The following is a 57,671-nucleotide window of genomic DNA, read 5'->3' on the forward strand; positions in this document are numbered from 1 at the left end:
CCACCAGCGGGTTGACCGGCACCCAGGCTGTGTCCACATGACAGGCCTCGCAGATGTCGGTGCTGGTGATATGCGTCGCGGACTTACCGGTGGCGATCACGCCATCGTGACAGGAGTCACAGCTGCCAATGACCTGGCTATGATCCACCAGCGGGTTGACCGGCACCCAGGCTGTGTCCACATGACAGGCCTCGCAGATACCGGTGCTGTTGATATGCGTGGCGGACTTACCGGTGGCGATCACGCCATCGTGACATGAGTCACAGCTGCCGATGACCTGGCTGTGATCCACTAGTGGGTTGACCGGCACCCAGGCGGTGCTCACGTGGCAGGCCTCGCAAATATCAGTGCTGTTGATGTGCGTGGCCGTCTTGCCGGTGGCAGTGGTGCCGTTGTGACAGGTGATGCAGGTCTCACTGGTATTGGAGTGATCAAACGAGGCCACCTGCCAGTCGACCGTGCTGTGGCAGGTATTACACGTCTCCGTGGTGGGAATATGGGTGGCGGACTTACCGATGGCGATCACGCCGTCGTGGCAAGACTCACAGCTACCGATGACCTGGCTGTGATCCACCAACGGATTGACCGGCACCCAGCCCGTATCCACATGGCAGGCCTCGCAGACATCCGTGCTATTAATGTGCGTCGCCGTCTTACCGGTGGCAAAAGTGCCAGTGTGACAAGTGATGCAGGTCTCGGCGGTCGTCGTGTGATCAAACACCGGCACCAGCCAGTCCGTGGTGCTGTGGCAGGTATCACACGCGGCCGTGGTAGGGATGTGATTGACGCCCTTAGCGGTAGAAATCACCCCGTCGTGGCAGGACTCACAGGCCCCCAGCACCTGGGCGTGATCCACGCTGGTCGCAGGCACCCAGGCCGTGTCCACATGACAGGCCTCGCAGATATCGGTGGTAGTGATGTGCGTGGCGGTCTTGCCGGTGGCAGAAGCGCCGTTGTGACAACTGATACAGGTCTCGGCGGTCGTCGCGTGATCAAACACCGGCACCAGCCAGTCCGTGGTGCTGTGGCAGGTATCACACGCGGCCGCGGTGGGAATGTGATTGACGCCCTTGCCGGTGGAGATCACCCCATCGTGGCAGGACGCGCAGGCCCCCAGCACCTGGGCATGATCCACCAGCGGATTGACCGGCACCCAGCCCGTGTTCACATGACAGGCCTCGCACAGATCAGTGGTATCGATATGGCTGGCCGATTTACCAGAGGCACGAACGGCATCGTGACAGGTCACACAGGTCTCGGTAACGCCGGTGTGATCAAAGGCGCTCACCTGCCAGTCGGTGGTGGTATGGCAAATGTCACAGGCTTCCGTCGTGGGGATGTGATTGACGCCTTTGCCCGTTGAGACCGCACCGTTATGGCAGGACTCGCAGGTGCCCACCACGATGCTGTGATCCACCGTATCGACCTGCGTCCACGCCGTTGTATTGTGGCAAGCCTCACAGGCGTTGGTGGCAATGGAGATGTGTTCGGCACTGATGCCCGAGGCCAGGCTACCGTCATGACAGGTGACACAGACATCGATGCTCGTGGTCGAATGATCAAACGGTGAAACGACCCAGTCTGTCGTGCTGTGGCAGGTATTACAGATCGCCGTGGTGGGAATATGGTTGCCGCCCTTACCGGTGGCAATCACCCCGTCATGACAGGAATCACAGCTACCGATGACCTGACTGTGATCCACCGTGGTGACGGGCACCCAGGCGCTATTCACATGGCAGGCATCACACTGATTGCTGGCGGCAATGTGGGTCGCGCCCACGCCGCTGGCGATCACGCCATCGTGACAGACGGCGCAGGCCTCCGCAGTGGTACTGTGATCAAAGCTGCTCACTGTCCAGTTATCGACAACATGGCAGGTACTGCAGGTCAGTACCGTCGGCAGATGGTTCGCGCCCTTACCAATGGCAATCACGCCGTCATGACAGGACTCACAGGTGCCGAGGACCTGGGTGTGGTCGACCGTGGTCACCGGCACCCATGCACTGCTGGTATGGCAACTCTCACAAACCGCCGTGGTAGTGATATGGGTGGGATTCTTGCCCGTCGCAAAGCTGCCGTTATGACAGGTCGCACAGTCCTGCTCGACCACCTGCGCATGATCAAACGCCGCCACCACCCAGGTCGTGGTGACATGACAGACATCACACGCCAGAGCGGTGGGTACGGGGATATGGGTCGGTGAGACGCCGGTTGCAGTTACGCCATCATGACAGGACGCACACAGCGCATCGCCAATGGTGCTGTGATCCATCACCGCAGAAACCGCAAAACCCTCCGCGGTATGGCAGGCATCGCAAGAGGCCGTGATGGGGATATGTGTGGGCGAAAAGCCAATCGCCACTACACCGTCGTGGCAGGCCTCGCATTGCGTAGGCAAGACTTCAAAGACACCACCGATGTGGCAGGCCTCACAGTCGATAACGTCATGCTGCCCCTCTAACGGAAAGCCGGTGACCAGATGATCGAACGTCGTAACATCCGGCACCTCGGTCGCCGCATGGGCCGACGGGACGATGTCTGAAGCAAGGAAGATAAAGGGAAAAACGGCAAACAGCAGGCCCAGCAGGGACGCAAACCGGGCGGCCCGCCTGATCCAATCTATCCCTGCCCCCTTAACAGCGACCATCCTGATTCTGCCCATCCTTATTGCATTCTTATTGCTTATTTACCGAGCGACACTACCGCCCGGAGGCTCATTACACGGCCCTTTCTACCCGTTGCCGCCAGCTTCCAGAAGCGGATAATCACAGCCCTAATCTGCAATTATCTATCTATAACCTGAATCCGTGGCTTAATCGCGAACCCAGGTAAAACATCATCGAGTTAGACATAACCATGCCAGAGGCATGCGTGACGCCACCCGGTTAATATTTGAGCATAACCATAGGTTAATCGCTTTTCGTAATATCTCAACTGATTTTTTGTGATAAGGACTTGGCGGGATGACGGGAAAACAACCAATAACATGGTCATAAATGCGTCAATCTGGGAAGTTACAGCAATAACACGCGGACTACTTAATGGTGATCGCCTTAAACGATTTAGTGATATGGCAGGTTTCACACTGTTTGCCCAGACGGCCGAGATGTACATCGTCCTTTTGATGACAGCTGAAACAGTTTTTGGGCAGGTCGAATTTATCCTCTACAGGATCCCGATGACAGGCATGACAGTCCATCCCGTCGTGTTTGCCATCAAGCGGATACTCAGTTTGCTTGTTGTGGTCAAACTCCCACGCCATCCATTGCGAGGGTCGATGGCATAGCTGACATTGCGAACCCAGCTTTTTTTCATGCGTATCATCTTTTTCATGACACGAAATACAGGTCACTTTGGCGGCCTTGTATTTATTGGAGGCGTGACAGTCCTCACAGGTCAGAAATATGTGGGATTCATGTAACGGAAACTTGGTCAGCTGATGATCAAAAACCACCTGCTCGGTCCAACCCTCCTCGTTATGACAGGTCTGACACTTCTCCCCGACCTGCCCTTCATGGGAATCATCCAGGCGATGGCATTCGGTACAGGTATTCGGCGTTTTTTCAACAAACAACACTTCACGGTGACACACCGCACAGGTCAAATCCTTGTGTTTTCCTTTTAGTGGAAAAGTCGTGTCATTTTTATGATCGAACTCAACCTTTACCCAGGATTTTTCCACATGACAGACATCACAACGCTTGCCATAACGCTTGAAGTGCGCGTCATCATTTTCATGGCAGCCAAAACAGGTCGTTTCAACCTCGTCCTTGAACATATGTTTCTGATGGCAATCTTTACACAGCAGTCTTGCGTGCCCACCCTTCAGTTCAAACCCGGCATCTTTTTCATGATCAAACGGAATCTGTGACCAACGCTCGTCAGTATGGCAATCATGGCAACGAATACCGCGATCCCCTTTATGCACATCATCCAGAAAATGGCAGAAATAACAGTTGCGTGGCGTGTCATCGTAACGCTCGTTCACATGACAGTTGTAACAGGCCGCTTCACGATGCGCGTTCTTCAGTTCAAACTTGGTACGGGAATGGTCGAAATATGCCGGCAGCCAATCGCTCTCCACATGACAGTTTTCACACTTTTTCCCCATCCGTTTTTTATGCTGATCATCCGCCGCATGACAATCGTGACAGACACGCTCTGGCAGTCGATACACGCCCGCCTTTTTATGACAGACAGCACAGTCTGCCGACTGGTGCGCGCCAGCCAGCTTGAATTCAGTATCGTTATGATTAAATAAGTCGGTATCAAGCTGAACAATATCGGCATCCCGCCCAAGATGATCGGAATGACAGGAACGACATTCCCGATCATTGATATTCGCAATCTTGCCGTGAAACCCGCGCTTCTTTTTGAGGTCATTTGCAACCTCTTTGTGACACTCCATGCACTGTTTATTCTGTTGCATGCGATCAAACCCCGCATGGCACTTGTCACATTTTTTCTCCACAAGCGCGTGTTTTTTGATGACCTCTCCGGGCATCACCAGAAATTCCATGCGCTCGATGGGACTTGGCGCCGCAAGCGCTGACACTGACAGCAAACTGCCAATAAAGAGGACGACAAACAGGACAGCAATGCCCAGCAGCCTGCCGGACCGGGGATGGCGGGGCTGTCTCACACCCAGGCTCGTTTGCACATCATGACGATCATTGAGAGATTGTAAAACAGGGGTGATCGCATTAAGAAATCGTTAGTACCAGTGCACAGAAAACACATGCACACCGCCCGAAATGAACAGAATAAACAGCAGCGGTATATGAAAGATTCGCCAGCCGACCAGCAGACGTTCATAAAAATGAAACTTCCCGATCTGCACCAAGGCATTGATGTAGTCCCGCAAAATGCGCTTTTCCTTCGCCAGTTCAGCACGGTACGTGGTTTTATCCCAGCCTTCCTGCAAGGCACGTTTTTTCAGTAACTGCGAGATCTGCTGGACACCCTCAAGATAACATTTTGCCGATCTGGCACGTAATGCAAGAAATCGTCCCGGCATGTGAAACAGTGACTGCGGCATATTCACCACCGACACGGCCAGTGCCGTCAACGATTTTTCAATCCTGTCAAAACCACCGTCCTTGAATTTTTGCATGGTACTCGCCAGCCGCTCTTCGGTATCGCGGATCTGGAGCAAACGTTCATGCACCATGTAACCAATTCGGGTATAGATGTAGCGTCCAAAAATGCCGCTGGCTATCACGCACAGCATCGCAATAAAGGCCACCGAGCTATTGAGCGCCTTCATGGTAAAAGAACTGTGAAAGATGATCAGCACCGGACCAAGAACACCCGCAGTAAGATGGGCGTAGTACCACGAATTCATATCACCCAGCTTGCCCATAAAGCGCAGGCGTTTGCGCAAGGCATACATCAGGGTGAGCAACATCAATACGCCACCGGTGAGCCCCATGTTATAGATCAGGTCACTATCAGAATGAAAATAACGCGGATCCCAGACAGCCCACGCTGCAAGAACCAGGATGGTAATTAGTATTAACACGGTCAACACATAACGCGATTCCTGCTTTGACCGCTCGTTATTCGCGCTGGCGACAAAAGAGGGGTACCGATCCGACAACATTTTAACCGCCGAAAAAGAGGGCGTTGTGGATAAGTCCTTTGCTTCTGCGGGGTTTACAGCGGGTGTTGCGGAAGGCTTTCTTGCGTCGATTTTGGGGGGCGCATCGCTGGGAGTGGTCAACTCAGCACCGGCACCAAAAGATGGTTCCTTGTCCGCATTCACGGCCTCTAGCTTTTGCTGCCCAGGAAAATTAACCATGATCACAACAACCCCATACCTACGTTTTGAATCCAGTATCTATATCGGCCAAAAACGGCATAGTTTGATTTTCGCTCATCGAACAAGCCCAACCCTGACATCAGGCGTCCGGTGATACCGTGTTCATATCCGCGATACGTTTTTCGATTTGTGGACGGCGGTTATCCCTGGCCGGCATGCTCTCCAGCGCCTGCTGCCAGCTCTTGAGTGCGGCGTCATGATCGCCCAGGCGGATAAAGGCATCGCCGAGATACATCGCCACCAGATATTGCTGAATTTTATCATTAAGCTTCAGGGCATCCAATAAGGTCTTTGCCTCATTAAGCTCAGCCTCGTTTTGCCGGGAGCTGAGTATTGATGCCAGAACCAGCTGTGCACGGTCATGCTCCGGCGCCTGCACCCGGGCTGCGCGCGCTTCGGCCAGCGCCTTATCGCCAAGGCCCAATTCATTATAGGTTTGCGCCAACAACAGACGGTTACTGATATTGGCGGGATCCGTCTTGACCTTGTCCTCTAACCGACCCAGCAGGCTGCTCAGGTCCGGTGCCTGAGCCGTTGCTGCGGCTGGGCCCGTGGCGGCAGCGGGTGCTGCAAATTGCCGCACGATTTTCGGTAATTCTCCCCCCAACCTGGGCTTGCCGGCCATTGGGACACTATTCGCTGCCGCAGGTGAACCGATGCCTGGGGACCCATTTGCGGACTGACGTGAGGGCTCCGTCATCACCACAACCATGATCACTATGCCGATGATCAATAAAATCGTGCCCGGATGTCGTATCCATGCCGTAAAAGATAGCGTGCTCATAATGTCTCCTAATCCTTTTTATATACCCGTAGTTACTGATCGATCCTGAAACAGACCACTGGCAGCGAGAAAAGACCCACAATACCGGCATACCTCGTTCCAGCTCGAATGCCTCGCCCCCCTTATCTCCCAGCCCCCACGGTTTGTCAACGCCATCATCTTATTTGCCTTTTCCTTAGAAAATGCGATATGTTTGCGGCACAAGTGCTTGATTTTAATTAGCTGGCGGGTCGCCCCGACCTACTGCGATTAGGGTAATACGAGCCACAAAATGGAATTTCCTTCAAGCCCATGAAAACCTGTTATTTTTATGGCCGGATAGACGAATAATTATGGAATCGCAGTCTGGTTTTTTTGCCGACATCCTTTACCTGCTGTCGGTGGTGGGTGCCGATGACGCCTATAAAATACTCACCTTTCTCATTCCCATTACGCTCGCATGGCTAATCTACAAGCGGGCCAAATCGCGCCGTGATCAGCGTAGCCAGGAGATCCTGCTCGCCAGCAAGCAGGCGGGTTTTACCCAACCTCCCGTTTCACTGCACCCCGTTATCGACCACAATCTCTGCCTGGGCTGTGGGACCTGTGTCGATGCCTGCCCGGAGGGAAAGGTGCTTGGCATCATTCGCGAAAAGGCACACCTCGTCGATCCCAGTCACTGTATTGGCCATGGCGCCTGCAAAACATCCTGTCCCCCCAATGCGATTACCCTTGTGCTCGGCAATGAAAAACAGGGGGTCGACATTCCGGTATTGAACCCCAACTTTGAGACCAACGTGCCCGGCCTGTTTGTAGCGGGTGAACTCGGCGGCATGGGGCTGATTCGCAATGCCATCGAGCAGGGACGTCAGGCGATGGAAAGTGTGCGCAAGATCATCGGCAACTCCCAGGCCAACGTACCCTACGATGTCGTCATTATCGGCGCGGGGCCTGCAGGCTTTTCCGCCAGCCTTGATGCACACCAACATAAGTTGAAGTACGTCACCCTGGAACAGGAGACACTCGGCGGCACCGTCGCGCATTTTCCCCGGGGAAAGGTTGTGCTAACCGCCCCCGTATTACTGCCCATGATCGGTCAGGTAAAATTTTCCACCACCACCAAGGAAAAACTGATCGATTTCTGGAAAAGTGCAGAACAACGTACCGGCGTACGCATCAATTACCAGGAACGTATGGACGGCATTGAAAAAACCAGTGACGGCTATATCGTCAAAACCTACAAAGACACCTATCACACAAAAACCGTATTGCTCAGCATTGGCCGTCGCGGTACACCGCGCAAATTGGGTGTGCCGGGCGAAGACCAAAACAAGGTGGTCTACCGATTGGATGATGCCGCGCAATACCGCAACCAGCACGTACTCGTCGTGGGAGGCGGCAATAGCGCCCTGGAGGCCGCCGTCGCCATCGCCCAGGAGCCCGGCACCACGGTTAGCCTGTCCTATCGCAGTAAAAACTTCGGCAAGGCCAACCCAAAGGTCGTCGATCAGGTCAGCACCGAGGAAAAAAATGGCCGCCTGAACCTGCTCTTATCAACAACCGTGAAACATCTTGGTGAAAAAACCGTCACCATCAACACCGAAGATGGTGAAATCGAGATTGCAAACGATGCGGTGATTGTCTGCGCCGGCGGGATTCTACCCACTCCCATGCTGAAAGAGCTGGGCATCGAAATCGAAACCAAGTTCGGAACGTTTTAGGCAACCAGGACAGCAACCCATACAGCAAGCCAGGTTCAAATCTCCTGGATCTCTTCTTCCCGCTCACCACTTTTACGCTTGCGGAATCCTCCGCGAAAAAAGACCAGCCAGAGCACGACACCTATCAACAGGGCAATCACCCCCGGATGCGCCAGCCAAACCGGCAGGGAAAACTTTTCCAGCAGTGCTTCCAGTGCATTACTCTTGGTGACCCGATCGACGGTTGTCGTGGGTTCCGACATCAGGTCTACCAGCACCGCGTCCGTCTCCTTAAAACCTAAACTACTTGCGCGTTGATACCATTTAATCGCCTCATTGCGATCGGGCTCCACACCCCAGCCATATTGATACAACTTCCCCAGATGAAAAGAAGATTTTGCATCGCCGCCCAGGGCGCGCTCAAGATACCAACTGGCCGAAAGCGATACCGTGGCCGACTCCAGCCCATTTCGCATACCCTCAACCAGTTTTTGGGCCACGGGGTGCTGGTGTTTGGCGGCCTTGGTTAACCACTGTTTTCCCTGTACCTCATCTTGAGCTACCCCCACACCATACAGCAGCGCAATACCCAGGCGGTATTCTGCATCGGCATAGTCCTGCAGCGCAGACTTTCTGTACCATTCCATAGCCTGCCGTTTATCAACGGGCAGTTTAATACCCAGCTCATACATTCGACCGAGATTGTACTGGGCGCTCGCCAGCCCCTTTTCTGCCTGCAAACGAATCGTCGCAACGCTGCCGCGTGCCAGGGTACGGTTTTCCTCCAACGAGGCATCGCCGATAAAACCCGGTACCACATTTTTAATGCGCTCCGCCTCAGCCGGCACAGAAAACTCGGGTTTAAGCGAACCGTCCGCCAATCGTTGCAGCCGCCTCTCACGCATGGTGCTCTCTTGTTTTAGTTTTTCGGCCCGGGCATCCTGTTGTCTGGCATCGCTTACCATACGTTCCAGCTCTACCAGCGCCCGCTTTTCGTCCTTCAGGTATACGTCGCGCACGCGTTTGATCGTGGCCGCCGGCACCAGGGCATTCGGTACCTCATCAGAAAACACCTTTTTGTAAATCGCATTGGCTAATGCATTATTCTGTTTTGCCGCCTCGCGAATCCATTTCTGTCCCCTGATCTCACTCTGCTGGGTACCAATCCCCAGGTAATACAACATACCCAAACGGATTTGTGCATTGGCATGCCCTTGATTCGCGGCCTCGCGGTACCAGCGAACCGCCTTTTTATAGTCGACCGGAACACTCCACCCCGTTTCACACATCATACCGAGATTGAACTGCGCCTCCACATCACCCTGCTCTGCCATTTCTTTATATAATGCAAAGGCGGCGGGGATCGGCGTAGTTTCGTTTTGCGTAGAACCATCACCAACGACGAGAGCTGGCAACAATAATATCGACACAAGAAATGCACGGCAAAGGCTGGCTTTGCCTGGAAAGGACAGTCTTCCAGTCGATAATGTCGGTATTCTCAAGGCAGGACTTCGCATAGATATTCATTCACAAACAACAAGATGGGCTTTATCAATCTGACACAAAACAATCTGGCACAAAACAATGACAACTGCATATTAAGGTTTTCGATTAAAGCCAGCTGCAGTATGCTTTCATAGTATAAAGCTGCCAGACCGGGCTCACAACAGACTGTGCACAGACTGTGCACAGACTGTGCACAGACTGTGCATAATGCGCCGATAGGTAGATACTGAGAACGAATACCATAGGATTCGGCAAGATGTTAGACATTCACACACACAACAGGCTTCGGGCGATTTCTGCCATAAACCTGAATCCGAGGTTAAGCCATGGATCCAGGTTAAACATCCCGTTTATTGTCGGCCCGCTGCTGATTATTTTACTGCTGCTTTCAACGCCCGCAATGTCCGCCACAAAATCCGACGACACCCACCTCTACGGCAGCTGGACGGAGCTCATGTACGCTGCCTGGCGCGGCCAGGCCTCGGCGGTTATCGAACGACTCCAGCAACCCCACAACATCAACGCAACCGATGAGGATGGGCGCACTGCACTGATTTACGCCGCCTGGAGTGGCGACAAGGATGTGGTGCAGGCCATTTTGCAACACAATGCCGCCATCAACCATCGCGACACAGCAGGCCTGTCCGCCCTCGCATGGGCCGCACGGCGCGGGCGACTTGAGGCACTACGAGTGCTGCATGAGCGTGGCGCACAGATGGATGCTCACGATAACGATGGACGCACCCCACTTGCATGGGCAACCCTCATGCGCCACCAGGCGGAGGTGCGTTACCTTCTGGAAAATAGCGCCAACCCCAATATAAAATCCCATGATGGCCGCACCGCGTTAAGTATCGCCGCCAGTCTCGGTTATCAGGACATTGCCCAATTATTATTAAAATATGGCGCAGCCATCAATGCCAGTGACAAACAGGGCCACACCGTTTTGTGGTATGCCGCCAATAGCGGACACCTCGTTGTTTGCAAGCTGCTGGTAAAAAATGGTGCCGACATTGATGCCGCCGACAATTCCGGACAGACACCGTTGATGCGTGCCATCAAGGGTGACTATCAGGAACTGGCCCTGTGGTTAATCAATCGCGGCGCAAATCTCAAACAAGTCAGCAGCAAAGGAAACACTGCCATGCATTTTGCCGCCATGCGTGGCAACTATCCTGTATTGCAGGCGCTACTGGATGCCGGGGCGGAAGTGGACGCGGCAAATAAAACCGGTAATAACGCCTTACAACTGGCCGTAAAAGGGGGATTCCCAAAAACGACCGACCTGCTATTACAGAACAATGCCGACATCACTCACGCGAACCTGCTGGGCGATAACGCCGTTGATATCGCCACCAACGAAAATCACAAAAACATCTCTGCGCTGCTAAAAACCTACGCCGAATCCAGAAAGGGTTTGCTGGATCGACTGCTGATCAAGTAACCCAGTCAGCAGCCGTTACCAAGCCGGCTTATAGGTCATCCTCATACGTGACCTTTTTCGAGCCGGCCGCAAGCATCAATGCCTCTTCAATCGCATCGGGCGCGCACATGATCTTGAAGAAACTGTTTGCACCCATCATCTTCAAATCCGGAAAGTTGATCGCGATACGAAAACGGGCATACAGCGCATAGACCTTGTTCCCGGAAACCAGCATCTCATAGGGCAAATGGGCCGTTGAGCGTACCGGCTTAAAATCAATATAGCCCATGACGAACTTGTCAGCACTGCAACCCTCGGACATATGCACACCGAACACGGATTCATCTTTACCGGGCACATCAATACGGTAGACCTTTGAAACACCACCTTTGCCGGCCGCCAGTGATTTTTCCACCATCGACATCGCTTCATCATGGGATTTATATTCTGCCAGCAGGCTCGGCTCGTCAAAATATTCCATGCCAAACATATAGTGGTATTTGCGAATATCCTCCGGTTTCATGCCGTCGGCCGGACCATACTGCTGCATGGCGCCCAGCGCAGTCTTCAGCTTATCCGCCGTCCCCTGCAGGTCGGCCTCCATGCGGTAGGCATGGCTCATATAAACCGGATTGGTGTAGGCTACCTGCACCTCATCGCCCACCTTGGTGATCGACACACGCTGTCCCGCCGCGTAGCCTCCAAACTCGGATTTTGCCGCTGCGGTTTTCAGCGCCTCCGAGGTCACAATCAGGATATGCGCGGTGTCGTACGGCGAGTATTCTCCCGCCAGTTCAAACCCTGCCGCCGTCAGCCTGGCTTTTACATCCTCCGCCACAGTGACAACATCACCTGTCCCGGCGGATGCCAGCACGAAGGGCTTCAGCAATTCTGCTGCCTGTAAAATACCGGCCGTACCCAGCAACAAAGCCGCTACCATCACATCACGAAATCTTCGAATAAACATTTCGGTAATCTCCATAAACATAATCAATAAACATTCAGGCAAAGAAAAAGGGACATGTAATACATGCCCCTTTTATCTTGACTCATATCATACGACCGGGCGTATTACAGATCCCAACCGTAGGCGATACCGATGGCGTTTTGTGACATCTTGATATCTGCTTCGCCACCACCAAATGCAGCGGGGATTGAACCGGAACCCTTAACCTCATTTTCCAAGGCATGCATATACATCAGCGTCAATTCCGATTTATTCGCCAAGGTCCAGGTAGCGCCGAAGGTCAAATGATCTTCCACCACCCCGGGGGCAAGGATATTAAATAGAGTCTCCGACGAGGGAATCGGCTGTTCGCCATGATTCCAGCCTGCTCGAAGCACCAGATCACTCTGATACTTCCATGACACGCCCAGTTTATAGACCGTCATGTCTTCCCAACCAAAACCGGCACCATTATCTGTGCCCAGTGCAGGGGGAACCACCAGGGGATTGTTAATTGAGGCTACACCACTGTAATAAATCTTGGTCACGTCAAAGGCGACAGTCACATCAGGATTTACCTCGGCAGCAATGCCCAGGCCCAGCGTAGCCGGGATATCAAAGTCGCCCTGTTCCGCAAACAAGCCGGCGTAATCGTCGAACTCGCTCATATCCGCCTTGGTCGTGTAGGAGACACCAGCGGTCAGCATGGGTGTAAGTTTTCCTGTCCAACCAAGGCCAAGGCTGAAGCCTGTCGAAGTATCATAACCCGTGCTCGATGGGATACCGAAACCTTCCAAACCTTCGGCCTTAAAGCGTTGGTAGATTGCATTCAGCGTCACACCCACCGAGTGATCCTGATTGAGTTTCATTGCGAAAGTCGGCGAGATATAAAGTTGCGCGAGATCGATTCCCGGCTTTTCGCCACTACCGCCACTAAATATAGAAAATTCATTATCGTAGTCGGTGTTCATACCACCACGACCGACAACGGTCAGCGCAAAGGCCATGTCATTTCCCAGATCCCGGTTGTAACCAAACTCGGGGATGGGAAACATGGCCGTTTCATTACCGTCATAGGTACCATTTGCTCCAGGAGCACCAGCACCCGAAACCGTTGATTCACGATCAGGCATAAACAGGTTCAAACCAAAATCGATACGATTGCCTACCAGTGCCGCTGAGGCGGGATTCGTCGCAGAGGCCAGCGAGTCCTGAGCCATGGCGATGCCGGCACCGGCCATGCCCATGGACTTCATACCAATACCGTGGCCAAAATAACCATTGGTCGCCATCGCCGCCATCGGCGCACACATCGCTGCCGTTACCGCTACTGCCAGTAGATTCTTGGTTGCTCGTTTCATTTACCGCCTCCGTTATATGATTACTGCGAATCTTGTTATAGACGTTCCCACACAAATTCTCCGCCCATATTGTGAGCGCGTTGACTCCCTGTCAACAAAGAATACAGAGGAATATAGACGAATTATTAAATAAGCGTATAAACAATTTATTAGTTAGCATTTTCTGAATATTAGCCTGTTCTTATATTTTCCATAAAAACGACTCCATTCCACCCATTTTTACTGACATACTGCAGCATCGCCGTGCTTTTTTTGTGATTTAATAGCCGCGAATCTTAACGGCTATTTTTTGACGAACACGGAGTCCGCATTCTCATGTCTGACAAAACCCGCATTTTGCAAGCTGGCACATTCCTGTGCTGTAGTGTGTTGAGCCTTTCTGCCATGGCCTCCGGTTTTCGATTACCCGAAATATCCATTGCCGGCACGTCGCTTTCCGGCGCGGTGGTTGCCAACCCCGATTTACCTGGCGCATTGCCCTACAACCCCGCGACGATGGCGGTACAGAAAGGGGGGCTGCTGCTGGCGGGCGTGGTGATCGTGCAACCGGACATCAGCGTCAACCCCGAGTCCGGAACCGCCTCAGACAGTCAGGGCAAAGACAGCATTGCAGTGCCCAATCTGTTTGTGACAAACCCCATCAACAGCAACTGGTCCTGGGGGCTGGGCATCAATGCGCCGTTTGGACTGGAGACCAAATGGCCAGACGAGACCTTCGCCGCCTTTGCCGGCGGAGCAGATCCGCTTGAGCCCGAACACAGCAAGCTGGAGATGCTTAACCTGAATCCCAACCTTGCCTATCGCCTCGATGCCCAGACCAGCATCGCCTTTGGGCTGGATAATTATCGTGTTCTGGATCTGGTCTTCAACACCCAGGCGATTCGCATCTCTGGTGACGGTCAGGATTACGGCTGGAACATCGGCCTGCTGCATACGCAAAAAGACTGGAGCCTGGGGCTCGCGTACCGCTCCAGAGTGAAGGTCACTATTGAGGGTGAGGTCGATGCCACCGCCGTGGGTTCAACAAAATCGGACGCGGAGGCAAGCATCGAATTCCCCAGCCTGTTACAGATCGGCGCCCGCTACAAGGTCGACGACAAACTGGCGGTCGAGTTTGATGTGGAAAAGACCGGCTGGAGCAGCTTTGATACGGTTGAAATCCATCACAGCAGTCCCGGCATTCCCAACCCCATCAATGGCGACAATAACTGGGATGACGCCCTGGCATACCGGGTGGGCGCCACTTACGAACTGTCTCCCGCCAATCAACTGCGGGCCGGCTATGCCTATGATGAGACGCCGAGCAATGACACCTACTTCTCTGCCCGAGTACCCGGCAATGACCGTCAAACGCTCAGCCTTGGGCTAGCCCACAACCGTGCCGACTGGACTATCGAGCTTTCCTATCTGTACGTCAGGGCCGATGACCGAAAGGTCGATGCATCAACACCCTTTGACGGTAACTACAAGCTGTCAGCACACCTGTTTGGCCTAGGGATCAGCACGCCGTTTTAAACAACGTGTGGCTATTGAGCGGCAAAAAAAAGGGTGACCCCTTTGGGCCACCCTTTTTTATATCTATTTTATATCTACCTAGAGCGAGATCAGATAAACAAACAAATATCCGATTCACCCGCAAATTCGAAGAAGGTCGCAGCGCCACCGTATTCGATACCATCAATGAAATCGCTGGTGCTGAATTCAAACAGATCCACTGTCATCTGACAGGCGATCAATTTCACTTCTGCCTCAACACAAAGATCACGCAATTCTTCAAGACTTGCCACGCCTTTGGATTTCATCTTCTGCTTCATCATTACCGTCATCATCGACTGCATGCCCGGCAGCGCCTGCATCAGCACCGGCATGGGCATGGGCATGGGCATACCGGGATTGCCCAACGATGTGACTTTCATATCCATCTTTTTGCGCAACAGTTGCAGGCCGTAAAAGGTACAGAATATCTGTACTTCGTAACCCAGCGCTGCTGCTGTGGAGGCCAGGATGAAGGGCGGGTATGCCCAATCCAACGAACCTTTGGTGGCAATAATTGCCAACTTTTTATCTGCCATCTTAAGCCTCCTCAAAAAATCACAACATCGCGAAGCAGGTCACCTGCCAATTATTAACCCTTTTTCATCAGGAAATGAAACTTGCCGCCTTCTTCACGTGACTCTGCTAATACATTACCGGTCTGCTTGGCAAACGCCTCGAAATCCTTCACGGCACCCGGGTCTGTGGCGATGATATGCAGCACCTGACCGGCGCTCATGCCACCCAGTGCCTTTTTCGCACGCAGGATAGGAAGTGGGCAGTTCAAGCCCGATGCGTCCAGTTCTTGATCAAAGTTTGCCATTATTCGCTCCTTACAATTTAAATGGAGAGTGGGCACACCACCCTTTATTAGAATTCAACTGTGAACTTATATTGCACTATACACCAAAAATCAACCCAAACTTCTTTTATACGCCAAGTGCCTATCAGTATAACGGCTATGCTAACGGTACTGTGCCGACTCCCCTTCGCGCAAGCTGTCGCGCCAAAACCGAACTTTCACTGAAAGACATCTGTCTCAATGGCGTCCGTCCACGTGCACCACACCACCGGTAAACGACATTGTTCGTCTCAGAGACAAAACGTTACACTCCCTGCGACCCTTATCAATCCAGATTCTTCAGCCAAGAAATCCGTCCACCCACCAGAATGCGCCAACTGCCTCAACTGCTGTTCACCACCCTGCTCACTGGCTGCCTGCTTATCCCCGCCGGCATACAGGCCGATAGCCTGTCGGCCCAATTACCCGATATCGGCAAAGTCGGTAGCAGCGTGCTCTCTCCCCGCGCCGAACAACAGCTGGGACAGGAATTTATGCGCAGCGTGCGCGGCAGCCTCAAATTACTCGATGACCGTCCCACAACCGCGTATCTACAGGGGTTGGCAGACCGGCTAGCCTCATCACTGCAGGGCGAGCATGCGCCGATTACGGTGTTTTTGGTGGATGACCCGAGCATCAACGCCTTTGCAGGTCCGGGCGGCTTCATTGGCATTCATACCGGCTTACTGCTCTCCGCGCAGACCGAAGATGAACTTGCCTCTGTCATGGCACACGAGATTGCGCACGTCACGCAGCGACATCTGGTGCGCGCCTTTCAGGACAATCAGCGTATGAGCCTGCCCACCATGGGGGCATTAATCGCGGCCATGGTGCTGGGTGGCACCAATCCACAGGTCGGAGAGGCGGTGCTGGCAAGCGCCGTCGCCAATAGTGCTCAACAGCAGCTCACCCACTCCCGCGGCAGCGAGCAGGAGGCCGATAATATTGGGCTGGAGATGCTGGTCAATGCCAATTTCAGCCCCTACGCCATGGTGGATTTTTTTGAAACACTTCAGAACAAACAACAGCTTACAGAGTTTTCGGCGCCGGAATTCCTGCGTACCCATCCACTGACCGTGGGCCGGATTGCGGATGCCCGAAATCGTGCCGCCCAATTCGGCCCCCAGGCATTCGGTGACAGCGCCTATTTCTCGCTGATCCAGGCCCGCACCGCCGCCTTAACCCAAAGGCCCTGGCCGACACGGCACGGCTCTGCGGCGGCCAAAACCCATAGCCCTCACCACCCGCTCGCCCCCCAATACTTTCAGGCGCTGAGCGACGCTGGACAAGGAAACTTCGACACTGCGCGGGAGGCACTCAGCCAGTTAGTAAAGACAAACGAACATCCCGTACTGTTTCGTTACAGCGCGGCCCAGCTCGATCTCACTGCAAATCAACCCCAAAAGGCCCATGACCTCCTAAAGCAGAGCCTGGCGCTGTTTCCCGGCAATTTGCCGCTCATTGAACTCTTTGCGGAGTCTCTATTGCGCCTCCAGCAGCCCGAGCCCGCCTTACGTCTGCTCAAATCCACCCTGCGCAAATACCCTGAGCAATTTCACCTCTTTCGGCCCTACGCCCAGGCGGCGAATGCTCTTGGCCTGGAATCTGAGGCCTATCGGGCACTTGCAGAGCTGCAGTACGCGCAGGGGAACCTTCACCAGGCCGTGGATTATCTGGAAAAGGCCCTTAGAACACCCAATCTGGCGACCTATGACCGGCTGTCACTGCAGGCCCGCCAGGACATGCTGAAAGCTGAGGTTAGCCTCCAGGAACTTTCGATTGCGCAAGAGCCGGGGAATTGAAATTATCCATGGAATTTGTGACTGATACGGTTTTTTTTCATCTTAACGGTTGTGCAATTTTGCCATTCTGTTATAAAAGTTTACCGTTCAGTGTGTGTTCAGCACATCAACCGACTTAAAGACGATTTCCTGTAGATGGCGGCACCCTGCAAATAGTGGTTTTTAAGATAAGAGTTGCTGGACGCGTTAAGGTAACGCAACGAAAGAAAGTAACAGTAATAATAACTTAAATGTTGAAGGAGGAAGCAGCGATGCGGAAATCCGCGAGAAGTACCCTAGCGGCGGCCGGCGCCCTGATGATTGCAATGGGAAGCCTGTCATTAACCCTGAATGTAGCAAGTGCTGCGGAAGCATCAGCCATCGAAGAAGGCAAAACGATCGCTTTTGACCGCAAAAAAGGTAACTGCCTGGCATGCCACAAAATAGCTGGCGGCTCTCTGGAAGGCAACATTGGCCCTGCACTGGTCAATATGAAGGCTCGTTATCCTGACAAGGCCAAGCTGCGGGCACAAATTTTTGATCCCACAGTTGCCAACCCCAATACAATTATGCCTCCTTATGGCAAGCATAAAATTATTAGCGGAAGCGAACTGGATAAGGTTGTAGAATTCATCTACTCCCTGTAATCCGAAAATTGAAACATCATTTATAAAAGCTAGAAGGAGACATCACCATCATGAAACGTAGAACCTTCCTCAAAGGCACAGTAGCCGGTGGCATGCTGGGTATCGCCGCAAGCGCTGGTTTGTTGGCACCGCGTATGGTGCTTGCTGCGTGGCCTGAATCTGCTTTTGCAGCCAAAACCATTGACGATGCCCTGAATGCATTGTTCAGCGACACCAGCCACTCAGAAAGCAGCGACATCGAAATCAAGGCCCCCGACATTGCCGAGAATGGCGCCGTGGTACCAATCACCGTATCCACCGGCATGGCCGCAGAAACCATCAGTGTCTTGATCCAGGAAAACCCCTCCCCTCTGGCATGTAGCTTCGCCCTGGGCGGCAGCACACAGGGATTTGTCTCCACTCGCGTAAAAATGGGTAAAACCTCTGATCTGATTGCCGTTGTCAAGTCTGGCGGCAAGCTGCACAGCGCGAAAAAAACCGTCAAAGTCACTATCGGTGGTTGCGGCGGTTAATCCCTCGCACACACACCGTTATTAACAGATAGAGGAAAAAGATAATGGCCAGTAAGAATATTCGTATCCGTGCCAAAATGAGCGGCGACGTGGCGGAGGTCAAAGCCCTGATGAGCCACCCCATGGAAACAGGGTTACGCAAAGACAGCAAGACCGGTGAAAAAATCCCCGCGCACTTCATTAATGAAGTCGTTTGTGAGCACAAGGGAAACAAAATCCTGGTGGCATCCTGGGGCGTGGCAGTATCCAAGAATCCCTACCTATCATTCAAATTTAAGGGTGGTGCCAAAGGCGAAACCGTTAAAGTTAGCTGGACTGATAACAAGGGCGAAAGTGCTACAGACGAAGCCACAATCGACTAACGTAAAATATAAGCTGCTGCAGGTTGTATTTGACCGCAGCAGCACTGAAGGATGGAGGAGGAGTAATGATGAAAAAACTGCTTTTGATCACTGCAGCGATAAGCGTCCTTGGCGCCCCGCTGGTCAGTCAAGCCAGTCCTGAGGAGGACTTAAAGGCATTCAGGGGTTACTTCATGGAGCGTTTTCCAAACGTCCCACTGGAAGACTTCGCTAATGGCGTTTATGCCGTCGACCCTGCTTCCCGTGAACAATGGGAAGCAATCGAGGAATTTCCGCCCTACGAAATTGCCATTGCAGAAGGTGAAGAGATGTTCAACACGCCTTTCAAAAATGGCAAAACCTATGCCAGCTGCTTCCGCAATGGTGGTATCGGGGTAAGAGGTGACTACCCCCGCTACGATACGGAAAAAGGCCAAGTCGAGACTCTCGAATCGGCGATCAATGAGTGCCGCACCAAGAATGGCGAAAAGCCTCTGGAACTGAAAAAAGGCAAAATCGCCTCTCTGTCAGCCTACATGGCCTACACCACTCGTGGACAAACTATTGACATCAAGATCCCACACGATCAGCGTGCAGTAGATGCCTATGAAGACGGCAAGCATCATTTCTATGCGCGTCGTGGCCAGCTGAATATGGCGTGTGCGCATTGCCACGTAGACAATGCAGGCAACAAGATTCGTGCGGACATCCTGTCACCGGCGCTGGGACACCTGTCCCACTTCCCGGTTTACCGTTCCAAGTGGGGTGGTCTGGGTACCTCTCACCGACGCTTTGGCGGTTGCAATGAGCAGGTACGTGCCGCGCCCTTCAAGGCTCAAAGCACGGAATACCGCAACCTGGAATACTTCCTTACTTATATGAGTAACGGTATTCCCTGGAATGGACCTGGCGCACGTAAATAACGTCACCCGGCATTTCCAATTTAAGGCCCGACAGGTTCACTTGTCGGGCCTTTTCTTTTTTCGGCATAAATGTATTCGGACTATTCAGAAATTAATATTGTTTATTCCTGAAATTTTCGGCATTGCCTTCGGCAGCTACCCCTTTAGTAGTAAGTGCTAAACTTGGTTTTAGTGTAGTATATGGCCCAATTAACTGTGCCCTGTCTCCACGGTTAGCGAGCATAAAACCTGCCAGGAACCGTAAACTGCTAAATCCGAGATCGGCTAATTTGCCAAAAACCCAGAATTAAAATATACGTAGAACTTAAAGTCCCAGGAGCTTTTGAATGAACATCTCTCGTCGAGAATTTTTACAAATGCTTGCTATTGCGAGCGCCGCCGGAATCCAGTTGCCAGGACAGGCCGCAACGAAAGGACGCGTATCAGAAGAAAAGATGTATGACCTGCCAAGCTTTGGTAATGTGTCACTACTGCACTTCACCGACTGTCACGCACAACTGATGCCCATCTGGTTCCGCGAACCCAATATTAATATTGGCATCGGCAGCATGAAATCAAAGGCACCCCACCTGGTCGGCAATTATTTCCTGGCCCGCTACGGGATCGATCCGAATACTCCACAAGCACATGCCTTTACCTATCTAAATTTTGTTGAGGCCGCAAAGAAATACGGCAAGGTCGGTGGCTTCGCACATCTGGCAACTTTGGTGAAACACATCCGGGCGCAACGTCCCGGCTCATTATTATTAGATGGCGGAGACACCTGGCAGGGTTCGGCCACTTCGCTCTGGACAAATGGGCAGGACATGGTCGATGCCACCAAGCTGCTGGGCGTCGATGCCATGACCGGGCACTGGGAGTTCACTTTTGGCCACGAACGCGTCAAGGAAATCATCGAAAAAGATCTCGAAGGCAATATGGATTTTGTCGCCCAGAATGTTATCGACAATCAGTGGGAAGAAGACGTCTTCAAACCGTATGTTATAAAAGAAATCAACGGTGTCCCTACCGCCATTATCGGCCAGGCCTTCCCCTACACCCCTATCGCCAATCCTCGTTACATGGTGCCGGACTGGAGTTTTGGCATCCGTGAAGAAAAGATGCAAAAGACCGTTGAGAATGCGCGCGCGGCTGGGGCACAAGTCGTTATCGTCCTCTCGCATAACGGCATGGATGTCGATCTGAAGATGGCCAGCCGCGTACAGGGCATTGATGCCATCATGGGTGGCCATACACACGATGCCGTACCCGAGGCCGTTAAAATCAAAAACCCTGGCGGCATCACGCTGGTGATCAACTCTGGCTCAAATGGAAAATTCCTCAGCGTACTGGACTTCGATGTACGCAATGGCAAAGTGCGCGATTTCCGCTTTAATCTGCTGCCGGTGTTCTCGAATTATCTGGAACCCGACGCGGCCATGACTGCGCATATCGAAAAGGTTCGCAAACCCTTCCAGCGCGAACTGAATGAAAAGCTCGGCGTGGCCGACGAGCTGCTTTATCGCCGGGGCAATTTCAATGGCACCTTCGATCAATTGATCCTGGATGCTCTACTGGAGGCACAGGATGCCGATATCGCATTCTCTCCCGGCTTCCGCTGGGGAGTCAGCATACCCACGGGCGAAGACATCACCTTCGAACACGTAATGACACAAACGGCCATCACCTATCCCACGGTCACTCTCAATAAAGCCACCGGCGAGACGGTCAAACTGATCCTGGAAGATGTTGCCGACAACCTCTTCAACACCGACCCCTATTACCAGCAAGGTGGCGACATGGTGCGTGTCGGTGGACTGAAGTTCGCTATCGACCCCACCAAAACGATTGGCAATCGCATCTCCGACATGGAGCTCAAGGGCAAGCCATTGGATGCCAATAAGGAATACCGCGTCGCCGGCTGGGCCAGTGTTGAGGCTCCCCGCGAAGGTCGTCCGATCTGGGATGTCGTTGCCGATTACCTTCGTCGACAGGAGACAGTGAAGGTTGGCGAACTCAATGTGCCGAAAATCAAGGGCATCAGCAACAATCCAGGACTCGCGGATCTGTAATAGCAATCGGCTAGATCCGTAAAACTAAGGCATTAACATCCGGCGAACATCATTGCCGGATGTTAATGCCTTTTTCCATGTTGGGCGTCGTCTGGGTAGATGTGGTGATGGGTTATTTTAATCTCGCTTTTTAGAGCCGGAATCAGAACCGAAACCCAGGACCGATTGGCCGACTAAGAAACCAGCTTCCGCTATCCGGTCAGTAGACCCGACGCAACATTAGATAGGCCATTACAAATGCCACCACTGCCGGGGCCAATGCGCTGAATATTGGATTTAATGCAAACACCAACCCCATATAGGCAAACATCTGGTTCAATATATAAAAACCAATACCGGCTAATGTTCCCACCAGAATCCGGTGACCAATTCCCACTGAGCGCAGGGGGCCGAAAACGAAGGGGATGGACAGGAAAACCATTACGGCGGTTATTATCGGCGCAACAATTTTTCCCCAGAGCGCCTGCTGATAAATCCCTGCATCAAGACCATTATCTTTAAGATAGGCAACATACTGATACAAACCAACGATCGATAAGGTATTCGGTTTCACCGTCACCACATTCAGCAAATCCGGGCTAAGATTTGTTTGCCAGGGCGACTCCGCGACACGTGCCGATGTCACCATCGACTCACCGATATCACTACTCACCACACGCTGCAGTATCCAGCTGCCATTACGATATACCGCTGAATCAGCGCGCACCATTTTTGTCAGCCGATAGGCGGCATCGCGCTCAAAGATAAAGATTTTTCCCAGGCGCTCGCCTGGCAGAATGTCGCGCACATTCACAAAGCTATTGCCATCCCGCGCCCACAAACCATCCTGGCTGCGCAGGGTCAGTTTGTCAGACATCGCCACCGAACGCAGCGTTTGTGCATAGCGCTCTGCCGGCGGCGCTACCCCTTCCCCAATGACGAGGGTCAATACAACGAAGAGCAATCCAATCTTCATCACTGACACAATAATACGCGACAGCGAAACTCCGGCAGCCCGCATGACCACCAATTCGCTATTGCTCGCCAGGATTCCTAGGCCAATCGTTGTTCCCAGCAAGGCACATATCGGAAACAACTGATAGGCCAGACCGGGAATGGTTAACAGTACATATTGAAACGCCTGCCAGGTGCCGTAACGACCTTTCCCAATCTGTCCGGCCTCATCCATAAAGGCAAAAAAGGCAAACAGGGTCAACAACACCCCCATCACTATCAGGGTGCTGTAACCAACATGTCGTCCAATATAACGATCGAGAATTTGCATCGCCATTATGCAGCCGCTGCCTCACCTTTATTAGTGTCCCCGAACAGGCGGCGCCACACCCAGCGTGCCCCCCAGTGCCTTACCGCCAGCACGGCGACCAGGAGCATCAATGCCAGATGCACCCACCATATGCCCACACTCGGGGGAACAATCCCACGCTCCACCCAGGACATGGCAACACCGAGCGTGTTGTAGTAGGTCACAAAAATCAAAATCGCGACAAACAGCTTTGCGAAGCGTCCCTGCCGGGGCGAGGTGCGGCTCAATAGCACCGCCAGCACTGCCAGCAAGACCGTTGCCAGCGGCATCGCAAAACGCCACTGAAGTTCCGCCTGATCCGCCGGTCGTGACGAGCCCCATAAGGTATTGGTCGGAATCGCCCAGTGCGTACGACGCAACGGTGCTGCTTCCTGCACATCAAGACGTACGGCATTTTTCTCATATTGATGGATTTTGAAATCCACATCACCCGGGAGGCCCTGATAACGATAACCATCAACTAACACCAGATAATGCGCCCCGGTGACTGGATCAATGCTCTGGTACCCACTGCGGGCAGAAAAGATATCCAGCTGTCCCTCATCCGTTGTGGCCTGCACAAAGACATTGCGCAAGCGGGTGTGATCTGCGGACAGGCTCTCCACATAGAACACCTGACTGTCCTGACCCACCTTATTAAACTGCCCCTCTGCCACGGACTCAAAGGCGGTACCCGTCTGCGCCTGTTCGCGCACCTGCAAGGCCTTCTCATGCGCCCAGGGCGTGCCCCAGAACGACAAACCTGCCACCAGTATGCTGGCGATCATCGCAACGGAAATTACGGCAGCCAATACTCGTGTCGGACTCACACCACAGGCCGCCAGCGCCGTCATCTCACTGTCTTTATAGAGACGCCCAAACGCTAGCAAGACCGCCACGAACAATCCAAACGGCATCATCACACTGAGTGACGTAAGGGTGCGCAGCAGCAGCATTTCAAGCACGATATCGCCGGAAATCTTTCCGACCGAGGCGTCCGCCAGATAGGCCGCAAAATAGCGCCCCATAAAGATCAGCAGCAAAACCACCAATACCGCCAGCAGGGTCTGCAGGACCTCTTTTATCAAATAACGATAAATGACCACAATGTAATCCGATAAGCCCCTAAATTCAGCCCGTGAAATGCCAACCCGGATATTTCATAAACGCCTGCTGCGAGTCCGTAAGCCCATGAATCTGCGGCGTTGCGCTTGAAAAATGTGCTCAATGTACGTTAAGTACGCCTGCGCGCATTTTCCTACGCGCGCCTTGCATCTTCACGGTCTTACGGCCTCTCGCAACGCCGTTGATGAAATATCCGGGCTAAAGCAAAAAACGCTATATTACACCTTTCCCGCCACTGCATCGCGCGTGGGAATCGTGTATTGCTTCAAGTACACTTAGGCCCTGCCGCGAGAAGCCGTCGCCGCCTGAAACAATGATATTAAGAACAGATATACTGCCTTCACAACAACTTCGCCAGGTAAAACGATCATGGAATTCAATGTCAAAAGTGGTAGCCCCGCCAAACAACGCTCTGCCTGTGTGGTGGTCGGCGTGTTCGAACCCCGACGCCTCAGTCCAGCGGCGGAGGTGCTTGACAAGGCCAGCGGTGGTCACCTCTCGGCCCTGCTACGGCGTGGTGACATTGAAGGGCATCTGGGCCAGACCCTGCTGCTGCACCATATCCCCGAGGCCCTGTCCGAGCGTGTATTGCTGATCGGCTGCGGTAAAGAGCGTGAGGTCGGTGACAAGGAATACCAGCGTATCGTTAGCACCGCCGTCACCCGCCTCAACGAAACCGGCGCCATGGAGTGCGTGAGTTACCTGACCGAGATCAGCGTGAAGGGCAGGAACCTCCACTGGAAGGTGCGCCAAACCGTGGAAACCACCCGTAGCGCCCTGCATCGCACGGACCAGCTGAAATCCAGAAAGGACGACCTGCGTCGCCCGCTACGCAAGCTCACCTTAATGGTGTCCACACGCGCCGACCTGGCCACCGGAGAGGGTGCCGTCCGCGAAGGTATGGCCATCGCCGATGGGGTGATGCTGGCAAAATCGCTGGGCGATCTGCCCGGCAATATCTGCACCCCCGGCTATCTTGCCAAACAGGCGCAGGCCATGGCCAGGAAATATACCGCCCTCAAGGTCAGCGTTGTTGAAAAGGCCCAGATGAAAAAACTCGGCATGGGCGCGCTGCTGTCGGTCACCGCCGGATCGGCAGAGGAGCCCAAGCTCATTGTCGCCGAATACCGCGGCGGCAAAAACAAGGACAAACCCGTGGTACTGGTGGGCAAAGGCGTCACCTTCGACACCGGCGGCATCTCCATCAAACCCTCCCCCACCATGGACGAGATGAAATACGACATGTGCGGTGCCGCCAGCGTGCTGGGCGCGCTGACCGCCTGCGCCGAACTGCAACTGAAATGCAATGTGATTGGCGTCATCCCCGCCTGTGAAAACATGCCCAGCGGCACAGCGACCAAACCCGGCGACATCGTGACCAGCATGTCCGGCCAAACCATCGAGGTGCTCAATACAGACGCCGAAGGTCGGCTCATCCTCTGCGACGCCCTCACCTACAGTGAACGCTTTGACCCGGAGGTGGTGATCGATGTCGCCACCCTGACCGGGGCCTGCGTGATCGCCCTTGGCCGTCATGCCAGCGCCGTGATGGGCAACCATCCCCCCCTGGTGCATGATCTGCTCAATGCCGGAAAAAGCAGCGGTGATCGCGCCTGGGAGATGCCGCTATGGGACGAATACAACGAGCAACTCAAGAGCAACTTTGCGGACATTCCCAACATCGCCGGACGCGAGGGCGGCAGCATCACCGCCGCCTGTTTTCTCTCGCGCTTCACCACGAAATACCACTGGGCACATATGGATATTGCCGGCACGGCCTGGATCAGCGGCGAGAACAAGGGCGCAACAGGGCGGCCGGTACCGTTGTTGACGCAATACCTCATCGACCGCTGCACGGAACAGAAAAAGACCACCACCAAAAAGGCCGCAAAGGCATAACAACCGGCGCCCAAAACCTTCGAGCAACATCCAGGCGCCGGCCTGGGCTATGCAGAAAGCACGATGGCAGAAAACAAGATGACAAAAGTAGATTTTTACGTTCTTGGCGCAGGCTCCAGCGAACAGGTGGCCTGCCGCTTGGCCGAAAAGGCCTATAACCTTGGCAAGCGCATCTACATCCATACCGAAACGCCACAGCAGGCCCGACACATGGATGAGCTACTGTGGACATTTCGGGAGGGTAGTTTCGTGCCGCACGAGCCCTACCAGGCCGGCAGCCCCAGCCAGTCACCCATCCAGATCGGCTGTCACGAAAGCCCTGAAACCGATTGCGAGGTGTTAATCAATCTTGCCGCCGAGGTGCCCCTGTTTTTCAGCCGCTTTTCCCGCGTTGCGGAGCTGATCGGACCACAGCAGGAGGCCAAGGTCCAGGGGCGTGAGCGCTTTCGGTTTTATCGGGATCGCGGCTATCCGCTGGACACCCATGACCTGGGCCCAGGCCAATAGCCACATGCCGGCATTCGTGCAATAATTTTTGACCTCCCCCACAAAAGACGCGCCCTTGCCACAGTCTGTTGCACCCAATAGCCCCAGACGCCGCAGCCTGAAGGCCAATTACATCGGCTTTTCTGCGGCCGTTGCCACCCTGCTGACCATAGGCTCGGCGATTACCAGTTTCTACGTTGCCGATGTCACCCAGAAAAATGCGCGGGCATTGCAGCTACGCGACGAGATCACCACCTCGGTTAACCATGTCCGTCAGGCGAATCAACAGGCCGATACCACCCTCAATGACATGGTGATATCTCCCAAAAAAGATCACCCTCAGCAGATTACACAGGCCTTGCAGAAGGCCGCCGATGAGCTCGACCGGCTGCGCCAATTTTCATTCCCGGCTGACACCAATATCAAAAGTATTACCGATGACCTGTTTGAGGATACCCTCGAATTACAACACCGCACCGGGATCCTCATTGAGCAGATAAAAGACCCGAACTGGGTCTATCCCATGCTGCCCTACATCAACAACATCCTGCTGGAATCAAACACCGAGTTCGAGTCCGCCACCACCCTCGCCCTGCAGGAGATTGAACAGGAAGACAGCGAGGCATACGCATCCTCCCTGTACCGCAAGATCGCCCAGATCCGGGATTTATGGCGCCTGCAAATCCTCAACTTCCGCGCCGTGATCGTGCGCTTCGCCGGGCTGAATCGAATCGAACGCATTCCACAGGAAAACAATATCACGCTCATCAATGGTGAGATCCAGCAGCAAGTGGAAGAACTGGTCATTCTTCAGCAACAGCAGCAGCTGGGGTTTGAGACCGAAGAGGCCATTCTGGTGATGCGCCATCGCGCAAAAAAATGGTATGAGGATTACCAGAAGGTACAGGCGATACGCAATTCACAGATATGGCGCGCTGATGTCTTCTTCATTGATACCAACATCCGGCCACTGCAGGTGGATATTCGCGACGGCCTGGAACAGCTCGAGAATGCCGTGCTGGCCTGGTCATCAAAAAACATTGCGGCTGTGGAAAAGGCGGCCTTGTATGCCAACCTCGAGCTATGGGGTATGACAAGCGCCGCTGTGTTATTCGTCATCCTCGTCTATTTCATGATCTCGCGCACCGTATTGAAACCCATCGCAAAAATTGTCGGCATCATCAGCGATGAGGGAAAACATACCGAAAGCATCGCCCTGCCCAGCAAGGGCAGCCAGGAAATTTATGCCCTGACCACGGCCTACAACACCATGCGCCGACAGATCCATCACCGGCAACAGGCCTTGGAGCACCAGGCCTTACATGACTCCCTGACCGGACTACCCAATCGCGCCCTGTTACAGGACCGTCTTGAGCAATCCATTCAACAGTCCAAACGCCATAAAACCAAGATCGCGCTCATGCTGCTCGATCTGGACCGCTTCAAGGACATCAACGACACCCTGGGCCACACGGTTGGCGACCGGGTGTTGCAGGAGATTTCGTCACGACTGAATAATTGCCTGCGTACCTCGGACACGGTCGCCAGGTTAGGCGGCGACGAGTTTGCGATCATTACTCCCGACGTTGACATAAGCCAGGCAAGCACCTTTATGCAAAAGGTGATCGGTCAGATCAACATGCCCATCACCATCGACGGACAAAACCTGTTTGTCGGCGTCAGTATCGGCATCACCTTTTTCCCGGACAACGGCGACGATGCGGACACCCTCATGCGGCAGGCGGACATCGCCATGTATGATGCCAAACGTAACAAGAAAGGTTATTCCTTTTTCCATGACCGACTGGACGAGGTTAGCGGCAACAACCTGTCGTTGCTCGCCGATCTGAAAGAAGAACTCCGGCAACCGACGGGGCGCCTGCTGTTACATTACCAGCCACAGATAAACATCAAGACAAATACCCTACACAGCACGGAGGCCCTGTTGCGCTGGGATCACCCCCGCAACGGAATGATCCCGCCGGACGCGGTCATCCATATGTGTGAGCAGACCGGCTTGATCACCGAACTCACCCGCTGGGTACTGGAAACCGCCATAAAAGCCTGCAAGGACTGGATCTCCAGCGGTCTGTCCTCCAATGTTTCCGTCAACCTTTCCGCCTGGAACCTGCAGGATCCTGAATTGCCGGGCCAGGTCAAAAAGCTGCTGGATAATTATCAACTGGAGCCGGAAAGGCTCACGCTGGAGATTACCGAGAGCGCAGTTATGAACGATCCAGCCCGGGCGCGCGACACTCTCACCCAGCTCAGCGCGATGGACATCCAGCTGGACATTGATGACTACGGCACCGGCTTTTCGTCATTGGCCTATCTGAAGATGCTGCCGGTCAACGGGCTGAAGATAGACAAGTCTTTTGTCATCGACATGGACGCCGACAATAATGACCGGATCATCGTCCAGTCCACCATTGATCTCGCCCACAACCTGAATCTTATGGTGATTGCCGAAGGTGTCGAAACGGCCACAGCCCTGGAATTATTAAAACAACATAACTGTGATCATGTGCAGGGATATTTTATTGCTCGCCCCATGCCCGAAGCAGCATTTAGGAAGTGGTGCCTGCATTTCGAAAAATCCCGCTAAGCGGATTTTTCAGCGATCAATTTCTGTTCCGATCGCATCGGTACTCTTATCTACTGTCTCATCCACCACCTCATCCAGAATAACCTGCAAGAAACTCTCGCCATATTCGCTCAGCTTCTTGTCACCCACGCCGGAAATGCCGCGCATCTCATTCAGGCTACCGGGACGACGCTGCGCCATCTCCAGCAGGGTTTTATCGTGAAAGATCACATACGATGGCACCCCGCGCTCGCGCGCCAGATTCAGCCGGCAACCACGCAGCGCGCGGAACAGGCTGTCCTCTGCCGCCGACAAATCGGCTGCCGGTTCACGGCGCGACGATGGCGAGGATTTTTCCGTTTTGCGCTGCTTGCGTAACTGTAATTGTTGTTCACCACGCAACAGCGGACGGGCCTTTTCGGTCAATAGCAAGGTGCCGTGGCCCTGCAGATCGGCGCTCAGGTAACCCAACGCGATCAACTGCCTGAACACCCCGCGCCATTCCACCGCCGAGTGCTCCTCACCGATGCCGTAGGTGCTGAGCCGGTGATGGCCATTGGTCTGAATCCGGTCATCGCCCTTGCCCAGCAGTACCGCGATCAGATAGTTCACCCCAAACCGCTGCTCGGTGCGATACACGCAGGACAGTGCCTTGCGCGCCGACTGGGTGCCGTCCCAGGTCTCTGGTGGTTGCAGGCAGGTATCGCAATTACCGCAGGGCTCGCGCAGCGTTTCGTCAAAATAGGCCAGCAAGGTCTGGCGCCGACAACTGCCCAGCTCGCACAGTCCCAGCATGGACTCCAGCTTGCCATGCGCGGCGCGTTTGAACTGCTCATCGGCATCGGTGTCCATCACCATCTGTCGCAGGGTGATGACATCCTGCAGGCCGTAGGCCATCCAGGCATTGGCCGGCAGGCCATCGCGCCCCGCGCGCCCCGTCTCCTGATAATAGGCCTCGATACTTTTGGGCAGACTCAGGTGCGCCACAAAACGCACATCGGGCTTGTCGATGCCCATGCCGAAGGCGATGGTCGCCACGATCACCACGCCCTCCTCGCGCAGGAAGCGCTGCTGGTGCAGCTGTCGCACCTCCGGCGCCAGTCCGGCGTGATAGGGCAGGGCCAGCCTGCCCTTGCTGCTCAGCCACTCGGCCACACTCTCCACCTTCTTGCGCGACAGGCAATAGACGATGCCCGCATCCTGGGGGTGCTCCCGTTGAAGAAACTGCCACAGCCGCTCGCGGGAGTTGTGCCCCTCGCTGATGGTGTAACGGATGTTGGGACGGTCGAAACTGTCGACGAACACCGCCGCCTGCCCCAGATCCAGCTGGGCGATAATCTCGTCGCGCGTGCGGCCGTCCGCGGTGGCGGTCAGCGCAATGCGCGGCACCTGGGGAAAGCGCTGGTGCAGGATGGAAAGCTGCTGATACTCGCGCCGAAAGTCGTGACCCCATTGCGACACACAGTGGGCCTCGTCGATGGCAAATACGGCGATACGCGCCTGATCCAGGATGCCCAGCAGGCGCTCGGTGAGCAGGCGCTCCGGCGCCACGTACACGATGTCGATGTCGCCGGCCACCAGCGCCTGCTCGGTCTGTCGCTGCAGCTCGGCGCTCTGGCTGGAATTCAGAAAGGCGGCCCGAATGCCCAGCTGCTGCAGGGCATCCACCTGGTCCTGCATCAGCGCGATCAGGGGCGAGACCACCACGCCCACGCCCTCGCGCACCAGCGCCGGGATCTGATAACAGAGGGACTTGCCGCCGCCGGTGGGCATCAGGACCAGGGCATCCTGTCCGGCCAGTACCGTGGCCACGATCTCCGCCTGCTGATGACGGAATTCGTGATAGCCAAAGGTGTGGTTGAGAATATCGTAGGCGCGTTGCATGGGCGCTATTCTCCCATAAATCGCCCCGTCCGGCAGGGCAATACGGCACAGCCCTGTTACGCATGGACCCCTTGCACGTCGTGGGCTATGGTAGCGATAACTAAAAACCGGCGAACCAATCGACCTGCATAGCGTCTGATGCGGAAAGACTGTTACCGATACGTCATACCGATAGCTCACCTAAAATAACCGAAGAGTCACTGACCATGAATACCACCTCCACACCACAAGCCATCATCGACCGGGAACACCACACCTGGCGCAGCGTCTCCGAGGGCTGGCGCAAGAATGATGCCCAGCTGCGGGAAAATGCCAGCGGCATCACCCAGCGCATGCTCGATCTCGCCAACATCGGCAGCGGCCATCGGGTGCTGGATATCGCCTCCGGCACCGGCGAGCCCGCCATTCCCGCCGCCCACCGGGTCGGCCCCACCGGCCGCGTCATCGGCGTCGATCTGGTCGACGAGATGCTCGTCATTGCCAGGGAGAAGGCGCAGGCCCAGGCGCTGCACAACGTGGAGTTTCAGACCGTCGATGGCCGTCGGCTGGATTTCGATGCCGCCAGTTTTGACGCCGTCACCTGCCGCTGGGGGCTGATGTTTATGCCCGAGCCGCAGACCGTCCTGCAGCAGATCCACCCCCTGCTGAAAGACGATGGCCAACTGGTAGTGTCGTGCTGGGCAGAGCCCGAGCGCAATCCCTTTTTCACCCATGCGATGTCCATACTGGTGCGCCACATGGCGGTGCCCCAGCCCGCGCCGAAGGCCCCCGGCGTGTTTGCCTTCGCCGACCGCGAGCACCTCCAGCAGACCCTGCACGCCAGCGGGTTTCGGGACGTAACCATAGAGGACCTCAGCTTCAACATGATCCAGGTCAGCAGTGGCGAGGCCTACTGGCAACTCATGCAGGAGCTGGCCGGCCCGATCGCGGTGCTCACCCAACAGATGGACCCCGCCACCTACGCGGCCTTCAGCGCCGAGGTGATCGCCTCCGCCGAGGCGCTCAAGCAGGGGGACACACTGAACATGGTCGGCACCACCTGGATTGCCCGGGCGCAGAAATAGCGCCCGACCACCCGTTTGGCGCGCCGTCCGGCCCCCTCCGCTGCGCTACGCCACAGCATCTCCCCACCATTCCTGGCCGGGCGGCCTGAACAGGCTGCTTTTGGGGGGTGCGCCAAGGTATAATGCGTGCCTTTATTTTCAACACACCGCCGCGATCCTGAATCACGCGACACCTGGGCGACCCGATATCCATGGAAAAAACCTACAACCCCCACGCCATTGAACAACGCTGGTACGAAACCTGGGAAAACGAGGGCCATTTCGCGCCCTCCGGAGAGGGGGCGCCCTACTGCATCATGATCCCGCCGCCCAATGTCACCGGCAGCCTGCACATGGGGCACGCCTTTCAGGACACCATCATGGATGCGCTGACCCGCTTCCATCGCATGCGCGGCGACAACACCCTGTGGCAGGCGGGCACCGACCACGCCGGTATCGCCACCCAGATGGTGGTGGAGCGCCAGCTGAATGCCGAGGGCAAAACCCGTCACGATCTGGGGCGCGAGGCCTTCATCAAGCGTATCTGGGAATGGAAGAAAGAGTCCGGCGGCAACATCACCCGTCAGCTGCGGCGCATGGGGGCATCGCTGGACTGGTCCCGCGAGCGCTTCACCATGGACGACGGCATGTCCGCCGCAGTGCAGGAAGTGTTCGTGCGCCTGCACGAGGAAGGCCTGATCTACCGCGGCAAACGGCTGGTGAACTGGGACCCGGTGCTACACACCGCGGTCTCCGACCTGGAGGTGCTGTCCGAGGAAGAGAACGGCTATCTGTGGCACATGCGTTATCCGCTGGTCAACGGCAGCGGATATCTGGTGGTCGCCACCACCCGCCCCGAGACCATGCTGGGCGATGCGGCCGTGGCCGTGCACCCGGGTGACGAGCGTTACACCCACCTCATCGGGCAGTTTGTCGAGCTGCCGCTGACCGGGCGCAAGATTCCGGTAATCGCCGACGACTACGTGGACCCGGAATTCGGCACCGGCTGCGTGAAGATCACCCCGGCGCACGACTTCAACGATTACGCGGTATGGCAGAATCACCGCGACGAAAAGGCCATCAGCGAACTGCCCAATGGCGGCCTGATCAATATCTTCACCATCGACGCCGCCATCATCGGCGCCGAGGACGACGCACAGGGAGGCGTGAGTGTCGCGGGAGGAAGGATGCCGGGAGCGACCGAACATGGTGAGCTTATTCCCGAAGACTTCCGCGGCCTGGATCGCTTTGAGGCCCGCAAGCTGATACTCGAAGAACTGGGTGCGCAGGACCTGCTGGAAAAAACCGACGACCATAAACTCATGGTGCCCCGAGGCGACCGCTCCGGCGCCGTCATCGAGCCCCTGCTCACCGACCAGTGGTACGTGAAGGTCGGTCCCCTCGCCGGCCCCGCCATCAAGGCGGTGGAAAACGGTGACATCAGGTTCGTACCGGATAACTGGAAGAACACCTACTACGAATGGATGCGCAACATCGACGACTGGTGTATCTCGCGGCAGATCTGGTGGGGCCACCGCATTCCCGCCTGGTACGACGAGCAGGGCGATGTCTACGTCGGTCGTTCGGAACAGGAGGTGCGCGCCAAACATAAACTGGACGACACAGTGGCGCTACGCCAGGACGACGATGTGCTGGACACCTGGTTCAGCTCCGCATTGTGGCCCTTCTCCACTTTAGGCTGGCCGGAAAACACCGCCGACCTGAAGACCTTCTACCCCACCTCGGTACTGGTCACCGGCTTCGACATCATCTTCTTCTGGGTGGCGCGGATGATCATGATGGGTCTCAAGTTTATGGACGAGGTGCCCTTCAAGGAGGTCTACATCCACGGCCTGGTGCGCGACTCCCACGGCCAGAAGATGTCCAAATCCAAGGGCAATGTGCTGGACCCCATCGACCTCATCGACGGCATCGAACTGGAAGCGCTGGTGAAAAAGCGCACCTCCGGGATGATGCAACCGAAGATGGCGGCGAAGATCGAAAAACAGACCCGCAAGGATTTCCCGGACGGCATCCCCTCCTACGGCACCGACGCCATCCGTTTCACCTTCGCCGCCATGGCCTCCACCGGTCGCGACATCAATTTCGATCTGGGCCGGGTGGAAGGCTACCGCAACTTCTGCAACAAGCTGTGGAACGCCGCCAACTATGTGTTGATGAACACGGAAGATAAGGACTGTAGCTCAACCGGTGATTCAGAGAATCTCTCCTCTGCCGACAAGTGGATCTTCGCCCGACTAGAACAGACCACGAAGGTGGTACACGAAGCCATGGAGGCCTACCGTCTCGACCATGCCGCGCAGGCCATTTACGATTTCACCTGGAACGAATACTGCGCCTGGTATCTGGAGCTGTCCAAGCCCGTACTCACCAATGAAGACAGCACCGAGGCCCAATTGCGCGATACACGCAGCACCCTGGTAAATGTGCTAGAAACTCTGCTGCGTCTTGCTCACCCCATCATGCCCTTCATCACCGAGGAAATCTGGCAACGCGTTGCGCCATTAGTAGGTAAGACCGACGCCACCATCATGCGCCAAGCCTATCCAGTAGCGGATGTTGGAATCTCCGACCCCAACGCCATTGATGAAATGGAATGGGTCAAGGACTTCATCGTCGGTGTGCGCCAGATTCGCTCCGGCATGGACATCGCGCCCAGCAAACCCATCCCGGTGCTGCTGGGCAATGTCAACGAGACAGACCGGGCAAGACTTGTGCGTAACCAGAACTATATCCACTTCCTGGCGCGCACTGAATCCATCAGGGTACTGGCAGATGACGAACAGGCACCCGAGTCGGCCACCGCACTGGTGGGTGAAATGAAAGTACTCATCCCCATGGCCGGTCTGATCGATAAAGACGTGGAAATGGCGCGTCTGTCGAAAGAGATCGAAAAGAAACAGCAGGAGGTCGCCCGCATCGAAGCCAAACTCTCCAACCCCAGCTTTGTCGAGCGGGCACCCGAGGCCGTAGTGGCAAAAGAGCGGGAAAAGATTGCCGAGATACTGGCCGCACTGAACAATTTTGAAGGGCAATTAGAGCGCATCAAAAAAATGTAACTATCTGTTACGCAAACTGTTACGCAAACTGTTACGCAAAAGTGATTACAACCATTACGATAATATTTACTACCACCACCATAGGACGTCACAACATGAAAAAATTACTGTTAACACTCGCACTGAGCCTGGCCGTTTCCGGCGCCGCATTCGCCGGCGATGCCGCAACCAAGACCGTTGAACAGGTCCACAATGAAATGGCCCAGCTGAAAGGCCAGCAGGTCACCGTCACCGGCAATGTCGTCAAGGTCAACAACGGCATCATGAAACGCAACTTTGTCCATGTGCAGGACGGCACCGGCGGCAAGAATACCAATAACCTGATCGTCACCAGCAAGCAGACGGCTGCGGTTGGCAACAAGGTCACCATCACCGGCACCGTCGTGCTGGGCACCGATTTTGGCATGGGTTACAGCTACCCGCTGCTGGTCGAAAACGCCTCCATCACCGTCAACCGGTAATCCGCACCGGGCATGCAGGGTGGGCCGATGGGGCCCGCCCTGCCATGAACCCGTCCTGCACCAGCCGCTCTACCGCTTCCACGCTTCAATCCACCAAAACCCGACAGCCTCCTGGGGCCATGGCCCTTCTCCGCATCACACCCTGCAACATCACCACCGCCGCTCATTTATTGGCCAATGCCGTCCTGCACTCCGCCCGGCGGGGAAATAAATACCGAAAAGACCATTAATTTTTAGAAGGAATTTCCGATAGTTACTTAACGCTACACGCATTCAGGCAACAATCATTACCATGATGCCCAACAAAAAATTCGATAATCGGTGGCCAGCGCTGTTCGCCAGCCTTTGGCTGGCGCTACTGCCGCCACTGCTTACCGCGGAAGACAGCCCCGCCGCTCTTGTCGCTGACCCTGCCCCCGCTTCAGCCGTTGGCGGCACAGTCCAGCCAGTGAATATTGCCGTTTTGGCGATTCGGGGCAAACAGGAAGCATTCAAGATGTGGCAGCCAACCGCAGACTATCTGAGCGCCCAGACACCGGGCTACGCCTACAACATTATGCCCGTCGACATTGAGAATATTACGGCGGCAATCAGCAGCGGCCATGTCGACTTTGTGCTCAGCAACCCTGCCCTCTATGCAGAGCTTGAGGCGACGCATGGGATCTCACGCATTGCCACGCTGCGCAACCGTCGTCCGGGCGGCGCCTATACCCGATTTGGCGCCCTGATCATTGCGCGGGCGGATCGTGATGACATTACGGATTTACGCAGCCTGAAAGGCAAGTCTTTCATGGCTGTGCATGCGCGCGCCTTTGGTGGCTGGTGGATGGCCTGGCGTGAATTCCGGCAGGCGGGCATTGAGCCGGAGCAGGATTTCTCCTCTCTGGAATTCATGGGTTTCCCGCAGGACAAGATTGTGATGGCGGTACTCAATGGTGAGGTGGACGCCGGCACCATCCGTACGGATGTGCTGGAACGAATGGCGGCCGCGGGGGCTGTAAATATTGAGCAGCTAAAGGTTATCAATCCGCAAAAGACTCCCGGCTTTTCCTATGCCCACAGCACACGCCTGTATCCTGAATGGCCTTTTGCCATCACACCCAATACTTCCCGAGATCTCGCGCAAAAGGTTGCCGTCGCCCTATTGAGCCTACCTGCAAATAGTCCAGTGGCCAAGGCCGCCAACAGCGAGGGCTGGACGGTACCGCTGGACTATCAGCCCGTGCATGAATTGATGCAGGAACTGCAGGTAGGGCCTTATGTTGATCTGGGAAAAATCAGTCTGCATGATGCCATTGAACAGCATCGTGAATGGGTCTTAACATTAGTGCTCACCCTGGCGATATTTTTTGCGGCCACCATCATGGTACTCAGACTGAATCGACGCCTCAGCCAGTCAAAGCAAAACCTTGAGACGGAAGTACAGGAGCGCAAACGTGCCGAGACCTCTGAGCGTGAACAGGCCGAACGCATCAAAAGGCTGTATGAGGTCGCCTCCATGCCGGGGCAGAGTCTGGACCAACAGATGGAAGAGATCCTCAGGCTGGGCTGCCAGGTCATGGATATGGAGGTGGGCAAGATATCCCTGATTGATCTGAAAAATAATACCAATACCATGTTGAATGTCATCGCGCCTGAACCCTTTGGCCTGCGCCCCGGAAAAACATGGGACCTCGACGTAACATTTTGCGGCATTATTGTTTCCGGTGTGCGGCCTATGCTGGCGCTGAATCACATCGGCCAATCTGAATACCAACAGCACCCGGCCTATGAATATACCCGGCTTGAAGCCTATATTGGCTTTCCAGTCGCCATTGGTGATGAACAGATATGGACCATCAGCTTTTCCAGCCCACGGCCGCACAGACCCTTTTCTGCGACAGACATCGATCTCGTCAAACTCATGGGGCGCTGGGTCAGCGCCAGCCTTGATCGACACCGCGGACAACTGGAGCTCCAGACCGCAAAAGAAATCGCCGAATCCGCCAACCGCACTAAAAGCGAATTTCTGGCCAACATGAGCCACGAATTACGCACCCCACTCAATGCCATCATCGGCTATAGCGAGATCATTCAGGAGGAAATGGAAGAGATCGGCGGCATGGAGCAACATTGCGATGATCTGAAAAAGATCCATAGCTCCGGAAATCATTTGCTGAGTCTGATCAACAATATCCTTGACCTGTCCAAAATTGAAGCCGATAAAATGTCGATCAACACCGACATTATCGATATCAGGCAACTCATTAGCGACATCATCGATACGGTTAAACCATCAGCTGAAAAGAACCGCAATCAGCTCAGGATGGAGTTTTCAGACACGATAAAATTCCTCGGCACTGATCCGGCAAAACTTCGCCAGAGCTTACTGAACCTGGTCAGCAACGCCATAAAATTCACCCATGACGGCACGGTCACCATCCAGGCCCTGTGGCTTGATGACAAAACCCAGGATGTTTTCGATGTGCGCATACAGGACACAGGCATTGGCATCAGGCCGGAAGACATCAACAACATATTCAGTCCCTTTACCCAGGCTGAACAGTCCTGGAGTCGTCAGTATGACGGGACCGGCCTGGGGCTCGCGATCAGCAAACATTTTTGTGAAATGCAAAAGGGAAAAATTTTCGTCGAGAGCGTATACGGCGTAGGCAGCACCTTCACCATTCGGCTTCCCAATGCTGATCCCAGCGAGATACCGCGCAAAACGGCGGAAGCCTGATAACAGCTCAACGAGCAATCATCACACACTGACAGACTGAGCCCGCCCAATGACATTACTGGAATCCCTGTTGCATCCCGAAATGTTATTGGCGCTTGGCCTGTTTGCCGCCATTTCCGTGGCGGTGGAGATCGCCGGTTACCGACTGTTGCTCGCCATCTCCGATGTCAGCGCATCATCCTGGCTGATGGCACACACCATTATCCCTGCCGCGCGGGCATTATCCCTGGTGGCGTTTATTCTCATCGCCTACCCGGTGCTGTTTGGTGTAGCCACGTCCCTGCCCTTCAGCAAGCTACTGGCCGCAGGTGAGATGCGCTTCACCCATCTTGTCAACGTGGTCTTTTTGCTCTCACTGTTACTGCCCATGATACCGGTGTTCAGCCGCTGGCCTGCGCTGGTATTGCCCATCCAGGCCATCGCGGCGGCGAGCATGGTGTTTCAGTGGTGGGCGGAGACACAGGCGACGACCACGGTGCAATTCTGGCCGGGCTGGACGACGCTTACCACCCTGTTGGTGCTGGCCTTTATCACCCATGAAATCGCCAGCCAGATTTCCCACCGGCTGGAGAAAATGGTCGATGGTATGTTGCAACGCACAGGTTCCGAGAGGTTGATCTACCGCACCCTGCTAATGATCCTGCAGGTGCCGGTGATATTGCTGTATACCCTGTCGCTGGGGCGACAGTTTCATTGAGACTGAATCGCCAGACGAAACAGTCGTCAACACGATTCAGTGCAGCAATCGCAGGGTCGCCATCCACACCGCGGCCGAGCCTGCAGCCAGGAAGCCGGCAAGACAGGCGGCGGCCTTCAGTTGATAACGCCTGACAAGCTGCTCCGCCGGATAGACGGAAAGCAGGTACGGCCGGTTATCGTGTTGGGGCTTTTTCATGATATGGGTTGGCGGCTGCACGCTGCGTCTGGCCTGCTCACGGCGCACCCGATGCGTGGCCGCCTTGCGTACCGCCTCCCACTCCATTACATCGAGCTCGCCATCCCCATCCGCATCAAAATGCTTGAGCAGGCCGGCGCGATTCTGCTTCCAGAGTTTGAGCACCTCGCGCACCTCGGCATCGGTATTGAAGGCCTCGGCATCTCCGCCCACGGACATAAACATACCGATGGCATACAAGGGCTCGCCAGGGTGCATGCGTTCCTCGGTGTACCGATAGCGGCCACCAAGACGACCCAGCAGGCCGCCATTGCCTGTTGAATGACGGCGACGGGAAGGATAACTGGATTCGTACCACACCTTTTTGGTCGCGCAGGTGACGACGGCCCCTTCCGGATCCACCACACAACGCCCTGTCTCACCCACCAGTACAAACAGCTCTTCACTAGTGCCGGAAGCCACAACACGACTGTGTTTGTCATTCAACTTTTCGACTTTATAGCGGTACCAGGTGCAGGGCGTGGTGGTCAGTGGGGCAATGACAGGGTCACCGTCCATTACATTCCCGACGCCAGAGAGCTCAACATAGCCCTGTGCGGCGGAACGAATCCTGGAGGTGGGGGTATCTTCAATAATGCGCGCCCGGCGAAAGAAGACAAAGGCGTAAACAAACCCGGCCGTGGAGACAAGGCCGCACAACAGCAGATAAAAATAGAGCTTCCCGTCGGGAAGATTAAGCACCCAGGCCTGCAGGCTGTCGGCTGGCATTGACTGAACAACGAACTACGCGGAATAACTAACTAAATAGTGCTTTGACATTGACGTCCGTGATCTCTTCCTCGCTAAACTCCAGCAACTCGGCGGCCTTGAAATTGAACTGCTTGGCGATCACTACATCGGGAAACTGCTCGATGCGCACGTTATTCAGGTTCACCGCCTCATTGTAAAATTCACGCCGATCGGCGATGGCGTTTTCCAGACCCGTAATACGCGATTGCAAGTGCTGAAAACTCTGGTCGGCCTTGAGATCCGGGTAGGCCTCTGCCAGGGCAAACAGCCCGCCCAGGCCCATGCGCAGCTGTGTTTCCGCCGCACCCAGTGCCCCCATGTTGCCACTCTGCTGTGCGCTGGCCACGGCCGAACGGGCCTTCATGACCTTTTCCATGGTCTCCTGTTCATAGCCCATGTACTGTTTGCAGACCTCCACCAGCTTCGGCAGTTCATCATGACGCTGCTTCAACAGCACATCAATGTTCGCCCAGGATTTGCTGACATTATGTTTGAGTGACACAAGATTGTTGTAGATCATGATGGCGTACAACACCACCGCGACGCTGAGACCGATAATAATGAAGCTGAAAATTTCCACGACGGACTCCCTGTTAGATTCGATAGTGTGAATGACGGTAGCAAATGACTGCAGGAAATAATGTGGATTATATCGGCAGCAATCCGGCATCATTTAGTCGCCTGCCGCCCATAGCCCTGGCTCGGGCCTTTCATGCATTCGCACGCGGATCACGCAGGATATTGGCACAAATGCGATGACCCAATCCAGGCGGGCCCATTCAAACAATTTAGGCGCAAGAAAACCACTGACCATGACACCGGAAAGGGCACTGCACTTCTCAAAATCCGGATCGATATCGCCGGGGCTATAACCGGAATGCCGCCGCATCGTCCTCGTGGAGGCTCACTCCAACAGGGGTAGGATACGGTGGACAGACCGGTTCGGAAACTGAAACAGGAGGAAGGGCTTGGCTTAGGATTTGGTGATGAAAGAGGGCCAGAAATTTTCGCACTAAGGGCCGGTTTGGTACTGAATGTCGGAGCCACAATCATTGCGGCCCGGCACTCGCCCGCAAACCGCTGTTCGGGCCGGGCTGCCTTCTAACGCTACATGAGGGGGACGAGTCCCGCAAAAAGGGCCCCGGCATCGCCAACGATTAATTGATCGCCATTTCCAGCTGGATGATGCCCTGCCCCTGCTGCCCCAAAGGCGGCCTGACTCCGCCAGACGACCAACCAGCGCCTGAATGGATGTCCACCACCTGCGCACCTCTCGCCGGCAGCGTATCGACCGACATTACCCCATCGGTCTCCCCCTCCAGCAACATGACGCCCCATGCCTGCCCCACTACCGCCGCGCGACGCAGGCGTTGCATGGCGGGCATATCGCAGGCCTCCAGCCAGGCGACGACCGCCCCGCAGGTACCGGACTGCAATGCCTGTTCGACGACCTTCAGCCCATTATCGTCCGCGCCGTTGGCATGCCGGGCGTGCACCAGTAACACGCGTGACGGGTCGATACCCGCCGCGGCCAGTTCGGTGGCATCGGGGCGGCGTGGCGGCGACACCAGAACCAACCAGCGGTCACTGCAATAACCAGCCAGGGCGGGCAACAGCGGTTGTAGGCCACCCTGCCCATCACCCCCCTGATCCGTAGACTGTACCGCGTCGTAAATAGCGCCATGCATGTTGCCATGCCTGATTTCATGCCTGATTCCATGCCTGTTTCCAGTATAACAACGGATCTCGGTCAGCGTTCCCATCGGGCGGGTAGCACCGGTTTTCCGTTGACTCGCATCACTTCCGCTATTCGCGGTTTGGGCCTGACTGGTGACAGGGTGCGTCTGGCGCCCAGGCATGGCCAGTACGTTCTGGGCTGCGGCAGGCTGAGCTCCGGCGTTCAGGCCAGGGACATCTCGATCCCTGGCAACCAAAACACGCGGATGGCAAACCCGTCGCGCAACGCCGACCAGGCCCCGGATCACCGCACACCATTGCCGCTCACCCTGTTTGCCGCATCGCCAGAGCAAGGTCGCCAGCGAGCGTTCTTTTATCCGCACCATGCCATTGCTATTCCACTCAACCCAGTTCATTACGAATCACTCCCACAGCCAGCCCTTCAATGGTAAAGTCATCGTCCCGCAGATCGACCTCGATGGGGTCAAAGTCCGCATTCTCCGGCATCAGACGCACCTTATTACCCCGGCGGCGAAACCGCTTAACGGTCACTTCATCCCCGAGGCGGGCGACGATAATCTGGCCGCTGCTGGCCTCCTGTGTGCGATGCACCGCCAGCAGATCCCCATTGAGGATACCCACATCCTGCATACTCCGGCCCTTAACCCGCAGCAGATAATCCGCCACCGGATAAAACAGCTCGGCATCCACCTTGTAGTAGTCCTCAATATTTTCTTCCGCCAGGATGGGGTTCCCCGCCGCCACCCGCCCCACCACCGGCAGGCCCGGCCGCTCGCTTTCCACAATGCGGATACCGCGCGAAGAGCCCGCGTACATTTCGATGAAACCTTTGCGCAACAGGGCCTTGAGATGGTCTTCTGCCGCATTGGCCGAACGGAAGCCCATGGCATGAGCAATCTCCACCCGGGTCGGCGGGACATTATAGTCATCGATAAAATTACGTATCATATCAAGAACTTGCTGTTGTCTTTTGGTTAAGCCCTGCATCTCATCCCCGCCTTTGGCCTGCGCCGCACTAAACTGTTATTACACAAACTGTTATTACACAAACTGTTATTACACAAACTGTTATTACACACAGTATTCATTAACGTGCCTGTGATTATATACAGTCATTTCATATCCGCAAGCCCGGCACTGAAATTTCTTTCGCCACCGGCGCGCAGCAAAGGCACAGGCGAAACAGCCGTAATCACTGCCGGCCGCAGTGCGACGATAAAAAAACATGACAGCCCCGCGCCATATCCGTTAGCATTGCTGGACAAACTGATGCCGCCCATGCGGCGCGATAATCCGGGAGATAAAACATGTTCGGCGAAATTTCACTGTTGACTTGGCTGGGTGGTGTTATCGTATTCGCCATCGGCAGCGGCGCCGGTTTTTTCGTCGCGCGGCAGCTCAAGGACAAGCGCACCAAGGAACTGGAGCAGCAGTTACAGGCCACCCAGAGCCGACTCACCGAATACCAGGATGAGGTCAACCGGCACTTCCTGAAATCGTCCCTGCTGTTCAACAAACTCACCGACAACTATCGTGAGGTGTACGAGCACCTCGCCACCGGCGCACAAAAACTCTGCAATGAAAAACCGCTCACCACTGCGCTGAACCTGCCGGACACAAAGATTCTCCCCACCGCGGCCGCGTCCCGTGCAGGCACGCAAGCCATCGCTGCGGCAAAATCCCCAACCCGCGCCGCCAATTCAAACCCGGCACCGACCGAACACCACTCAGAACAGATCGCCCGCAACCACACAAGCGGACCAGCAGACGAACTGACCGATGAACAGGCAGAACAGCTCGGCGTAGAATCCAGCGTCAACCACCAGGCCATGTTTGAGCGTCAGGCCGAGGCAAAAGCCGCCGAAAATGCCGTCGCGGAAAAAAATGGCTCATCAGCAAAACAGACCACCGCCGGATCGCCAGAAAGGTCATCCAGAAGGCGAGCGGAATCGACGTCCGATCAGCACAGGGCCATCGGCGACACACCCACCATCACCGAGGCAGAACTGAAGATTCTGGAAGCCAGCGAACTGGCCAGGAATGACGAGGACGAAATCCCCCTTGGCGTCGAATCCACCCCCGGCGTGGAACCCGAACACCATAAGACCCATCCGGCGATACACTGATACGACACGCTCATTCCGAAAAATAAGCCAGGGGGTGAGAAAGCTTTACCCACGCAGGTAAAGCCCGACATCCATAGTAACGGTGCCGCGTTAGATGGGCTGCACTATTTCACAGTGCATCCATAGTGCAAAAAATTAGCCCAGAAATATGAGCCTGGCATATCAAAACCTGAGGACCTCGGTATGCCCTTCTACCGTGATTCGGTGCTGTTCTGGTTGCAAGACCGTAATCAACGGCTCAAGGATCTTTCCGCTCCTTTGCGCGCATGCGCTAGATGCGCCACTGCAACAAGGCAACAAGGCAACAAGGCAACAAGGCAACGATGTCATCCAGTGGCGCATTATCGATGACCAACTGCACGCCTGTGCGTAAAAAGGGGTTTGTGGAAATAGCTAATTTATGTTCAACGGCTTTCAGATCATGCGGAAACCAAAGGCGGGCTATAATGATCAATTCTTTCATATCATCTTGCAGGGAGGAGCTCTCCTGCTGCAAGACAATGATAAAAACCCGGAACACCCGCAAGACCTCGCGCAACGGATAAGTGATGAAGGTTGCGGCCATGGTACCACCAGCACGATAGCGAGTCCCGGCAGGTTGATGTAGGCAGATGGATCCCCAGCGCCAATATTGAGTATATACACCAGTAACCCGACGCCGGCTAACATGCCGATAAACGTCGATGGATTCATTCCCTGCTCCTGCAAGATATACTAACAAGGTGCATGGAAAGGATACCCTGCAATCAAGACACGCTGAGAATACGTCCATGTACGCTCGACAGCAGCATCCCTCGGTAACTGCTCCTGCGTTACTCTACCTCCTGCATGGCCCAGGCCACCTTCTCGACCTCCGGTCTCACCTTGTCCATGCAGTCGTTCTGCTGTCGGTCTCGATTGCAGGGTATCCTTTCCAGGTGACTCAATAATAACTACCAGGGTTATCAGATATAATCCTGGTAGTTTGAAAGCTGATATCCAATTCATGGAATCAATATGCCATATCCATGTGCAATTCGTCGCCACAACAAAATACCCGTACTCTCAAAAAGATTGCGTTCACACCGCTATTCATCTGGCGGCAATAACCTGAGCAAGGTGGAGGAAGACTGCATGAATGGACACATTGGACGCTTACTTTATATTACGCGCGGCCTTCATATGTGTACTTATGTATAACCCAATATGCACGCAGTCACTATTGGGTTATATGTCGGCAATGAATTGTGAAAACACGCGAAATACTGTGGGTGCAAACAGTTGACCACGATATGAGGCTATGACTGCGTTATCGCAAGCAACTAGCGAATTAACGTTTCACAGTCACTCCCGCGCAATTGGTTTATTGCCCTAATGTGGAAACCGGATGGCGGATTCTCTGCTGGCAACGGACCATACTAAACAGCCGCTTAATACCTGAGTCGAACTGTCAAATTAACATAATATTTATATGGTATTTATACCGGTTCAACGATTATAATATTTTTTCCTAAAAGCCTGAAGTAACCGTTCTGTTAATCAACAAGGGTTGCCCGGGAATGTTAGCAAAATACGCTTAACAAGCTTACGAAGTAGGAGTTAAACATCACGTGCAAGCGAATATATTATTTAAAAACGATGAACATATGGTGCTCACCTTCACTGATTTGGTCAAAGGTGAAGGCATACAATCTAACCAGATGGCAATTATCCAGGAAAATCATTCCGCAATATTTGATCCAGGTGGCGATCTGACCTATATGCCGCTCACCATGGCTGTCACCAAGTATGTAAAGGTTAAAGATATAGATTATATTATCGCCACGCATCAAGATCCGGACATCGTGTCTTCATTAGATAAGTGGTTGATGTATAGCGAGGCAAAAATCGTGATATCCAGATTATGGGAACGTTTTGTTCCCCACCTGGTGCCCGGTTATATGAAAGAAAAGGCCGAGGGCCGTCTGATCGCGATCCCTGATCATGGCATGAACATTCCTATGGGACATTCCGTGATCAAGGCCATTCCTGCCCATTTCCTGCATTCAGTGGGTAACTTCCATTTCTATGATCCGATTAGCAAGATTCTCTTCTCGGGTGATGTGGGCGCTTCGCTAGTGGATGCAGAACCTGAACGGCCGGTACACGATTTCGAAAAACATGTTCACAAGATGTTGGGGTTTCACCAACGCTACATGGTCTCCAATAAGGTTTGCCGTCTCTGGGCACAGATGATTCGGGGGATGGATGTAGAAATGATTGTTCCACAGCATGGCCGGCCCTTCCAGGGTAAAGAGATGATTGCCAAATTTCTGGATTGGTTTGAGAATCTGGAGTGTGGTATTGATCGTATCAATCAACAATATTATACGGTGCCTTAACTTATACCTGGATCCGTGACTTAACCGCGGCGCCTGGCACAAGCACTTGACTCCACAGGGGGTCAAAAAATGCCCGCTTACACGTTTAAACCACGGATTCAGGTTACACATAAACTGCCACGAATTCCATTAATCAGCGCAGCCCACTGATAACGATTGCTATCTATATCAGCCGGCGATATTACACAGCCCGGGGTTGTTAAATTGCTGATGGATTTGCAGCATTCCCTTCTATCGGCGGGTTGTAAATACAGCCCGTTGTCACTAACATCCCTTGCGGTTGCTGGGGCGTGTTCCCAATGCAGATCAGGCCGGGCGATTGATTCATTCGGTTAAAACCATTTTATATATCGAGGAAAATATGAATAAGAAAACTCTTTTAGGATTTGGCGTACTTGGAATGGCCGCGCTGTCGAGCGCGTTTTCGGTTAACGCGGAAGTGCTGTATCAGGCAGTGGAGTCATCCACCTATGGGCAGGCCAACGGTGCCAATAGCGTTGGCGAATTCGCTGGCGTCAATGTAACGGTGGATGGTTCTGACACAGCGCGGCTGATTACCCGCACCAGTACGGCCACTGGCTCCACCTTCTGGGCCGGCAGCATCCCTGCCAGCGCGGTAACGGTTCTGGGTGCGCATAGCATTTCGGTCCAGATCGATACCTGCTCGATTAACCCTGCTGACGGCTGTGGCTATGTCGATGCGACCATCACCGCCGATCCCAAGGACGGCGGCTTCATCACCGATGGGTCCCTGCATTACAACTGGAGCGGCCTGATCCAGACCGTCGCCGGCCCGACCCAGGTGCGTTATTCCGATGTCACCGGTTTCGTCAATGGTGTGTCTCTTGACGGCGTGCGTGGCTTCCTGGGTAAGTACACCCGCGCCAGCATCATGGTGGAAACCGCTCAGTAAAACCTTGCGACCGCCGCAGTCATTCGGCTGCGGCGGCTGTCTTCTGGTCAACGGTAATGGATATAAAGGATCATTAAGAAATATTAATGCACGAATAAAAATTGTCAGGGATGCTTTTTTTCAAAAGCGACCAACCCGCCGTCTATAAACAATCTCCTCCAGCTCCTCCAGCTCCTATATCACCCGCAGCACCCGCAGCACCCGCAGCACCCGCAGCACCCGCATCTAAAGAGATCCACAGGATTGACGATATGATGTAATGGATAAAAAGCAATCAGGGTTTAGCATGCCTCACAATATTTCGCGGGAATCGGACAGCGCAGATACCATCAAAAGCTCGAAAGGGATTTTGATCCAGGGTTTCGGCTTTACCATTCTAGTCATCATCATTATGGCCGTGCTGTGGTTTCGGATGATCTCCGAGCATCAAATAAAGATTGATCAAATCCTCGAAGAACGAAATGAAACCCGGGCCGTTTTCACCATGCGCGACGCCGCCTATCAACGCGCCCTTATCCTGCATCGAATGGCCCTCCTGGAAGACGAGTTCGACCGGGATGAGGAATACCTGCTGTTTAAAGAAAAGGCCGAGGATTTCATCAAGGCAAGAGAAATGTTTCTAGAGGCCATGGCCGAAGGATCATTTCCCAATGAAATGACTATCTGGGAGCAGGCGTTGCCTGACATACGAAAAGGATCAGAGGTCCAAACTGAGGCAGTGCAATATTTGCTCAATGACGAAATGAAAAAGGCCAACACCCTGCTGCTCAACGATGTGGTGCCAACCCAAAACCGGGTTATGGGCAAGCTGACCGAACTCCTGGACGAACAACGAAGAAAATCAGAGTCCACGGTCAAAGAGATATCGGATAACAATAGATCCGGGCTGGTTCTGATGACCATTTTTGCCACATGGGCGGTTGTCTGGGGACTGGGGATCGGCATGTATACGATTAAGCGAATCACACGGGTTGAACAATCGCTACATGAGGCCCGGCAAAGGGCGCAGGATGCAGACAACCATAAATCACAATTCCTGGCCAACATGAGTCATGAGATACGCACTCCCCTTACCGCCATTATCGGTTTCTCGGAAACCCTGATGGAAGACAAAGACAAATCCGGGGATTGGAACAGCTATTTGGGCAGCATCGTTAGAAACGGCAAGCATCTGCATCAGTTAATCAACGACATACTGGACCTGTCCAAGATTGAAGCCAATCAATTGTCCATTGAACAGATGCCCGTCTCCGCCTGTCAGTTGTTATCCGAGATTGACTCTCTTATGGGCGAACGAGCCAGAAGCAAAGGTCTGAAATTCGAAATCATCGGCGAATATCCTATTCCTGAATTCATCCTCAGCGACCCTACCCGGTTAAGACAGATTTTGATAAACCTTTGCGGCAATGCCATAAAATTCACCGCCGATGGCCGGGTAACGCTGCGCGTGAAATATCAAAAAGATGTCAATCAAATGGAATTCAATGTGGAAGACAGCGGCATCGGCATGAGCAGCGAACAGATCAGCGAGCTATTCAAGCCCTTCAAGCAGGCCGATGCCTCGACCACACGAAAATTCGGCGGAACGGGGCTGGGACTATATATTTCCAAACAATTATCAGAACGGCTCGGAGGCAGTCTCTGTGTTGAAAGCCTGCCAGGTGTTGGCAGCCGATTCAGCGTGTTAATCAATACCGGCGATATCTCACGGGGCGGCTGGATAAATTCAAGAGAAGAGGCGTCAACCAAAGCCGACGCGATATACAGCGATACAACTATTCCAAAATTAACCGGAAATGTGTTGTTGGCGGAGGATAATCCCGATAATCAGCAACTGATATCCCTGCATATCAACAAGACAGGCGCCAATGTCACGATCGTTGAAAATGGCAAACTCGCGGTAAAAGAGGGTTTAACGGGGAACTTCGACTTGATCCTGATGGACATGCAAATGCCCATCATGGGTGGCATTGAAGCCATTAAGAAACTACGTGACGCAAACTGCATGACTCCCATAGCCACTTTGACGGCCAACGCCATGAAAGAGGATGTCGAAAAATCGGAAAAAGCCGGCGCAACGGATTTCCTGACCAAACCCATTAATAAAAATGAATTTTATTCGGTGCTGGGCAAGTATCTAACATCAGCAGAAGTCTTGCAGACCCGGCTGAATCCTCCAACATCGATTCAACCAGCAAAGATATATGATGAAGACATTCAGGATCTGGTGGAAATGTATGCGGAGCGGTTGCCGGAAACGGGATACCGCATTGAGCGTTTACTTAACGCCAAACAATGGGATGACATCCGGCATGAAATACACCAACTCAAGGGCACTGGCGGCGCCTTCGGATTTCCCGAGATCACCGAACAATGCATCGATATAGAGCAAAAGATTAAAACTGATGACCTGGAATCGGCCGCGCAACTCATTAGAACCTTCATCGAGAACAATCTGCGAAGCGTGGACAATAATATCGCGAACTGAATGGAGCCAACCTGTATCCAACCACTACGCGACCAGGCGACTACGGCGATTTTTCTATTCAGCAGCAATGAATAAAATCATCAGTAGAACAATATCCATCCGCGAAAAAAAGTGTCAGGATTACACTTTATCCGCACAGCGACATATCCCCCCTCTCCACTCTCCTCTATTTTCACAGACTTTTTCTCTACGCCTCCCACAATCCAGGCCGACTAACCGCTATCGCTATGGTTTGTGCGCCCATGTCAGTGCGGTGCGCACTTTCCGGAAAACCTCATTAAACTATACTGGTGATTATCCATGCCGGTGCACGGCCTAAAACAGGCACAACAGCATGAGAAGTCTACTGGCATCCGCCTGCTCACACGCTCACGGTGGATACCTGAAATCAGCGAGGAAGCAACATGATATTTCGTCAATTGATCGAACCCGATTCCAATACCTACACCTATTTACTGGCCTGTCCTGAAACCGGGCAGGCGCTGCTGATCGACCCGGTGCTCGACACCTTGCAGCGTGATCTTGATGTACTACAGCAACTGGGGCTCAGGCTCGCCTATAGCGTTGAGACCCACCATCATGCGGATCATCTGACCAGTGCAGGGATGTTGCGGGAACGGACGGGGTGCCAGGTCGTTTACCCATCGATTGAAAAACCCGACTGTGCCGACATCGGCGTCACGGAGGGTCAGGCATTTACGATGGGCTCGGTTGAGCTGACGCCCTTATTCACGCCCGGCCATACCTCCCATCACCACGCCTACCTGTTGGACACGGGTACGCACAAAATGGTCTTCAGCGGTGATGCGCTGCTGATTGAGGCCTGTGGACGGACCGATTTCCAGTCCGGCGATGCGGCCATGCTGTATCACAGCATCCATGAAAAATTATTTATTCTGCCCGGCGAGACACTGGTATATCCCGCACATGATTATGAGGGCCGATGTGTTTCCAGTATCGCCCAAGAGAAAATACGCAATCCTCGCCTGGGCGGTGAGAAAAGCCTGCAGGAATTCGTCAGCATTATGCAGGGCCTGGACCTGCCCTACCCGCGCAAGATCGATTTCGCCGTGCCGGGCAATGAACAATGCGGCAAATGCCCACCGAATGTGCCGGATGAATACAGGGGACCGTGCGAACCGCATGAGCAGGGCTGAGAGCCTGGTGTCTTGCGCACACGGCCCAATGCCCTTCCAGTGCAGCGCTTACCAAAAAATAATCACCATAAAGATAGAGCGCAGGATTTTACGGCACGATAGATATGGGGCATCCTCCGTCAGTGCGCTGTTGCCGGAGACAGGCCTCTTTCCTCCTTGGCGGGATTTTTGTCGGCATCGGCCTTCGCCTTTTTGTCTAGCAACTTCTCAAGCGCTTCGGGCGTGCGACCGTAAAGACAATTCTCGTTATGGTGCTTGTCGCGGGTGTGCTCAACGCTTTGTACAAAACGCGGGTCCCCCGGGCGATCATGACTGTTCACAAATAGCGCCACATCCCAGGCCTCCTGATCGGTCAATGATCCACCTAAACCATACGGCATGTTGGCCTTGATAAAACCGGCGGCAGTGTTGATGCGATGCATACCGGCACCCCAGTTGAATGAATCCTTTCCCCACAGCGGCGGGAAGGCATATCCATTCTCAGTCGGGGTCCCCTGCCCGTCAGCCCCATGACATATCACGCAGCTGTTCGTATACACCGCCTCACCACGTTTCATGTCGGGCGTTTGGGGTGGTTGCGCCAGATTGAGAAAACCCTGACCGGGTAAGCGGGTTCCGGTCGGGGCACCGCTGGCGAGCCAGTAGTGATAGGTCACCAGTGCCGTCATTTCCTTGCTGTCCACCGGCGGCGCCTTTCCATCCATGCTGAACTGGAAGCACCCCTGGATACGGGTCTGAATGGTATCGACCTGCTGGGTCTTCGAGCGATAGGCAGGATAGATGACATAAGCTGCCCACAACGGGGCCGAATAGGGTTTACGGCCATTATTGAGGTGGCAATTGGCGCAGTTCAGTCCATTGCCGACAAAGGCACTGGCATGTTGTTGGGTATTGATGAAGATGCTTTTACCCAGCAGTACGGTATTGCCGAATTCATTGTCCGGAATTTCGCTTTCCGGTGGCGGTACAAACTTGACGGCTGATGTTGGCCGGCTCTCCTCTTTACTCGACACCTTTTTACTCGGCACCTTGCTCTGAAAGGCGCCGATATCGGCCGGTTCGGCACCCGTACGCGTCGTCAGGTACTGGGCGACGGCCTGCATGTCTTCGTCGCCAAGACTGTCAGACAATGCCTTCATCAGGCTCTGTGGATCATTGCGGCGCAGACCGCTTCTCCAGGCCTTCAACTGGGTGACAATATACGTGGCGTGCTGTCCGACAATCGGGGGGAATGCCGGTTCAACGCCCACCCCACCATTCACATGACACTTGAAACACGGCGGTATGTCTTGCTCCCAGTCACCATTTCTTGCCAGTTCCTCACCACGCGCAAGGACGGCGGGATCCGCATCAGATGACGGTATTTTGGTGCGCGGCAAGCTCGCGTAATAGGCTGCGGCCGATGCGGCATCCTCGCTACTCAAGGCCTTGGCGATGGATGCCATGATCGGATTAGCGCGCGTACCCACCTTGAAGTCGGCGATCTGTTTGATGAAATAGGCCTGCGGCAAATGTGCCAGCGCCGGAAAACCGGCCAGCGGGTTACCCGCACCATCGACGCCATGGCAGGTAATGCAGGCCGTCGCGGCCCCGCTGCCCTGTGTGACGATGGCCGGCGGAGCGCCCACTGCTGTGGAGATGGCCGCAGCCATTAGGCTGAGCAGGAATAATACCGTCCTGATTGGTCGCATTATCTGTCTCTCCATAAGGTATTGGACGCATTTCCATGGCATAGCAATTTAAGATTGCTCGCCCCGTCCTAAGCGACTATAGACCAAAACCCTGCAACTGCCCGCAGACCATCGCCGTTTCCTGACCGGCCCGGTTTTCACTTCCCCACAGTGGAGCCTGACATGCAATCGTGATAGTGATCCCGCCAAAGACGCAGATGATCACCCGTTAAAAACGTACAAATATTTATCGAGTTATATCGCCAGAGTGCGCATGGAGGTTAGCAAGCATAAAAAAGGCCACATGATGTGGCCTCCTGTAAACACGACAATGGTGGCGGTGCACCATAGGCCGGATTAGTTCATACCATTGAAGTTTCTGAACTGCGCCATCAATGCCGTTGGCTTTTCCTTTTTGTTACTTTTGTTCAGCACATAGATCACGGTTTCACCTTTGGGGCCGGAACCGATGTCTGAAAAACGCAGGGCGGCCTCGCCGGTGTCGCGAACCATTTTCATGTCTGCGTAGGAGCTGAAGACAAAGATGCGGCCTTCGGCGCGCATCTCGCCGTAAAAATTCGCCGGGGTACGCTTACCTTCATAGATGTCGATGGCAGGAATACCCGAGGTTTTCTTTTTGTCCGCAGCCGGCAAGCCAAACACCAGGGTCTCTCCTTTGGGGCCGGCGCCGATGCGGGTCAGGCGGAACGAGGTCTCACCCAGCTGGAGAAACTCGTCGTAGGTGTGTTTATCGTAAAAAATATTGATGCGGCCATCTGCATGGACTTCCAGAATCTGCTCAACCGATTGTGGTGTCGCCGCTGTCTGCGCCGCCGGCGGGTTCGTGGCACAGGCGGTCGTCGCCATACTGATCAGCATTAAACCGAGCAGACCTGCACGGCTGACGTGTGTCGTCTTTTTCATCGTCCTCTCCTATAAGAATCAAAATATACCGACGAAAAGGTTACATACCCTACATGACAAATTTGTGACATCCGTAGCTATCCCTTGGCAAAGTACAACGATACAGGCCAGGCGGTGATACCGGCCACGCATTGTTTACCGCCGTGCAGGCCATTTACCCGATATTTCATGCGGTATTTCCATTGCGTATCCCAACGGTAAAGCGAGGCTATTTTTGCGTTATTGGCCTGAGTCATGCGACACTTTGCGGCTTATTTGTTGTGACTGGCGCAGCGGTTCAGGAGGCCTTCCGGAGGCCGTGAGAGGCTGCGCCGGTGTATCTGGGATAGCAGGCACGATGGTCAAACTATGAACGAAAATCCGCATTCTCCACCCAATGATTTTATGGATCTGCTGCTGGATGCTGTCTGCATGGTTGATCGTGACGGTTATTTCCGCTATGTCAGCGCGGCCAGTGAGCGCATTTTCGGCTATCTGCCGGAGGAGATGGTCGACCGGTCCGTGATGGACTTTGTCCATCCCGGGGACCGGCAAAAGACACTACAGGCCATCTATGACATTCTGGAGGGAGAGCCTAAGCCCTATTTCGAAAATCGTTATGTGCGCAAGGATGGCAAGATCGCCCATATCATGTGGTCTGCCCACTGGTCGGAGTCACAACAGCTGCGCGTGGCGGTGGCCCGTGACGTCACCGAACGCCGGCATGCGGAACTGATGCAGGCGGCGCTATACGCCATCGCCGAGGCGGCTATCGCGCCGGGTGATTTGCAAACCCTGTTTCAACGCATTCACAACGTGGTCAACGATCTGTTGCTGGGCACGAATTTCGCCGTAGCGCTCTATGACCCGGAAAAGGATGAGCTCAGCTTCCCCTATTATGCGGACCAGTATCGCGTGGCACCGGCACCGCACAGGCTAAAGTCGGACATCCTGATTTCCCAGGTGATTCTCACCGGTCAGGCATTGCTGCTGACACCGGACAGCGCCGCCTCGGTGCTGTCGCAATTGGAGGTGGTGGCAAATCCGGTTGCACTGAACTGGCTCGGGGTTCCACTGGAATCTGCCGGTCGCGTTTTAGGCGCGCTTGTCGTGCAGAGCTATGCTGACGATGTATGTTTTACCGAAGAAGACCGGGAACTGTTGCTGTTTATTGCGGCCCAGCTTGCGGCGGCTATTGAGCGAAAGAGACTGCATTCCCGCCTGGAATACATGGCACAACATGATCAGTTAACCGACCTGCCTAACCGCATGTTGTTTCTGGACCATCTGCACAAGGCATTATCCAGGGCTCAACGGGAGCAGACCCGGCTGGCCGTTTTGTATCTGGACCTGGATCACTTCAAGCAGGTGAATGACACCTATGGACATACCGTGGGCGATCATCTGCTACAGGAGGTGGCGGGTCGCCTGCTGCGCTGCGTCCGTAAATCGGATACCGTAGGACGTCTTGGGGGGGACGAATTTATCATCCTGCTGGATGGCATAAAGCAGCCTGAGGACGCCAACATGGTCGCCGAAAAAATCCTTGCCAGTCTGTCTGCACCCTATGCACAGGACACGCTGACATTGCAGATCATTCCCAGCATCGGTGTCGCCATTTTTCCGGAGAACGGCGAGGACGGTGATCAGCTGATCCGCTACGCGGATAACGCGATGTATCAGGAAAAAAGCAACCATCGGCAACATAAAAAAGAAGCCCGTTCTATCTAATCGCACTACACTACTCGAACTACACTAATCGCACTACAGATAGGCCTTTGCCTCCTCGCCCGGATCGGGCAGGCCGGCGATGCGCCAGGCCTTGATCCCCTCGTTATTGAAATGCCGTTCGATGCAATAAACATCGTCCTGATGCGCGGACTTACAGAGGTGATGAAAGTCGGGCACATTCCGATGCTGTTGATAGTGTTCCCGCAGGGCAAAGATGATTTGCCATTGCGCCTCCGACAGCTCGTCTAGCCCTTCCTGTTTTGCCAGCCCCAGCGCCAGGTGTTCGTCCCAGTTCTCCGGGCTCAGCAGAAAACCCCCTTCATCCCGTTTGAGACCCGACAGATGCTTGCGTGGATTGACTGTTGCGGACGACGCCACCTGAGGGCCCTGTGGCGGTGGGTACTGCAGGCTGTTTTCAATGGCATCGCAAAAGGCATCGAGATCCGCGGGCTTACGCGAGGTGATCAGATTGCCGTCGATCACCACCGCCTGATCGATCCACACGGCACCGGCATTCACCAGGTCCGTTTTCACCGAGGCCCAGGAGGTTAGTGTCCTGCCCCGGACAACGCCCGCCTCGATCAACAACTGTGGTCCGTGACAGATGGCGGCGATGGGTTTTCCCGCGTCGGAAAATCCTCGCACCAGGGAGACTACGTCGGGGTTGGTGCGTAAGTGGTCGGGGCTATGTCCGCCCGGGATCACGAGCAAGGCGTAATCGTCCGCGGAGACGGCGCGCGCCGAGAAATCGATCCGGGCAACACTTTGGTCGCGCTTGCCCTTAATCGCGGCCCCGGCCTCGGTGCCGATGATATCCACAATATAACCGGCCTCTTGCAGCCGCTCATAGGGAATCTGAAATTCCGAGTCTTCAAAGCCTTCGCCGACAATGATTGCTACCGCTGACATGGAAACTCCTGAGAAATCGTGGACGCTGATACCAGAGGATTAAAAAATATCCGCGCCTCGAATGCATTGCGATTTCACAATGACGAAGGCCCGCGGTTTTTTCACAGGCGCTCGGGGCGCGGACAGGCGACCCGGCAAATGCTATCGCCCTGACCTGTCGCACGCTGCCTTGACAATCAATCAATCCCGGCAAATGATCCAAGGATATCTGCACGACCGTTTTTACCCGTAGTCGTTTCTGATAACGGGGCTTATTTCCTCTTTAATCTTATGTCTTTGCACAGGGAGAACCGGGCATGTTTAAGGAATTCAAGGAATTTGCCATGCGTGGCAACGTGGTGGATATGGCGGTGGGCATCATCATCGGCGGCGCATTTGGCACCATCGTCAAGAGTCTGGTGTCCGATATGATGATGCCGCCACTGGGCCTGTTACTGGGCGGGGTGGATTTTTCCGATCTCTTTATCACTCTCAAGCAAGGCGCGATCGCCGGCCCGTATCCGACCCTGGTCGCGGCCCAGGCCGCCGGTGCGGTGACTATCAGTTATGGCCTGTTTATCAATTCGGTCATCAGTTTCCTGATCGTGGCCTTTGCCGTGTTCCTGCTCATCAAGGGCATTAACAGAATGCAGCGCGAGAAAGAGGCGCCGCCCGTCACGCCGACCACCAAGGACTGTCCCTTTTGCGCCACGCCGATCCCCCTCAAGGCGCTACGCTGCCCGCATTGCACCTCTGAACTGGCGGGCACCTGACGCGGCGGCCTGGTGCGAGGTATCAAACCGGCAGACAAGCGTCGCTCTCGCACATCCGTGTGCTTCGTGACATAAGGCCATCCCTGGCCAAAAAAAAAAGGGCTCCAGCTTCGGAGCCCTTTCTTGTAACTGCGTTCTTGATAAACGTTTTGTTAAGAAATCAGAGACAAACACAATCCCTGCTGCGCCTGTGAGCAGGCGCTATCGCTCTTCAAAGTTGCCGTATTGCATCAGTCGCTTGTAACGATTGTCCAACAGCTTATCCAGCGACATGCTTTCCAGTACGTCCAGGTTTTCACACAAGGTATTCTTGAGATTGAGCGCGACGGCGTCGACATCCCGGTGCGCACCGCCCAGCGGCTCTTTGACAATCTGGTCGATCAGCCCCAGCTCCTTGAGTCGCTCGGAGGTGATGCCCATGGCGACGGCAGCCTCGGCGGCCTTTTCCGCATTCTTCCACAGAATAGAGGAACAGCCCTCGGGCGAGATCACCGAGTAGGTGCCGTATTGCAGCATCAACACGCGGTCCCCCACCCCAATGGCCAACGCGCCACCGGAGCCACCC

The 57,671-nt window shown here is 54.5% G+C and carries 47 protein-coding genes (1 of these 47 only partly in view); 24 read left to right on the plus strand and 23 right to left on the minus strand.

Annotated features, from left to right (window positions below):
* From RRB22_07555 to RRB22_07570, 4 genes are all read right to left on the minus strand, one after another.
* On the minus strand, positions 1–2,647 hold a 2,647-nt coding region (locus tag RRB22_07555), incomplete at its 3' end, for a cytochrome C (GenBank protein MDT8384254.1).
* A gap of 387 nt (positions 2,648–3,034) precedes the next feature.
* Positions 3,035–4,642, minus strand: coding sequence for a cytochrome C (locus RRB22_07560; GenBank protein MDT8384255.1), 1,608 nt, complete (start codon positions 4,640–4,642; stop codon positions 3,035–3,037).
* Between the two features lie 72 nt (positions 4,643–4,714).
* The gene (locus tag RRB22_07565) at positions 4,715–5,800 is read right to left on the minus strand and encodes a hypothetical protein (GenBank protein ID MDT8384256.1); all 1,086 of its coding nucleotides are present in this window, start codon (positions 5,798–5,800) and stop codon (positions 4,715–4,717) included.
* A gap of 100 nt (positions 5,801–5,900) precedes the next feature.
* Positions 5,901–6,605 carry a hypothetical protein gene (locus RRB22_07570; protein ID MDT8384257.1) on the minus strand — a complete coding sequence of 235 codons (705 nt, stop codon included), beginning with the start codon at positions 6,603–6,605 and terminating at the stop codon, positions 5,901–5,903.
* A 332-nt stretch (positions 6,606–6,937) separates the two neighbouring features.
* Between RRB22_07570 and RRB22_07575 the strand changes: the two genes are divergently transcribed.
* On the plus strand, positions 6,938–8,305 hold the full coding sequence (locus RRB22_07575) for an NAD(P)-binding domain-containing protein (GenBank protein MDT8384258.1): 1,368 nt from the start codon (positions 6,938–6,940) through the stop codon (positions 8,303–8,305).
* Positions 8,306–8,340: 35 nt separating this feature from the next.
* Here the strand turns inward: RRB22_07575 and RRB22_07580 are convergent, their stop codons facing one another.
* The gene (locus RRB22_07580) at positions 8,341–9,801 is read right to left on the minus strand and encodes a tetratricopeptide repeat protein (GenBank protein MDT8384259.1); all 1,461 of its coding nucleotides are present in this window, start codon (positions 9,799–9,801) and stop codon (positions 8,341–8,343) included.
* Positions 9,802–10,190: 389 nt separating this feature from the next.
* Here RRB22_07580 and RRB22_07585 point away from each other — a divergent pair, with 389 nt between their 5' ends.
* The gene (locus RRB22_07585) at positions 10,191–11,234 is read left to right on the plus strand and encodes an ankyrin repeat domain-containing protein (protein MDT8384260.1); all 1,044 of its coding nucleotides are present in this window, start codon (positions 10,191–10,193) and stop codon (positions 11,232–11,234) included.
* 28 nt (positions 11,235–11,262) lie between these two features.
* Here the strand turns inward: RRB22_07585 and RRB22_07590 are convergent, their stop codons facing one another.
* Positions 11,263–12,180, minus strand: coding sequence for a hypothetical protein (locus tag RRB22_07590; GenBank protein ID MDT8384261.1), 918 nt, complete (start codon positions 12,178–12,180; stop codon positions 11,263–11,265).
* Between the two features lie 104 nt (positions 12,181–12,284).
* Positions 12,285–13,520, minus strand: coding sequence for an outer membrane protein transport protein (locus tag RRB22_07595; protein MDT8384262.1), 1,236 nt, complete (start codon positions 13,518–13,520; stop codon positions 12,285–12,287).
* 315 nt (positions 13,521–13,835) lie between these two features.
* Between RRB22_07595 and RRB22_07600 the strand changes: the two genes are divergently transcribed.
* On the plus strand, positions 13,836–15,035 hold the full coding sequence (locus RRB22_07600) for an outer membrane protein transport protein (GenBank protein MDT8384263.1): 1,200 nt from the start codon (positions 13,836–13,838) through the stop codon (positions 15,033–15,035).
* Between the two features lie 89 nt (positions 15,036–15,124).
* Here the strand turns inward: RRB22_07600 and RRB22_07605 are convergent, their stop codons facing one another.
* Positions 15,125–15,592, minus strand: coding sequence for a DsrE/DsrF/DrsH-like family protein (locus tag RRB22_07605; GenBank protein ID MDT8384264.1), 468 nt, complete (start codon positions 15,590–15,592; stop codon positions 15,125–15,127).
* A gap of 53 nt (positions 15,593–15,645) precedes the next feature.
* Positions 15,646–15,876, minus strand: coding sequence for a sulfurtransferase TusA family protein (locus RRB22_07610; GenBank protein ID MDT8384265.1), 231 nt, complete (start codon positions 15,874–15,876; stop codon positions 15,646–15,648).
* A 347-nt stretch (positions 15,877–16,223) separates the two neighbouring features.
* On the opposite strand from RRB22_07610, the gene RRB22_07615 reads away from it, so the two are divergent.
* The 6 genes from RRB22_07615 (at position 16,224) to soxB (ending at position 22,149) form a co-directional block, all read left to right on the plus strand.
* A complete protein-coding gene (locus RRB22_07615; protein ID MDT8384266.1) occupies positions 16,224–17,696 on the plus strand; it encodes a M48 family metalloprotease in 1,473 nt (490 codons plus the stop codon).
* Between the two features lie 230 nt (positions 17,697–17,926).
* Entirely contained in the window at positions 17,927–18,322 is a 396-nt protein-coding gene (gene soxX / locus RRB22_07620; protein MDT8384267.1) for a sulfur oxidation c-type cytochrome SoxX, read from the plus strand.
* Between the two features lie 50 nt (positions 18,323–18,372).
* On the plus strand, positions 18,373–18,834 hold the full coding sequence (gene soxY / locus RRB22_07625; protein ID MDT8384268.1) for a thiosulfate oxidation carrier protein SoxY: 462 nt from the start codon (positions 18,373–18,375) through the stop codon (positions 18,832–18,834).
* A 44-nt stretch (positions 18,835–18,878) separates the two neighbouring features.
* Positions 18,879–19,196, plus strand: coding sequence for a thiosulfate oxidation carrier complex protein SoxZ (gene soxZ, locus RRB22_07630; GenBank protein MDT8384269.1), 318 nt, complete (start codon positions 18,879–18,881; stop codon positions 19,194–19,196).
* A gap of 68 nt (positions 19,197–19,264) precedes the next feature.
* A complete protein-coding gene (soxA, locus tag RRB22_07635) occupies positions 19,265–20,098 on the plus strand; it encodes a sulfur oxidation c-type cytochrome SoxA (protein ID MDT8384270.1) in 834 nt (277 codons plus the stop codon).
* A 326-nt stretch (positions 20,099–20,424) separates the two neighbouring features.
* Complete coding sequence (soxB, locus tag RRB22_07640) at positions 20,425–22,149, plus strand: thiosulfohydrolase SoxB (protein ID MDT8384271.1); 1,725 nt, start codon at positions 20,425–20,427, stop codon at positions 22,147–22,149.
* A 199-nt stretch (positions 22,150–22,348) separates the two neighbouring features.
* Here the strand turns inward: soxB and lptG are convergent, their stop codons facing one another.
* Both lptG and lptF read right to left on the minus strand, forming a co-directional pair.
* Positions 22,349–23,419, minus strand: coding sequence for an LPS export ABC transporter permease LptG (gene lptG / locus RRB22_07645; GenBank protein ID MDT8384272.1), 1,071 nt, complete (start codon positions 23,417–23,419; stop codon positions 22,349–22,351).
* Positions 23,419–24,537: an LPS export ABC transporter permease LptF gene (lptF, locus tag RRB22_07650; protein MDT8384273.1), complete on the minus strand. Its 1,119-nt coding sequence runs from the start codon at positions 24,535–24,537 to the stop codon at positions 23,419–23,421. Before lptF ends, lptG begins: the two co-directional genes overlap by 1 nt.
* Positions 24,538–24,925: 388 nt before the next feature.
* Here lptF and RRB22_07655 point away from each other — a divergent pair, with 388 nt between their 5' ends.
* The 3 genes from RRB22_07655 (at position 24,926) to RRB22_07665 (ending at position 29,546) form a co-directional block, all read left to right on the plus strand.
* Positions 24,926–26,455 carry a leucyl aminopeptidase gene (locus tag RRB22_07655; protein ID MDT8384274.1) on the plus strand — a complete coding sequence of 510 codons (1,530 nt, stop codon included), beginning with the start codon at positions 24,926–24,928 and terminating at the stop codon, positions 26,453–26,455.
* A gap of 78 nt (positions 26,456–26,533) precedes the next feature.
* Positions 26,534–26,962, plus strand: a complete 429-nt coding sequence (locus RRB22_07660) for a DNA polymerase III subunit chi (GenBank protein ID MDT8384275.1) — start codon at positions 26,534–26,536, stop codon at positions 26,960–26,962.
* 55 nt (positions 26,963–27,017) lie between these two features.
* The gene (locus tag RRB22_07665; GenBank protein ID MDT8384276.1) at positions 27,018–29,546 is read left to right on the plus strand and encodes an EAL domain-containing protein; all 2,529 of its coding nucleotides are present in this window, start codon (positions 27,018–27,020) and stop codon (positions 29,544–29,546) included.
* A 9-nt stretch (positions 29,547–29,555) separates the two neighbouring features.
* Here RRB22_07665 and recQ read toward each other — a convergent pair whose 3' ends face one another.
* A complete protein-coding gene (gene recQ / locus RRB22_07670) occupies positions 29,556–31,409 on the minus strand; it encodes a DNA helicase RecQ (GenBank protein ID MDT8384277.1) in 1,854 nt (617 codons plus the stop codon).
* A 206-nt stretch (positions 31,410–31,615) separates the two neighbouring features.
* Here recQ and RRB22_07675 point away from each other — a divergent pair, with 206 nt between their 5' ends.
* From RRB22_07675 to RRB22_07695, 5 genes are all read left to right on the plus strand, one after another.
* Positions 31,616–32,473: a class I SAM-dependent methyltransferase gene (locus tag RRB22_07675; GenBank protein ID MDT8384278.1), complete on the plus strand. Its 858-nt coding sequence runs from the start codon at positions 31,616–31,618 to the stop codon at positions 32,471–32,473.
* 191 nt (positions 32,474–32,664) lie between these two features.
* Positions 32,665–35,532: a valine--tRNA ligase gene (locus RRB22_07680; protein ID MDT8384279.1), complete on the plus strand. Its 2,868-nt coding sequence runs from the start codon at positions 32,665–32,667 to the stop codon at positions 35,530–35,532.
* Between the two features lie 95 nt (positions 35,533–35,627).
* Complete coding sequence (locus tag RRB22_07685) at positions 35,628–35,993, plus strand: hypothetical protein (protein ID MDT8384280.1); 366 nt, start codon at positions 35,628–35,630, stop codon at positions 35,991–35,993.
* Between the two features lie 295 nt (positions 35,994–36,288).
* Entirely contained in the window at positions 36,289–38,715 is a 2,427-nt protein-coding gene (locus tag RRB22_07690; GenBank protein MDT8384281.1) for a PhnD/SsuA/transferrin family substrate-binding protein, read from the plus strand.
* A 49-nt stretch (positions 38,716–38,764) separates the two neighbouring features.
* Positions 38,765–39,412, plus strand: coding sequence for a hypothetical protein (locus RRB22_07695; protein MDT8384282.1), 648 nt, complete (start codon positions 38,765–38,767; stop codon positions 39,410–39,412).
* 36 nt (positions 39,413–39,448) lie between these two features.
* On the opposite strand, the gene RRB22_07700 is transcribed toward RRB22_07695, so the two are convergent.
* The 5 genes from RRB22_07700 to RRB22_07720 form a co-directional block, all read right to left on the minus strand.
* Positions 39,449–40,378 (minus strand): GIDE domain-containing protein, encoded by a 930-nt coding sequence (locus RRB22_07700; GenBank protein ID MDT8384283.1) that lies wholly within the window; start codon positions 40,376–40,378, stop codon positions 39,449–39,451.
* A 28-nt stretch (positions 40,379–40,406) separates the two neighbouring features.
* Positions 40,407–40,979, minus strand: a complete 573-nt coding sequence (locus RRB22_07705; protein ID MDT8384284.1) for a LemA family protein — start codon at positions 40,977–40,979, stop codon at positions 40,407–40,409.
* Between the two features lie 577 nt (positions 40,980–41,556).
* Positions 41,557–42,492: a hypothetical protein gene (locus RRB22_07710; GenBank protein MDT8384285.1), complete on the minus strand. Its 936-nt coding sequence runs from the start codon at positions 42,490–42,492 to the stop codon at positions 41,557–41,559.
* On the minus strand, positions 42,479–43,084 hold the full coding sequence (lexA, locus tag RRB22_07715) for a transcriptional repressor LexA (GenBank protein ID MDT8384286.1): 606 nt from the start codon (positions 43,082–43,084) through the stop codon (positions 42,479–42,481). Before lexA ends, RRB22_07710 begins: the two co-directional genes overlap by 14 nt.
* Positions 43,085–43,209: 125 nt before the next feature.
* Positions 43,210–43,377 carry a hypothetical protein gene (locus tag RRB22_07720; protein MDT8384287.1) on the minus strand — a complete coding sequence of 56 codons (168 nt, stop codon included), beginning with the start codon at positions 43,375–43,377 and terminating at the stop codon, positions 43,210–43,212.
* Positions 43,378–43,404: 27 nt separating this feature from the next.
* Between RRB22_07720 and RRB22_07725 the strand changes: the two genes are divergently transcribed.
* Positions 43,405–44,223: a DUF1043 family protein gene (locus RRB22_07725; protein MDT8384288.1), complete on the plus strand. Its 819-nt coding sequence runs from the start codon at positions 43,405–43,407 to the stop codon at positions 44,221–44,223.
* A 271-nt stretch (positions 44,224–44,494) separates the two neighbouring features.
* Here the strand turns inward: RRB22_07725 and RRB22_07730 are convergent, their stop codons facing one another.
* Positions 44,495–44,788 (minus strand): hypothetical protein, encoded by a 294-nt coding sequence (locus tag RRB22_07730; GenBank protein ID MDT8384289.1) that lies wholly within the window; start codon positions 44,786–44,788, stop codon positions 44,495–44,497.
* Between the two features lie 1,060 nt (positions 44,789–45,848).
* Between RRB22_07730 and RRB22_07735 the strand changes: the two genes are divergently transcribed.
* The 4 genes from RRB22_07735 to RRB22_07750 all read left to right on the plus strand — a co-directional run bounded on the left by RRB22_07735 (position 45,849) and on the right by RRB22_07750 (position 51,141).
* Positions 45,849–46,583: an MBL fold metallo-hydrolase gene (locus RRB22_07735; GenBank protein MDT8384290.1), complete on the plus strand. Its 735-nt coding sequence runs from the start codon at positions 45,849–45,851 to the stop codon at positions 46,581–46,583.
* Between the two features lie 361 nt (positions 46,584–46,944).
* Entirely contained in the window at positions 46,945–47,496 is a 552-nt protein-coding gene (locus RRB22_07740; protein ID MDT8384291.1) for a hypothetical protein, read from the plus strand.
* A gap of 259 nt (positions 47,497–47,755) precedes the next feature.
* Positions 47,756–49,984 (plus strand): ATP-binding protein, encoded by a 2,229-nt coding sequence (locus RRB22_07745; GenBank protein ID MDT8384292.1) that lies wholly within the window; start codon positions 47,756–47,758, stop codon positions 49,982–49,984.
* 404 nt (positions 49,985–50,388) lie between these two features.
* Complete coding sequence (locus RRB22_07750) at positions 50,389–51,141, plus strand: MBL fold metallo-hydrolase (protein MDT8384293.1); 753 nt, start codon at positions 50,389–50,391, stop codon at positions 51,139–51,141.
* A gap of 119 nt (positions 51,142–51,260) precedes the next feature.
* On the opposite strand, the gene RRB22_07755 is transcribed toward RRB22_07750, so the two are convergent.
* The 3 genes from RRB22_07755 to RRB22_07765 form a co-directional block, all read right to left on the minus strand.
* Complete coding sequence (locus tag RRB22_07755; protein ID MDT8384294.1) at positions 51,261–52,832, minus strand: c-type cytochrome; 1,572 nt, start codon at positions 52,830–52,832, stop codon at positions 51,261–51,263.
* 336 nt (positions 52,833–53,168) lie between these two features.
* On the minus strand, positions 53,169–53,735 hold the full coding sequence (locus RRB22_07760; GenBank protein ID MDT8384295.1) for a hypothetical protein: 567 nt from the start codon (positions 53,733–53,735) through the stop codon (positions 53,169–53,171).
* A 77-nt stretch (positions 53,736–53,812) separates the two neighbouring features.
* Positions 53,813–53,971 carry a hypothetical protein gene (locus RRB22_07765; protein MDT8384296.1) on the minus strand — a complete coding sequence of 53 codons (159 nt, stop codon included), beginning with the start codon at positions 53,969–53,971 and terminating at the stop codon, positions 53,813–53,815.
* Between the two features lie 112 nt (positions 53,972–54,083).
* Between RRB22_07765 and RRB22_07770 the strand changes: the two genes are divergently transcribed.
* Positions 54,084–55,445 (plus strand): diguanylate cyclase, encoded by a 1,362-nt coding sequence (locus RRB22_07770; GenBank protein MDT8384297.1) that lies wholly within the window; start codon positions 54,084–54,086, stop codon positions 55,443–55,445.
* Positions 55,446–55,478: 33 nt separating this feature from the next.
* On the opposite strand, the gene RRB22_07775 is transcribed toward RRB22_07770, so the two are convergent.
* On the minus strand, positions 55,479–56,354 hold the full coding sequence (locus RRB22_07775; protein ID MDT8384298.1) for a TusE/DsrC/DsvC family sulfur relay protein: 876 nt from the start codon (positions 56,352–56,354) through the stop codon (positions 55,479–55,481).
* Positions 56,355–56,650: 296 nt separating this feature from the next.
* Here RRB22_07775 and mscL point away from each other — a divergent pair, with 296 nt between their 5' ends.
* Positions 56,651–57,106, plus strand: coding sequence for a large-conductance mechanosensitive channel protein MscL (mscL, locus tag RRB22_07780; GenBank protein MDT8384299.1), 456 nt, complete (start codon positions 56,651–56,653; stop codon positions 57,104–57,106).
* Positions 57,107–57,307: 201 nt separating this feature from the next.
* On the opposite strand, the gene accA is transcribed toward mscL, so the two are convergent.
* A protein-coding gene (gene accA, locus RRB22_07785) for an acetyl-CoA carboxylase carboxyl transferase subunit alpha (GenBank protein ID MDT8384300.1) crosses the window boundary here: on the minus strand, positions 57,308–57,671 show its end. It continues 596 nt past the right edge of the window; 364 of the gene's 960 nt are visible here — the last part of the coding sequence; its start codon lies off the right edge, out of view; its stop codon occupies positions 57,308–57,310.

The sequence above is a fragment of the Gammaproteobacteria bacterium genome, assembly GCA_032250735.1.
Classification (GTDB): domain Bacteria; phylum Pseudomonadota; class Gammaproteobacteria; order SZUA-152; family SZUA-152; genus SZUA-152.

Excerpts from the sequence above, each read along its gene's own strand:
- RRB22_07690 (MDT8384281.1), top strand. The coding sequence starts at position 36,289 with ATGCCCAACAAAAAATTCGATAATCGGTGGCCAGCGCTGTTCGCCAGC.
- RRB22_07590 (MDT8384261.1), bottom strand. The coding sequence starts at position 12,180 with ATGTTTATTCGAAGATTTCGTGATGTGATGGTAGCGGCTTTGTTGCTG.
- RRB22_07615 (MDT8384266.1), top strand. The coding sequence starts at position 16,224 with ATGCGCCAACTGCCTCAACTGCTGTTCACCACCCTGCTCACTGGCTGC.
- RRB22_07685 (MDT8384280.1), top strand. The coding sequence starts at position 35,628 with ATGAAAAAATTACTGTTAACACTCGCACTGAGCCTGGCCGTTTCCGGC.
- RRB22_07675 (MDT8384278.1), top strand. The coding sequence starts at position 31,616 with ATGAATACCACCTCCACACCACAAGCCATCATCGACCGGGAACACCAC.
- lexA (MDT8384286.1), bottom strand. The coding sequence starts at position 43,084 with ATGCAGGGCTTAACCAAAAGACAACAGCAAGTTCTTGATATGATACGT.
- RRB22_07770 (MDT8384297.1), top strand. The coding sequence starts at position 54,084 with ATGAACGAAAATCCGCATTCTCCACCCAATGATTTTATGGATCTGCTG.
- recQ (MDT8384277.1), bottom strand. The coding sequence starts at position 31,409 with ATGCAACGCGCCTACGATATTCTCAACCACACCTTTGGCTATCACGAA.
- RRB22_07740 (MDT8384291.1), top strand. The coding sequence starts at position 46,945 with ATGAATAAGAAAACTCTTTTAGGATTTGGCGTACTTGGAATGGCCGCG.
- RRB22_07595 (MDT8384262.1), bottom strand. The coding sequence starts at position 13,520 with ATGAAACGAGCAACCAAGAATCTACTGGCAGTAGCGGTAACGGCAGCG.
- RRB22_07570 (MDT8384257.1), bottom strand. The coding sequence starts at position 6,605 with ATGAGCACGCTATCTTTTACGGCATGGATACGACATCCGGGCACGATT.
- RRB22_07725 (MDT8384288.1), top strand. The coding sequence starts at position 43,405 with ATGTTCGGCGAAATTTCACTGTTGACTTGGCTGGGTGGTGTTATCGTA.
- RRB22_07585 (MDT8384260.1), top strand. The coding sequence starts at position 10,191 with ATGTCCGCCACAAAATCCGACGACACCCACCTCTACGGCAGCTGGACG.
- RRB22_07580 (MDT8384259.1), bottom strand. The coding sequence starts at position 9,801 with ATGCGAAGTCCTGCCTTGAGAATACCGACATTATCGACTGGAAGACTG.
- soxY (MDT8384268.1), top strand. The coding sequence starts at position 18,373 with ATGAAACGTAGAACCTTCCTCAAAGGCACAGTAGCCGGTGGCATGCTG.
- RRB22_07600 (MDT8384263.1), top strand. The coding sequence starts at position 13,836 with ATGTCTGACAAAACCCGCATTTTGCAAGCTGGCACATTCCTGTGCTGT.
- RRB22_07680 (MDT8384279.1), top strand. The coding sequence starts at position 32,665 with ATGGAAAAAACCTACAACCCCCACGCCATTGAACAACGCTGGTACGAA.
- soxA (MDT8384270.1), top strand. The coding sequence starts at position 19,265 with ATGAAAAAACTGCTTTTGATCACTGCAGCGATAAGCGTCCTTGGCGCC.
- soxB (MDT8384271.1), top strand. The coding sequence starts at position 20,425 with ATGAACATCTCTCGTCGAGAATTTTTACAAATGCTTGCTATTGCGAGC.
- RRB22_07765 (MDT8384296.1), bottom strand. The coding sequence starts at position 53,971 with ATGACTCAGGCCAATAACGCAAAAATAGCCTCGCTTTACCGTTGGGAT.
- soxX (MDT8384267.1), top strand. The coding sequence starts at position 17,927 with ATGTTGAAGGAGGAAGCAGCGATGCGGAAATCCGCGAGAAGTACCCTA.
- RRB22_07775 (MDT8384298.1), bottom strand. The coding sequence starts at position 56,354 with ATGTCAGCGGTAGCAATCATTGTCGGCGAAGGCTTTGAAGACTCGGAA.
- RRB22_07660 (MDT8384275.1), top strand. The coding sequence starts at position 26,534 with ATGACAAAAGTAGATTTTTACGTTCTTGGCGCAGGCTCCAGCGAACAG.
- RRB22_07710 (MDT8384285.1), bottom strand. The coding sequence starts at position 42,492 with ATGAACTGGGTTGAGTGGAATAGCAATGGCATGGTGCGGATAAAAGAA.
- RRB22_07610 (MDT8384265.1), bottom strand. The coding sequence starts at position 15,876 with ATGGCAAACTTTGATCAAGAACTGGACGCATCGGGCTTGAACTGCCCA.
- RRB22_07605 (MDT8384264.1), bottom strand. The coding sequence starts at position 15,592 with ATGGCAGATAAAAAGTTGGCAATTATTGCCACCAAAGGTTCGTTGGAT.
- RRB22_07730 (MDT8384289.1), bottom strand. The coding sequence starts at position 44,788 with ATGGCCGCAACCTTCATCACTTATCCGTTGCGCGAGGTCTTGCGGGTG.
- RRB22_07735 (MDT8384290.1), top strand. The coding sequence starts at position 45,849 with ATGGTGCTCACCTTCACTGATTTGGTCAAAGGTGAAGGCATACAATCT.
- soxZ (MDT8384269.1), top strand. The coding sequence starts at position 18,879 with ATGGCCAGTAAGAATATTCGTATCCGTGCCAAAATGAGCGGCGACGTG.
- RRB22_07575 (MDT8384258.1), top strand. The coding sequence starts at position 6,938 with ATGGAATCGCAGTCTGGTTTTTTTGCCGACATCCTTTACCTGCTGTCG.
- RRB22_07745 (MDT8384292.1), top strand. The coding sequence starts at position 47,756 with ATGGATAAAAAGCAATCAGGGTTTAGCATGCCTCACAATATTTCGCGG.
- RRB22_07700 (MDT8384283.1), bottom strand. The coding sequence starts at position 40,378 with ATGCCAGCCGACAGCCTGCAGGCCTGGGTGCTTAATCTTCCCGACGGG.
- RRB22_07565 (MDT8384256.1), bottom strand. The coding sequence starts at position 5,800 with ATGGTTAATTTTCCTGGGCAGCAAAAGCTAGAGGCCGTGAATGCGGAC.
- RRB22_07720 (MDT8384287.1), bottom strand. The coding sequence starts at position 43,377 with ATGGGCGGCATCAGTTTGTCCAGCAATGCTAACGGATATGGCGCGGGG.
- RRB22_07695 (MDT8384282.1), top strand. The coding sequence starts at position 38,765 with ATGACATTACTGGAATCCCTGTTGCATCCCGAAATGTTATTGGCGCTT.
- RRB22_07655 (MDT8384274.1), top strand. The coding sequence starts at position 24,926 with ATGGAATTCAATGTCAAAAGTGGTAGCCCCGCCAAACAACGCTCTGCC.
- RRB22_07760 (MDT8384295.1), bottom strand. The coding sequence starts at position 53,735 with ATGAAAAAGACGACACACGTCAGCCGTGCAGGTCTGCTCGGTTTAATG.
- RRB22_07750 (MDT8384293.1), top strand. The coding sequence starts at position 50,389 with ATGATATTTCGTCAATTGATCGAACCCGATTCCAATACCTACACCTAT.
- mscL (MDT8384299.1), top strand. The coding sequence starts at position 56,651 with ATGTTTAAGGAATTCAAGGAATTTGCCATGCGTGGCAACGTGGTGGAT.
- lptG (MDT8384272.1), bottom strand. The coding sequence starts at position 23,419 with ATGGCGATGCAAATTCTCGATCGTTATATTGGACGACATGTTGGTTAC.
- RRB22_07755 (MDT8384294.1), bottom strand. The coding sequence starts at position 52,832 with ATGCGACCAATCAGGACGGTATTATTCCTGCTCAGCCTAATGGCTGCG.